The sequence below is a fragment of the Okibacterium endophyticum genome, assembly GCF_054780075.1.
The window spans coordinates 1-57,325 of the sequence record NZ_BAAGXA010000008.1 but is presented as its reverse complement, the minus strand read 5'-3'; the positions used below and the strand labels follow the sequence as shown (position 1 = coordinate 57,325).

Annotated in this window: 52 protein-coding genes and 1 tRNA gene (1 of these 53 cut by a window edge); 12 read left to right on the top strand and 41 right to left on the bottom strand. The window is 65.9% G+C overall.

The window, feature by feature from the left end:
• Positions 1-1,345, top strand: partial view of an alanine/glycine:cation symporter family protein gene (locus ACYVF5_RS12195; protein WP_460946749.1) — the 3' portion only. Its footprint begins 131 nt before the window's first position; 1,345 of the gene's 1,476 nt are visible here — the last part of the coding sequence; its start codon lies off the left edge, out of view; the stop codon is at positions 1,343-1,345.
• A 27-nt stretch (positions 1,346-1,372) separates the two neighbouring features.
• Here the strand turns inward: ACYVF5_RS12195 and ACYVF5_RS12190 are convergent, their stop codons facing one another.
• From ACYVF5_RS12190 to ACYVF5_RS12160, 7 genes are all read right to left on the bottom strand, one after another.
• Positions 1,373-3,151 (bottom strand): proline--tRNA ligase, encoded by a 1,779-nt coding sequence (locus ACYVF5_RS12190; RefSeq protein WP_460946747.1) that lies wholly within the window; start codon positions 3,149-3,151, stop codon positions 1,373-1,375.
• Positions 3,152-3,255: 104 nt separating this feature from the next.
• A complete protein-coding gene (locus ACYVF5_RS12185; protein ID WP_460946745.1) occupies positions 3,256-4,098 on the bottom strand; it encodes a hypothetical protein in 843 nt (280 codons plus the stop codon).
• Between the two features lie 34 nt (positions 4,099-4,132).
• Positions 4,133-5,203, bottom strand: a complete 1,071-nt coding sequence (locus ACYVF5_RS12180; RefSeq protein WP_460946743.1) for a VWA domain-containing protein — start codon at positions 5,201-5,203, stop codon at positions 4,133-4,135.
• Positions 5,185-6,180: a VWA domain-containing protein gene (locus tag ACYVF5_RS12175; protein ID WP_460946741.1), complete on the bottom strand. Its 996-nt coding sequence runs from the start codon at positions 6,178-6,180 to the stop codon at positions 5,185-5,187. Before ACYVF5_RS12175 ends, ACYVF5_RS12180 begins: the two co-directional genes overlap by 19 nt.
• The gene (locus ACYVF5_RS12170; RefSeq protein WP_460946739.1) at positions 6,171-6,644 is read right to left on the bottom strand and encodes a hypothetical protein; all 474 of its coding nucleotides are present in this window, start codon (positions 6,642-6,644) and stop codon (positions 6,171-6,173) included. The genes ACYVF5_RS12175 and ACYVF5_RS12170 overlap by 10 nt, the downstream gene beginning before the upstream one ends.
• Positions 6,631-7,497, bottom strand: coding sequence for a DUF58 domain-containing protein (locus ACYVF5_RS12165; RefSeq protein WP_460946737.1), 867 nt, complete (start codon positions 7,495-7,497; stop codon positions 6,631-6,633). The genes ACYVF5_RS12170 and ACYVF5_RS12165 overlap by 14 nt, the downstream gene beginning before the upstream one ends.
• A gap of 22 nt (positions 7,498-7,519) precedes the next feature.
• Complete coding sequence (locus tag ACYVF5_RS12160; protein ID WP_460946735.1) at positions 7,520-8,527, bottom strand: AAA family ATPase; 1,008 nt, start codon at positions 8,525-8,527, stop codon at positions 7,520-7,522.
• Positions 8,528-8,687: 160 nt separating this feature from the next.
• Here ACYVF5_RS12160 and ACYVF5_RS12155 point away from each other — a divergent pair, with 160 nt between their 5' ends.
• Positions 8,688-9,632: a hypothetical protein gene (locus tag ACYVF5_RS12155; RefSeq protein ID WP_460946733.1), complete on the top strand. Its 945-nt coding sequence runs from the start codon at positions 8,688-8,690 to the stop codon at positions 9,630-9,632.
• Between the two features lie 44 nt (positions 9,633-9,676).
• Here ACYVF5_RS12155 and ispG read toward each other — a convergent pair whose 3' ends face one another.
• Positions 9,677-10,834, bottom strand: coding sequence for a flavodoxin-dependent (E)-4-hydroxy-3-methylbut-2-enyl-diphosphate synthase (gene ispG / locus ACYVF5_RS12150; RefSeq protein ID WP_460946731.1), 1,158 nt, complete (start codon positions 10,832-10,834; stop codon positions 9,677-9,679).
• 261 nt (positions 10,835-11,095) lie between these two features.
• A complete protein-coding gene (locus tag ACYVF5_RS12145; RefSeq protein WP_460947021.1) occupies positions 11,096-12,553 on the bottom strand; it encodes a M50 family metallopeptidase in 1,458 nt (485 codons plus the stop codon).
• Positions 12,554-12,698: 145 nt separating this feature from the next.
• Between ACYVF5_RS12145 and ACYVF5_RS12140 the strand changes: the two genes are divergently transcribed.
• Entirely contained in the window at positions 12,699-14,243 is a 1,545-nt protein-coding gene (locus tag ACYVF5_RS12140; RefSeq protein WP_460946729.1) for a Mur ligase family protein, read from the top strand.
• Between the two features lie 10 nt (positions 14,244-14,253).
• Here ACYVF5_RS12140 and dxr read toward each other — a convergent pair whose 3' ends face one another.
• On the bottom strand, positions 14,254-15,336 hold the full coding sequence (dxr, locus tag ACYVF5_RS12135) for a 1-deoxy-D-xylulose-5-phosphate reductoisomerase (RefSeq protein WP_460946727.1): 1,083 nt from the start codon (positions 15,334-15,336) through the stop codon (positions 14,254-14,256).
• 67 nt (positions 15,337-15,403) lie between these two features.
• Positions 15,404-16,396: an FKBP-type peptidyl-prolyl cis-trans isomerase gene (locus ACYVF5_RS12130; protein WP_460946725.1), complete on the bottom strand. Its 993-nt coding sequence runs from the start codon at positions 16,394-16,396 to the stop codon at positions 15,404-15,406.
• 130 nt (positions 16,397-16,526) lie between these two features.
• Here ACYVF5_RS12130 and ACYVF5_RS12125 point away from each other — a divergent pair, with 130 nt between their 5' ends.
• Positions 16,527-17,342: a lysophospholipid acyltransferase family protein gene (locus tag ACYVF5_RS12125; RefSeq protein WP_460946723.1), complete on the top strand. Its 816-nt coding sequence runs from the start codon at positions 16,527-16,529 to the stop codon at positions 17,340-17,342.
• A 34-nt stretch (positions 17,343-17,376) separates the two neighbouring features.
• On the opposite strand, the gene ACYVF5_RS12120 is transcribed toward ACYVF5_RS12125, so the two are convergent.
• Positions 17,377-17,847: an OsmC family protein gene (locus ACYVF5_RS12120; protein WP_460946721.1), complete on the bottom strand. Its 471-nt coding sequence runs from the start codon at positions 17,845-17,847 to the stop codon at positions 17,377-17,379.
• A gap of 56 nt (positions 17,848-17,903) precedes the next feature.
• Here ACYVF5_RS12120 and ACYVF5_RS12115 point away from each other — a divergent pair, with 56 nt between their 5' ends.
• Entirely contained in the window at positions 17,904-18,938 is a 1,035-nt protein-coding gene (locus ACYVF5_RS12115) for an asparaginase (RefSeq protein ID WP_460946719.1), read from the top strand.
• Positions 18,939-19,042: 104 nt separating this feature from the next.
• The gene (locus tag ACYVF5_RS12110) at positions 19,043-20,350 is read left to right on the top strand and encodes a mechanosensitive ion channel family protein (protein WP_460946718.1); all 1,308 of its coding nucleotides are present in this window, start codon (positions 19,043-19,045) and stop codon (positions 20,348-20,350) included.
• A gap of 42 nt (positions 20,351-20,392) precedes the next feature.
• Here the strand turns inward: ACYVF5_RS12110 and ACYVF5_RS12105 are convergent, their stop codons facing one another.
• The 3 genes from ACYVF5_RS12105 to ACYVF5_RS12095 form a co-directional block, all read right to left on the bottom strand.
• Positions 20,393-23,443: an FtsK/SpoIIIE domain-containing protein gene (locus ACYVF5_RS12105; RefSeq protein ID WP_460946715.1), complete on the bottom strand. Its 3,051-nt coding sequence runs from the start codon at positions 23,441-23,443 to the stop codon at positions 20,393-20,395.
• Between the two features lie 218 nt (positions 23,444-23,661).
• The gene (locus tag ACYVF5_RS12100) at positions 23,662-24,468 is read right to left on the bottom strand and encodes a PP2C family protein-serine/threonine phosphatase (RefSeq protein WP_460946713.1); all 807 of its coding nucleotides are present in this window, start codon (positions 24,466-24,468) and stop codon (positions 23,662-23,664) included.
• Between the two features lie 90 nt (positions 24,469-24,558).
• Positions 24,559-25,737, bottom strand: a complete 1,179-nt coding sequence (locus ACYVF5_RS12095; protein ID WP_460946711.1) for a DUF4192 family protein — start codon at positions 25,735-25,737, stop codon at positions 24,559-24,561.
• A 191-nt stretch (positions 25,738-25,928) separates the two neighbouring features.
• On the opposite strand from ACYVF5_RS12095, the gene ACYVF5_RS12090 reads away from it, so the two are divergent.
• A complete protein-coding gene (locus tag ACYVF5_RS12090) occupies positions 25,929-26,450 on the top strand; it encodes a methylated-DNA--[protein]-cysteine S-methyltransferase (protein ID WP_460946709.1) in 522 nt (173 codons plus the stop codon).
• Positions 26,451-26,474: 24 nt separating this feature from the next.
• On the opposite strand, the gene ACYVF5_RS12085 is transcribed toward ACYVF5_RS12090, so the two are convergent.
• The 14 genes from ACYVF5_RS12085 to ACYVF5_RS12020 form a co-directional block, all read right to left on the bottom strand.
• Positions 26,475-27,218 carry a YaaA family protein gene (locus tag ACYVF5_RS12085; protein WP_460946707.1) on the bottom strand — a complete coding sequence of 248 codons (744 nt, stop codon included), beginning with the start codon at positions 27,216-27,218 and terminating at the stop codon, positions 26,475-26,477.
• 24 nt (positions 27,219-27,242) lie between these two features.
• Positions 27,243-27,512, bottom strand: coding sequence for a F0F1 ATP synthase subunit epsilon (locus ACYVF5_RS12080; protein ID WP_460946705.1), 270 nt, complete (start codon positions 27,510-27,512; stop codon positions 27,243-27,245).
• A gap of 2 nt (positions 27,513-27,514) precedes the next feature.
• Positions 27,515-28,978: a F0F1 ATP synthase subunit beta gene (atpD, locus tag ACYVF5_RS12075; RefSeq protein ID WP_460946703.1), complete on the bottom strand. Its 1,464-nt coding sequence runs from the start codon at positions 28,976-28,978 to the stop codon at positions 27,515-27,517.
• 31 nt (positions 28,979-29,009) lie between these two features.
• The gene (locus ACYVF5_RS12070; RefSeq protein ID WP_460946701.1) at positions 29,010-29,909 is read right to left on the bottom strand and encodes a F0F1 ATP synthase subunit gamma; all 900 of its coding nucleotides are present in this window, start codon (positions 29,907-29,909) and stop codon (positions 29,010-29,012) included.
• Between the two features lie 3 nt (positions 29,910-29,912).
• Entirely contained in the window at positions 29,913-31,550 is a 1,638-nt protein-coding gene (gene atpA / locus ACYVF5_RS12065) for a F0F1 ATP synthase subunit alpha (RefSeq protein ID WP_460947019.1), read from the bottom strand.
• A 54-nt stretch (positions 31,551-31,604) separates the two neighbouring features.
• Positions 31,605-32,396 (bottom strand): F0F1 ATP synthase subunit delta, encoded by a 792-nt coding sequence (locus tag ACYVF5_RS12060; protein WP_460946699.1) that lies wholly within the window; start codon positions 32,394-32,396, stop codon positions 31,605-31,607.
• Positions 32,396-32,950 carry a F0F1 ATP synthase subunit B gene (locus tag ACYVF5_RS12055; protein WP_460946697.1) on the bottom strand — a complete coding sequence of 185 codons (555 nt, stop codon included), beginning with the start codon at positions 32,948-32,950 and terminating at the stop codon, positions 32,396-32,398. The genes ACYVF5_RS12060 and ACYVF5_RS12055 overlap by 1 nt, the downstream gene beginning before the upstream one ends.
• A 29-nt stretch (positions 32,951-32,979) precedes the next feature.
• Positions 32,980-33,216 carry an ATP synthase F0 subunit C gene (gene atpE / locus ACYVF5_RS12050; protein ID WP_108390493.1) on the bottom strand — a complete coding sequence of 79 codons (237 nt, stop codon included), beginning with the start codon at positions 33,214-33,216 and terminating at the stop codon, positions 32,980-32,982.
• 44 nt (positions 33,217-33,260) lie between these two features.
• The gene (gene atpB, locus ACYVF5_RS12045; protein ID WP_460947017.1) at positions 33,261-34,061 is read right to left on the bottom strand and encodes a F0F1 ATP synthase subunit A; all 801 of its coding nucleotides are present in this window, start codon (positions 34,059-34,061) and stop codon (positions 33,261-33,263) included.
• A gap of 166 nt (positions 34,062-34,227) precedes the next feature.
• On the bottom strand, positions 34,228-34,674 hold the full coding sequence (locus tag ACYVF5_RS12040; RefSeq protein ID WP_460946695.1) for a hypothetical protein: 447 nt from the start codon (positions 34,672-34,674) through the stop codon (positions 34,228-34,230).
• A complete protein-coding gene (locus tag ACYVF5_RS12035) occupies positions 34,671-35,963 on the bottom strand; it encodes an MraY family glycosyltransferase (RefSeq protein WP_460946693.1) in 1,293 nt (430 codons plus the stop codon). Before ACYVF5_RS12035 ends, ACYVF5_RS12040 begins: the two co-directional genes overlap by 4 nt.
• Complete coding sequence (locus ACYVF5_RS12030; protein ID WP_460946691.1) at positions 35,960-36,631, bottom strand: L-threonylcarbamoyladenylate synthase; 672 nt, start codon at positions 36,629-36,631, stop codon at positions 35,960-35,962. The genes ACYVF5_RS12035 and ACYVF5_RS12030 overlap by 4 nt, the downstream gene beginning before the upstream one ends.
• 112 nt (positions 36,632-36,743) lie before the next feature.
• Positions 36,744-37,556, bottom strand: coding sequence for an ABC transporter permease (locus ACYVF5_RS12025; RefSeq protein ID WP_460946689.1), 813 nt, complete (start codon positions 37,554-37,556; stop codon positions 36,744-36,746).
• Positions 37,553-38,485 (bottom strand): ATP-binding cassette domain-containing protein, encoded by a 933-nt coding sequence (locus tag ACYVF5_RS12020; RefSeq protein ID WP_460946687.1) that lies wholly within the window; start codon positions 38,483-38,485, stop codon positions 37,553-37,555. Before ACYVF5_RS12020 ends, ACYVF5_RS12025 begins: the two co-directional genes overlap by 4 nt.
• A 170-nt stretch (positions 38,486-38,655) precedes the next feature.
• Between ACYVF5_RS12020 and ACYVF5_RS12015 the strand changes: the two genes are divergently transcribed.
• Entirely contained in the window at positions 38,656-39,597 is a 942-nt protein-coding gene (locus ACYVF5_RS12015) for a TetR/AcrR family transcriptional regulator (protein WP_460946685.1), read from the top strand.
• A gap of 150 nt (positions 39,598-39,747) precedes the next feature.
• On the opposite strand, the gene prmC is transcribed toward ACYVF5_RS12015, so the two are convergent.
• Entirely contained in the window at positions 39,748-40,623 is an 876-nt protein-coding gene (gene prmC, locus ACYVF5_RS12010) for a peptide chain release factor N(5)-glutamine methyltransferase (RefSeq protein WP_460946683.1), read from the bottom strand.
• A 182-nt stretch (positions 40,624-40,805) separates the two neighbouring features.
• On the opposite strand from prmC, the gene cysK reads away from it, so the two are divergent.
• Positions 40,806-41,741: a cysteine synthase A gene (cysK, locus tag ACYVF5_RS12005; protein WP_460946681.1), complete on the top strand. Its 936-nt coding sequence runs from the start codon at positions 40,806-40,808 to the stop codon at positions 41,739-41,741.
• 1 nt (position 41,742) lies between these two features.
• The gene (gene epsC / locus ACYVF5_RS12000; RefSeq protein ID WP_460946679.1) at positions 41,743-42,306 is read left to right on the top strand and encodes a serine O-acetyltransferase EpsC; all 564 of its coding nucleotides are present in this window, start codon (positions 41,743-41,745) and stop codon (positions 42,304-42,306) included.
• Positions 42,307-42,361: 55 nt separating this feature from the next.
• On the opposite strand, the gene ACYVF5_RS11995 is transcribed toward epsC, so the two are convergent.
• The 10 genes from ACYVF5_RS11995 to ACYVF5_RS11950 form a co-directional block, all read right to left on the bottom strand.
• On the bottom strand, positions 42,362-43,090 hold the full coding sequence (locus tag ACYVF5_RS11995; RefSeq protein WP_460946677.1) for a hypothetical protein: 729 nt from the start codon (positions 43,088-43,090) through the stop codon (positions 42,362-42,364).
• Between the two features lie 184 nt (positions 43,091-43,274).
• On the bottom strand, positions 43,275-44,264 hold the full coding sequence (locus tag ACYVF5_RS11990) for an endonuclease domain-containing protein (RefSeq protein ID WP_460946675.1): 990 nt from the start codon (positions 44,262-44,264) through the stop codon (positions 43,275-43,277).
• Positions 44,265-44,466: 202 nt separating this feature from the next.
• A complete protein-coding gene (prfA, locus tag ACYVF5_RS11985; protein WP_460946673.1) occupies positions 44,467-45,546 on the bottom strand; it encodes a peptide chain release factor 1 in 1,080 nt (359 codons plus the stop codon).
• Positions 45,547-45,652: 106 nt separating this feature from the next.
• Positions 45,653-47,908, bottom strand: coding sequence for a transcription termination factor Rho (gene rho, locus ACYVF5_RS11980; RefSeq protein WP_460946671.1), 2,256 nt, complete (start codon positions 47,906-47,908; stop codon positions 45,653-45,655).
• Between the two features lie 353 nt (positions 47,909-48,261).
• The gene (thrB, locus tag ACYVF5_RS11975; protein ID WP_460946669.1) at positions 48,262-49,206 is read right to left on the bottom strand and encodes a homoserine kinase; all 945 of its coding nucleotides are present in this window, start codon (positions 49,204-49,206) and stop codon (positions 48,262-48,264) included.
• On the bottom strand, positions 49,203-50,285 hold the full coding sequence (gene thrC, locus ACYVF5_RS11970; RefSeq protein ID WP_460946667.1) for a threonine synthase: 1,083 nt from the start codon (positions 50,283-50,285) through the stop codon (positions 49,203-49,205). Before thrC ends, thrB begins: the two co-directional genes overlap by 4 nt.
• Positions 50,285-51,595 (bottom strand): homoserine dehydrogenase, encoded by a 1,311-nt coding sequence (locus tag ACYVF5_RS11965; protein WP_460946665.1) that lies wholly within the window; start codon positions 51,593-51,595, stop codon positions 50,285-50,287. Before ACYVF5_RS11965 ends, thrC begins: the two co-directional genes overlap by 1 nt.
• The gene (gene lysA, locus ACYVF5_RS11960) at positions 51,592-52,995 is read right to left on the bottom strand and encodes a diaminopimelate decarboxylase (protein ID WP_460946663.1); all 1,404 of its coding nucleotides are present in this window, start codon (positions 52,993-52,995) and stop codon (positions 51,592-51,594) included. The genes ACYVF5_RS11965 and lysA overlap by 4 nt, the downstream gene beginning before the upstream one ends.
• An 87-nt stretch (positions 52,996-53,082) precedes the next feature.
• The gene (locus ACYVF5_RS11955) at positions 53,083-53,835 is read right to left on the bottom strand and encodes an LmeA family phospholipid-binding protein (RefSeq protein WP_460946661.1); all 753 of its coding nucleotides are present in this window, start codon (positions 53,833-53,835) and stop codon (positions 53,083-53,085) included.
• Positions 53,835-55,502, bottom strand: a complete 1,668-nt coding sequence (locus ACYVF5_RS11950; protein WP_460946659.1) for an arginine--tRNA ligase — start codon at positions 55,500-55,502, stop codon at positions 53,835-53,837. Before ACYVF5_RS11950 ends, ACYVF5_RS11955 begins: the two co-directional genes overlap by 1 nt.
• Positions 55,503-55,630: 128 nt before the next feature.
• On the opposite strand from ACYVF5_RS11950, the gene ACYVF5_RS11945 reads away from it, so the two are divergent.
• A complete protein-coding gene (locus ACYVF5_RS11945) occupies positions 55,631-56,254 on the top strand; it encodes an iron ABC transporter ATP-binding protein (protein ID WP_460946657.1) in 624 nt (207 codons plus the stop codon).
• Between the two features lie 10 nt (positions 56,255-56,264).
• Here the strand turns inward: ACYVF5_RS11945 and ACYVF5_RS11940 are convergent, their stop codons facing one another.
• Positions 56,265-57,056 carry a transglutaminase-like domain-containing protein gene (locus tag ACYVF5_RS11940; protein WP_460946655.1) on the bottom strand — a complete coding sequence of 264 codons (792 nt, stop codon included), beginning with the start codon at positions 57,054-57,056 and terminating at the stop codon, positions 56,265-56,267.
• A gap of 122 nt (positions 57,057-57,178) precedes the next feature.
• Here ACYVF5_RS11940 and ACYVF5_RS11935 point away from each other — a divergent pair.
• A tRNA-Arg gene (locus tag ACYVF5_RS11935) sits at positions 57,179-57,251 on the top strand.
• Positions 57,252-57,325 lie beyond the last annotated feature (74 nt).

The following is a 57,325-nucleotide window of genomic DNA, read 5'->3' as shown; positions in this document are numbered from 1 at the left end:
GATCCCGGAGATGTTCCGCACGCTGACCAACAAGACACCGTTGGATGACTCGGGCAGGGCGCAATCGGTCTCAGCGTTCCAGGCGTTCACCATCTCGGCCGCATCGCGCGTCGGCGTCGGCAACATCGCCGGCGTGGGAACGGCCATAGCGGTCGGCGGCCCGGGTGCCGTGTTCTGGATGTGGACGATGGCCTTCGTGGGCGGCGCATCGAGCTTCGTCGAATCGACTCTGGGGCAGCTCTACAAAACGAAGGACGCAGACGGCTTTCGAGGCGGCCCCGCGTATTACATGGAGCGTGGACTCAAAGCGCGGTGGATGGGCATCGTCTTCGCCGTCATCCTCATCGTCTGCTTTCCGTTCGCCTTCAGCTCCCTTCAGGCCAACACGATCAGCGCCACCGTCACAACGGCAGTGGGCGCAGACATCGCCTGGCTGCCGTGGCTCGTCGGCATCGCACTCGCCGTGCTCACGGCGCTTGTCGTCTTCGGCGGTGTGCGCAGGATCGCGTCAGTGACCCAGGCCGTCGTTCCCCTGATGGCGCTGCTCTATCTCGTGCTCGGACTGATCGTCGTGGGACTCAACATCAGCGAGGTGCCGCGTGTGTTCGGCGAGATCTTCTCCGGTGCCTTCGGGTTCCAAGAGATCGCGGGCGGAGTGCTCGGCACCATCATCATGCAGGGTGTCAAGCGGGGAATGTTCTCGAACGAAGCCGGGCTCGGCTCGGCTCCGAACGCCGGCGCGTCTGCTGCCGTGACCCACCCGGTCAAGCAGGGCCTCGTACAGACTCTCGGTGTCTACTTCGACACATTCCTCGTCTGCTCGATCACCGCTTTCATCATCCTGGTCTCGACACCGGACCTCGCGTCGGCTGAGCGCGGAATCGGCCTGACCTTCGACGCCGTCACCGGATCGCTCGGCTCGTGGGCGGGCATCCTTCTCAGCGTGATCGTGTTCCTGCTTGCCTTCAGCTCGATCCTCGGCAACTACTACTACGGAGAGGCGAACATCGAGTTCATCACACCGCGAAAGGCCTGGTTGACGACCTATCGGGCACTGGCCGTCACTGCTGTGCTCGCCGGGTCGGTTCTCGCGTCGGACCTCATCTGGAACACCGCGGACGGCATGATGGGCCTGATGGCGCTCGTGAACCTCGTCGCCATCGCGTTGCTCAGCGGAGTCGCGTTCGCACTTCTCAAGGATTACTCGAACCAGCGAAAACAGGGACGAGACCCGGTGTTCACACAAGACCGGCTCCCGGAGCTCACCGGCATCGAGTGCTGGACAGACGAGCTGAGCGTGACGGGGCCGATCAGCGTCGTCGACAAGAGATCGGTGCCTCGCTGAGACCGCGCCGGGCCCGAGCAGCGGTGCTCAGCCGGCGACTCGCGCGTTCAGCTCGGTGACGACATCGGTGATCGCGATCTGATGACGTTCGCCTGAGCGACGGTCCCACAGTTCGACCTGCCCCTCAGCCACTCCCCGGCCCGCGACGACGACCCACGGCACACCGATCAGCTCGGCGTCGCCGAACTTGACGCCCGGCGACACCTTCTGACGGTCGTCGTACAACACGTCGCGCCCGGATGCCTCAAGCTCGTCTGCGAGGGTCGCCGCGGCGGCGAAGACGGCCTCATCGCGTCCTGCCGCGACGACGTAGACGTCGAACGGCGAAACGGATTCAGGCCAGACGAGACCCTTCTCGTCGTTGTGCAGCTCGGCGATCGCCGCGAGGATCCGCGTGACGCCGATGCCGTACGACCCCATGGTGACGGTGACGAGCTTTCCGTTCTCGTCGAGCACCTTCAGCCCGAGCGCCTCTGCGTATTTGCGACCGAGCTGGAACACGTGCCCGATCTCCATGCCGCGGGCGAGCTCGACCGGTCCCGAGCCGTCGGGAGCGGGATCACCAGCGCGCACCTCAGCGCACTCGATGGTTCCGTCTGCGGTGAAGTCACGGCCGGCGACCAGGCCGAACACATGCTTGTGCTCTTCATTGGCACCGGTGATCCACACGGTTCCGTCGACGACGCGCGGGTCGACGAGGTAACGGATGCCTGTCGCGCTCTCTTCGCCGAGCACGGCGCCGAGCGGGCTCCAGGGGCCGATGTATCCCTTGACGAGGCCCGGGTTCCCGTCGAAATCCGCCTCGGTGGCCGCATCGACCTCTGCCGGCGCGAACGCGACCTCCACGCGCTTGAGGTCGATGTCGCGATCACCCGGAAGACCGATCACAACGAGTTCGCGTTCTCCGTCGACATGAGTGAGCGCGAGCACAACGTTCTTGAGGGTGTCTGCGGCGCTCCAGCGGCGGCCGTCGGGGCGCGGATGCATCTGGTTGGCCGCGTCGACGAGCGTGCCGATGGTCGGGGTGTTCGGCGTGTCGAGCACAACGGCGTCTGGCAGCGCATCGAACGTCCGCGATTCGGGAACAGCTGTGACGTATGCTTCGACGTTCGCGGCATACCCGCCCTCGGAGCGCACGAAGGTGTCTTCGCCGATGGGCGTCGGGTGCAGGAACTCTTCGCTGCGCGATCCTCCCATCGCGCCGGCGTCTGCGTGCACGATCACATAGCCGAGGCCGAGTCGTGTGAAGATCCGTTCATAGGCGTCGCGCTGCGCCTGGTAGCTGGTGTCGAGTCCCTCATCGGTGTAGTCGAACGAGTAGGCGTCTTTCATCGTGAACTCTCGCCCGCGGAGCAGACCTGCGCGCGGACGGGCCTCGTCTCGGTACTTGTCCTGGATCTGGTAGATCGACAGCGGCAGGTCCTTGTATGACGAATAGAGGTCTTTCACGAGCAGGGTGAAGACCTCTTCGTGTGTGGGCGCGAGCAGGTAGTCTGCGCCCTTGCGGTCCTGCAGGCGGAAGAGGCTCTCACCGTATTCGTCCCAGCGGCCGCTCATCTCGTACGGCTCTCGCGGGAGCAGTGCCGGAAAATGCACCTCGTGGGCGCCGGCCGCCGTCATCTCTTCACGGATGATGTTCTCGATCCTCGACTTCACGCGAAGTCCGAGTGGAAGCCAGGCGAAGATGCCAGGCGCCTGCCGGCGGATGTAACCGGCCCGCACAAGCAGCCGGTGACTCGTCACCTCGGCGTCTGAGGGGTCTTCGCGAAGAGTACGGAGAAAGAAGTTCGACAGTCGTGTAACCACCACACCATGCTAGTCCGGCGGCCGGACGCGAAGCGTTCGCCGGGAGGCGGCGGAGCGACGTGGCACGCTTGCCACGGCGATCGAGACGCGGACGGCACACCCTCTTACCAGGGCTTCTCGACGTACCCCCGGTCGCCTTCCTCACCGCGCTGTTCGGCATCCTGGTCTTGTTTGTGCTGCTCGGCCTCGTCGCCGTGCTCACGAAGCTCCTCGACGGCGTCCTGCTGCTCATCACCGCCAGGCCCTTCGTCACCCTGGTCCGAATCGCCCGGCTGCCCCGGCTGGCCGCCCTGACCGTCACGCAACCGCTCGGCGTCTTCGATCTTCTGGTCGACACGTCGCCCGGCGTCGTCGAGATTCTCACCCGGATCCGCGTGGGGGGTGATCTCGTCAGGGTTCGTGCCGCCAGGGTTCGTGGCGTCAGGGTTCGTGCCGTCAGATTCGCCCGGTTCACCGCCGCCTTGCTCAGGCTGCTCAGGCTGTTCCTGCTCCTGCTGTTCCTGCTCGTCCCGCTCCTCGTCTTCTGATTCGAAGCATCCGGCCTCTTCGCCGTCATCGATCACGGCCTTCGCCGTCTCGTACAACAGGATGGCGCCCTGGAAATATCCGGCATCCCGGTAGACATCCGCCTGCTGTTCCCAGGCACGGGCGAGGTTCACCCGAACCATGCACTGGCGGTCTTCTGGAGCGAGCTCGAGCGCTTTGCTCAGATCGTCTGTCGCCATGGTGAATGCGCCACCCGCCGCATATGCCGTGCCGCGATCGAAGTACGGCACCCACCGCTCACCGAGATTGAGGAACAGCAGGTTTCCCGCCGTGTCGGCGCTGAGCGCGTAGTATCCACCCGCATACGAGTCGATGGCGATCTGTGCCTGCAGCGGCATGCTGAACAGCTTGCCCGCCGCGAACAGGGCGACGATGGCGAACGGCAGGGACCAGAGGATCATCCGTCGTCTGGTTCTCACAATCGGGCGCAGACCCCTATGACCCATCGGTTTCACCTCTCCGCCGTCTCTGCGCCCCTGGGTGCTCCCGGGCAGACATCGCACGCAGCTCGCGGAGCGCCGTGATCACGAGTGGCAGCTCGGTGAGAGCGAGCAGCCCGAAGACGATCGCCAGCAGCCAGTAGAACTCGGGGGCCTGCACACTCGCTCCCGTGTCGCTGCTGATGTTCGAGACGGTGATCCCGTCGACGACCGGCTCCACGGAATCGCCGGCGCCGCGGTGCACGTAGTCGACGCCGAGCTCTGCGGCGATCGTCTGAAGCGCGGGTTCGTCGAGGGTTGAGATCGCCGGCTCGGAGCCGCCCTCGCCGAACGCCGTGATGTACTCCTCGCCAACGCCGTCGTCGGTGTAACCCGAGAACCGCTTCATCGGCCCGCCCTCTGCGGTGCCGTATCCAAGCACAGCACCCTGGTCGATGAACTCGGCGAGCTCGGCGAACGATCCGGGCGGCTCTGCCACGGTCTGCTCACCGTCGCCGAGGTAGAACACAACGCGCTGACGTTCCGGATGTGCGAGGGCATCCTGTTCGAGCACCCCGTGCAGAAACTCGACGGGCTGCGAGATGCTGCTCCCGGCAGAATACGCGGTGATCTCCTGGTTGAGCGCCTTCACTCCGGAGGTGATCGCCGAGGAATCGGTGGTGAGAGGCAACCGCTGCACGGTGACGGCATCGAACGTGATGAGCGTGTAGCGGGCGCCGCTGAGCTCGGCTGTCATCGCCATGAGGTCATCGCGCACTCCGGCGAGGCGCGGGGCGTCTTCTGGACCGAAGTCCTCTGCGGCCATACTCGATGTGGTGTCCACAACGAAGTAGACGTCGACGTCGCCGGATGCCGCGGGCGGGCGCAGGTTCGTCGGCAACCCGGGGCGCAGCGCCATTCCGAAGATGACGATGACCATTGCCGCGCGCACGAGCCAGTGCCACGAACCGCCGTCTCGCCTGCGGCGGACGAATTGCACGAACGCGAACGCGACGAGCGCACAGCACAGGAGCACGAGCATCCAGATGGGCAGAACAGGGGTGAAGATCATCGTCTCAGCCTCCATCCGACCAGCATGATGAGGGTGGTACCGGCCAGGGCGGCGACGACGAGCCAGGTCGGCTCGTCATTCCGCACAAGCTGTGTCGCCCCTGTCAGCCGTGCCGTCTGCCGCTGCTGGATGCTCGACACGATCGACGGGACGGCGCCCGGGTCCTCGAGCGCGTAGTACGCGCCGTCGGTCTCTGTGACGACGCGCTCCATCTCGTCGGCCAGTTCGGCGATGTAGTCCTTGCTGCCGGTGTCGCCCGGGTTGATCCCATAGACGACCACTCCCCTGCGCGTCGCGTATTCGCCGGCCTCTGGCAGCGTCATGATCTGCTCGCCGGCGACGTAGTTGTCCGTCGCCAGCACAATCGACCGCGACCGTGGGGACTCGACGTCGTCGAATCGCATCACACACGAGCCGAGGCCGTCTCCGATGAGACTCGATCCGTCACCGAGCAGCGTTCCGTTGACGAACTCGCCGTCTGTGGTCGGGCTCGACAGGTCTTTGTGCAGGCGGTCGAGCTGCTGCGTCACGAATGCGTAGTCGCTCGTCAACGGAAAGTACGTTGCGGCAGAGGCGTTGAACAGCACAAGGCCGATTCGTTCCCCGTCGAACTGCTCGACCAGTTCACCGAAGGTCTCGACGATGGCCGCGTCGTATTCGATCATCGAACCGGACACATCGAGACAGAGCACGATGTCCCTGTTGCGCATTTCGGGCTGATAGCTGGTGACGCTCACGAGCCGAGAGCTGAGCAGCACGGCACTCACGATCATCAGCCCGATCACGACCACCCCTGCGACGAGGAGCAGACGGTAGCGCCGCAGCGCCGCCCGGTAGGAAGGCAGAGACGTCAGCCGCTCCGAGTGGGCGATGGGCACAGCCGGCGAGGCGCTCCGTCTGCGTGCCTTCGACTGCCGCCAGAGCAGAAAGGCGACGAGCCCGCCGACGATCGCGAGCCAGACGAGAGGCATCCACCAGTGGATCAGCGCCATGTCGTCACCACCTGCCTGGCCATGGCAGCCGAACGCCCGACGTCTCCCTGCTCGATCTCGGCGAACTCCGCGGGGTAGTACGTCTCGACGGCGGCCGCCACCTCGTGCAGATCGGCCCGTTCGAGATCGTCGAGGGTCATCGACCTGGCCTTCACCCCCGTTGCCTCCGATACGAACGACCTGACGAGGTCGCCGAGTCGGTGGTGGGCCGCTCGCCCGCTGGTCATGCCCTCGCCCGCCGAGCGTTCGACCTCGTCGATGAGTGCGCGATAACGCGAGCGCAGTTCCTCGATCGACGGACCGGAGTCCGCTGCCGTCTGCACGGCCTTCGGCCGGTGCTTGCGCCTGGAGTACCACCACACGAAGACGTACCAGGCGATGACGAGCACCACCAGCACCAGCCCGAGCACCGCCCAGAGCGGCTGGAACTGGACAGGCGCGTAATACCCGCTATCGTCTGGCATGGTTGTGCTTCTCGATCAGGCGGAAGATCTTCGGAACAACCTCAGCCTCTGCCTCGATTCGCTGATTGGCAATCCCCAGCCGTTCGAGGGCATCGCTCGTCACTCGTGCGCGCTCGGCGTTCACCGCCGCGAACTCCTCGCGAAGCGCGGCGTCGTGGCGCACGTACTCCGGCAGCTGCCGGTTGTCGGCGACGTCGAACATGTCGCGATCCGCGTACTCCGGCCGCATGAGGTCCGCGTCTCCGATGGTGAGCCAGAGCATCTCGTGCTGCGCGTGCAGCCGACGCAGCAACCGCAGTTCCTCATCGCTCAGGGCGCGGTCGTCAGCGATCACCACAACGATCATCCGCCCCTTGACGGTGCGCGCCACGAAGCCGAGCTGCCGGCCAAGCTCGCTCGGGGCGGCAGTGAGCGCCGTTCTCCCGTGCACAACAGAGAGGATGCGCTCGAGGTGTGATTCCGTGCCCCTCAACGGCAGATAGTCGGTGTGGGCGGAGTCGCCGGACACGAGCCCGACATGGTCGCCGTGGCGCACGGCCAGGTATCCCATGACTCCAGCGGCGAGTATCGCCGTCTCCCGCTTCGGCACACCGTCCGCACCGAGCGCCGAGAAGTTGCGCCCGGTGTCGACCACAAGGAGCACGGAGTGCTTGCGCGTCGCGACGTATCGCTTGATGAGAGGCGACCCGTGCCTGGCGGTCGCCTTCCAGTCGATGTCTTTGATCTCGTCACCGGGAACATAGGGGCGAAGGTCGTCGAACTCGTGGCTCTTCCCCTGGAAGATCGAGCGGTACTCACCGTCGAGCAGACCGCGCACACGTCTGTGCGCGCGTATCGACAGTTTCGTCTTCACCCTGCGGAGCAGACCGGGCATGCTAGGGCGCTTGGACGGAGCCGAAGATGGCGTCGATGACGGTCTCGGGTTCGACCTCGTCTGCAGCGGCCTCGTAGCCGAGGATGATCCGGTGACGCAGCACCTGGTGGCGGTACGACTTGACGTCCTCTGGAATCACGTGGTCACGGCCGTTCAACAGCGCGAGCGCCCTCGCCACAGCGGCGAACGCGATGCTCGCACGCGGGCTTGCGCCGTATTCGACGTATCCGGCGAGTGTGGGCGGAAGGTACTGGTCCACGTGACGCGAGACGTAGACCGCCTGCACGATGTAGTTGAGGATGGAGGGGTCGAGGTACACCCTCCTGACGAGCTGCCGCAGGTAGAGCACGTCATCCGTTGAGACGTGCGGAAGACGAGAGGGCTCGTCGTAGACACCCGCGTTGACTCGGCGGACGATCTCGGCTTCTTCGTCGATGTGCGGGTATTCGAGCACCTCTTTGAGCAAGAAACGGTCGAGCTGTGCTTCTGGGAGGTGATAGGTGCCTTCCTGCTCGATCGGGTTCTGCGTCGCGAGAACGAGGAACGGATCGGGCAGCGGATACACCACACCGCCGATGGAGGTCTGCTTCTCTTGCATGGCCTCGAGCATCGCCGACTGGGTCTTGGCGCTCGACCTGTTGATCTCGTCGAGCAGCACGAAGTTCGCGTGCACCGGACCGAGCTGCGTGTCGAACGTCGAGGTTCTCGGATCGAAGATCTGAGTTCCGATGATGTCGCTGGGCAAGAGGTCCGGAGTGCACTGGATTCGCGAGAACGACGCCGTGACGGCATCCGCTATCGACTCGGCAGCCGTGGTCTTCGCCAGGCCGGGAACACTCTCGAGCAGCACGTGCCCGCCGGTGATGAGGGCGACCATCAGGGTCGTTCGCAGGCTCCGCTGGCCGACCACCCTGCTGTCGTAGCCCTGTGCGATGGTGCCGAGAATGCTTCGGGCGCGTTCGATCTCTGCCTGTTGCAATGGAGTGTTCGACAAGACGGTCTGATTCACCGGGCGATCCCCTGCTGGTTCGGTTCGGGTCGCGCCTGCCGTTGTGACAGGCGGGTTCATCAAGTCTAGGTGCGGCGCCTCCGCATGGCCGTGCCGCACCTCCGGATGCGACATCACGACTCAGGCGCGAAGACGCCGGCGTGCTGTACGGTCGTCAGTCATGAGATCTCGACGGGGCACGCCCGCATACGCACTCACCGGTGCCGCAGCAGCACTCATCGGACTCGTTCCCTGGCTGATCACCGGCATCCGTCTTCCCCTGCAGAATCTGTGGGCCGCTCAGACGCCAGCAGAACAGATGCCCATCGCCCTGCTGCCGTTCAGCCAGTATCAGATCACCACGATCATCGGGCTCATCGTGACCGGCTATGCAGCGGCGGGAATCACCGTGCGGCTGAGTCGCGCCTACCATCCCCGTCGGGTTGTGCTGGCAACGGCCTGCGGCGCACTCGCCGTGGATGTTCTCGCGGCCGTCCAGACAACTGTTGTTGTGCTGTCCGGGCTCCAGCAGCGCACCGCATCGCACCTGTACGTCGCCGCGCTCCTCGCCGTCGTTGTGCTCGCGATCATCGTCGGCCTCTTAGTCCTGCGACTGATCGCCACCGCACAGGCGCCCGGTGCCATCATCGGGCTGAGCCTCGCCGCCCTCGCCGTGGGTCTCTGGCTGACCGCCCTCGTCGCTCCCCTGACCGTTATGCCCACCACTCTGCCCACCGACGCGAGGGAATGGCTGCTGAGCAGCGTCCGCTGGGTCCCCGCGGTTCTCGTCGGCCTCGCGATCGCGTGGGGCGGTGTCCGCTCGCGCGGGCGGATCATCGCGACGGTGGGCAGCATCCTGATCCTCTGGGTCGGCCCCGCCGCCTTCACCGGTGTCAGCGCCGCAGCAGGAGCACGTATGCTGCTGCCCTACCCGGCAGAGATGCTCGACTACGGGATCGGTGTGTTCCGCATGGCGCTCTTCGTGCCGGAACTCGCGCTGCCGCCTCTCATCGTCGCGATCGCCGTCGCGGGCATCGGAGTCGTTGTGCGAGAGCTTGTGCTCAGGCGGCGACGAGACGACCTGCCCGCCGCTCACGAGCATCCGCGGGGCGAGAGGGTCGGCTGAGCGTTCTCGGAACCGGCCGTGATGTGAACGCCGACCCGATCAGGCTATGGGCCCACCGAGACGACGGGGGTTCCTGTCGAGGTGTCATCGGCGGGCATCTCGGCCGCGAGCCGGTTCGCCTCCGCGATGAGGGTCTGCACGATCTCGGCTTCAGGCACCGTCTTGATGACCTCGCCCTTGACGAAGATCTGCCCCTTGCCGTTGCCCGAGGCCACACCGAGGTCGGCCTCACGGGCCTCGCCCGGCCCGTTCACCACGCATCCCATCACGGCGACGCGCAGCGGAACGCTCATGCCCTCGAGGCCGGCCGTGACGTCGTCGGCGAGTTTGTAGACATCGACCTGCGCGCGCCCGCAACTCGGGCACGAGACGATCTCGAGTTTGCGCTCGCGCAGGTTGAGGGACTGCAGAATCTGCAGCCCGACCTTGATCTCTTCGGCGGGCGGGGCCGAGAGCGACACCCTGATCGTGTCTCCGATGCCCTCGGAGAGCAGGATGCCGAATGCGGTCGCGCTCTTGATCGTGCCCTGGAACGCGGGCCCGGCCTCGGTGACGCCGAGGTGGAGCGGCCAGTCGCCCTGCTCGGCGAGCTGACGGTAGGCCTTGACCATCACAACGGGGTCGTTGTGCTTCACCGAGATCTTGAAGTCGTGAAAGTCGTGCTCCTCGAAGAGGCTCGCCTCCCAGACAGCGCTCTCGACGAGTGCCTCCGGCGTCGCCTTGCCGTATTTCTGCAGTAGCCGGGGATCGAGGGAACCGGCGTTCACGCCGATGCGCAGCGAGACGCCCGCCTCTTTGGCACGCTTGGCGATCTCACCGACGCGGTCGTCGAACTTGCGGATGTTCCCGGGGTTCACGCGCACGGCCGCGCAGCCGGCATCGATGGCCGCGAAGACGTAGTTCGGCTGAAAATGGATGTCGGCGATCACCGGGATCTGGCTCTTCTTCGCGATGATCGGCAGCGCCTCTGCGTCGTCACGGCTCGGAACGGCGACCCTCACGATGTCGCAACCGGATGCCGTCAGCTCGGCGATCTGCTGCAGCGTCGCGTTGATGTTCGTCGTCGGTGTTGTTGTCATCGACTGCACGCTGACCGGTGCGTCTCCGCCCACGAGGACCTTGCCCACCTTGATCTGTCTCGACACACGCCGAGGACTCAGGGTTTCGGGGACTTTGGGGAGACCGAGGTTGATTGCTGCCACCGCATCATCCTACGTCCGCATGCTCCGCGAACTCTGGATGCCCGCAGCACGTCGAGGGCGAACCCTCTGTTGGCGGCGCCCTCGTGACTGCTCCGAGCGGAGTATCGCGATGCCCCCGCCCGCTGTAGTACGGCGCGACACCTCTGCCACGCGCTACACATTTTGTGACGCGCGCCCCGAGCTCGGGGCGCGCGTCACAAAATGTGTAGCGCGGGACGGGGGCGAGCTGCAGAGACGGGGGCGAGCTGCAGGGAACGGGGATCAGCCGAAGAGGTCAACGGGTTTGACGATGTCGGCATAGATGAGCAGCAGGCTCATCGCGCCCAGCACGATCACCACCGTGAAGGTGAGCGGCATGAGCTTGGCCGCGTCCACGGGGCCGGGGTCCTTGCGTCCACGGAGTTTCGCGAACCAGCGGCGGATGCCCTCCCACCCGGCAGCTGCGACGTGACCGCCGTCGAGGGGCATCAGCGGCACCAGGTTGAACACGAGAAGCGCGATGTTCAACGAGCCGAGCAGTCCGATCATCGTCTGGGCCTTGGCGCCGAGGGAGACGTCGTCAAGTGACGCGACTTCGCCGGCGATGCGGCCGACGCCGACCACGCTCATCGGTCCGTTGGGGTCTCGTTCGCCCGGTCCGAAGGCTGCGTTCGCGACGTCGATCAAACGCTGCGGCAGGTTGAGGATGATGTTGGCGACGTTGGCGACGTTCTCTCCGATGAACGGGAGCACGGCCGTCGCGGGTTGCCGCACAAGCTCCTCTCGAGAATAGATCCCGGCGATGCCGACCTCTTCGGTGACCGGGCTGCCGGAGGAGTCCTCGATCTGCTGACCATTCTCGTCGACGACGTACCGCTCCGTCAGCAGGGGTGTGAGTGTTGTGGTGTTCTGCTCGCCATCGCGCTCGTAGACCACCGACAGGGACTGGCCGGGCGACGTGCTGATGATCTCGCTCATCTGCTCCCAGCTGGTGATCTCGGTGCCCCCGATCGAGATCATCGTGTCGCCGGGCCTCAGACCGGCGGCTGCGGCCGGCGAGGGCGGATCGTCTGCCTCGCACGTCGTCTGCTCGCTCGTGGCCGGCAGAACGCACTCGTTCACATCGAGGATGGTCGTTGTCGACTGAGGCACCCCGAAGCCGACCAGATACACCCCGAAGAAGACGATGGCGAGCAGCAGGTTCATCGCGGGCCCGCCGAGCATCACGATGATGCGCTTCCACACGGGCAGCCGATAGAAGGCGCGCGTCTCTTCGCCCGCACCGATCGTCTCGGCGCTGGCGTCGCGCGCATCCTGCACCAGGCCGTTGAAGAAACGGCGTCTCGTACCGGTGGAGGCATCGACGGGGGCGCCGATATCGGTGGCTCCCTCTGCGATCTGCGGACGTTCGTCGACGGCGACGCCGTGTCGGGTCCGCCTGGCTGCCTGCTCGGTGTTCAGCTGCTGAAAGAAGCCCGTGCTCGACTCGTGGGCGCTTTCGCCCTTGCCGGGTGGGAACATCCCGATCATCGAGATGTACCCGCCGAGGGGGAAGGCCTTGACGCCGTACTCGGTCTCGCCACGGCGTTTGGACCAGATCGTCGGACCGAAGCCGATCATGTACTGGGTGACTTTGACGCCGAAAAGCTTCGCGGGCACCAGGTGCCCGATTTCGTGGAGACCGATGGACAGGCCGAGCCCGACCACGATGATCAGTATGCCGAGGATGTATTGCAGCACGGTTTCCACCCGTGAACGATACCGCCGAATGCCGTGGGGATGCTGGCTGAGGCCTGTGAGGCTCCCATGGCCGCATCCGTCACCGGCAGCATCGCTGGCCGGCCGCGTCGGTGACCCCTGCGGCTCACCGTGAGACGATGGACCTATGCGACCGCATACTCCGCCCTCCGTGCCCCTCGCCGACCTCGCCCGCCGATTCCGGCTCGAGGGAGACCCCGGAGCGGTCATCGTGAGCGGCATCAGCATGGCAAGCACGGACGTGCAGCCCGGCGACCTCTATCTCGGTGTGCCCGGTGCGAACGCGCACGGCGCCGATTTCGCCGCGGATGCCGTCTCGCGCGGCGCTGCGGCGATCGTCACCGATGCGAACGGGGTTCAGAAGGCCGCGAGCGCCGGAGTGCCCGTTCTCAGGAGTGGGGACTCACCACGACTGATCGCCGGTGACCTGGCCGCGGCGATCTACGGCACCGGCGATGACAACGGGGACGGGAGCACCCCTCTCACCCTCGGCATCACCGGCACGAACGGCAAGACCTCGACGGCGCACATGCTCGACGCCCTGCTCAAGCAGCTCGGCAAGACCACCGGACTCAGCTCGACAGCCGAGCGCCGCGTCGGTGACGAGGCGGTGACCAGCCATCTCACCACCCCCGAAGCCACCGAGCTTCACGCTCTGCTGGCGAGGATGCGCGAGGTGCGCGTCGACGCCGTCATCATCGAGGTCAGTGCACACGCGCTCTCGCGACACCGCGTCGACGGAGTGATGTTCGACGTCGCAGCCTTCACCAATCTCAGCCACGATCACCTCGACGATTACGCGAGCATGGATGAGTACCTCGAGGCGAAGATCGGGCTCTTCACCTCTCTCCGCGCGAAACGCGCTGTGGTGAGCCTCGACAGCCCGGCGGGTTTCGACGTCGTCGCCCGCTCGCAGGTTCCCGTTGCGACGATCGCGACCGTCGATCCACACTCACACACCGTTCCCGATGCTGACTGGCTGCTGTCTGTCGACGCCGAGCGGCCGGACTACACCGAGTTCACCCTCACGCACACCACCAACGGCAGCGTCACGACGCGGGTTCCGCTGATCGGCCGGCACATGGCATCCAATGCCGGCCTGGCCATAGCCATGCTCGTCGAAGGCGGGATCGCGCTCCACGACCTGTCGAACGTTCTGGCGAGCGACGGCAGGATCCTCGTCGACCTTCCCGGACGCCTCGTGCGCGTCTCTGGGGTCCGCGGCCCCACCCTCTACGTCGACTCGGGGCACACTCCGGATGCGTTCTCCAAGTCCCTCGCCGCCGTGCGAGCGGTGACGTCCGGACGCGTGATCATGGTGACCGGTGCAGACGGCGGACGGGATGCCACGAAGCGCCATGACATGGGACGAGAGGCGATGAGGGGAAGCGACCTGCTCATCCTCACCGACCACCATGTGCGGTTCGAAGACCCTGCGGGGATTCGCCGCGCGCTGCGCGAAGGCGCGCACGACGAGAACCCCGAAGGCGATGTGCGTGAGATCGGCGACCCGCGCGAGGCTATTCGTGCGGCAGTCGCCAGTGCCGCAGAGGGCGACACGATCCTCTGGGCCGGGCTGGCGTCACAGGACTATCGCGACGTGCGCGGCGTCGAGCAACCGTTCGACGCCGCCCTCGAGTCACGGCGCGCGCTCATCGAGGCCGGCTGGTAGCGGACGGCGGTCAGGTGCGGGCGATGTGCGCGTCTGCTGCCGCCCGCGCCCAGCGTTCGGCGTCTGCGAGGGTCTCGAGCGTCAGCTCACCGTGCGGCTCATGCGCGTCTGCCACCTTCGACACGGTGTCGACGATCTCGAGAAAACCTATGCGACCCGAGTGAAAGGCCGCGACCGCCTGCTCGTTCGCAGCGTTGAACACAGCTGGATAGCTCTGGCCCGCACGGCCAACGGATTTGGCGAGCGCAACCGCCGGGAACACCTCGTCGTCGAGCGGCTCGAACGTCCACGCCGTCTGCACTGCCCAGTCGATGGGCTTGCCGGCACCGGCGACCCGATTCGGCCAGTCGAGTCCGAGCGAGATCGGAAGGCGCATGTCGGGCGGCGAGGCCTGTGCGATCGTCGAACCGTCGATGTACTCCACCATCGAGTGCACAATCGACTGCGGATGCACAACGACGTCGATGCGCTCGTACGGCACGTCGAACAGCAGGTGCGCTTCGATCACTTCGAGTCCCTTGTTGACGAGGGTCGCGGAGTTGGTGGTGACGACAAGCCCCATGTCCCAGGTCGGGTGGGCGAGCGCCTCCGCCGGCGTGACCGACGCGAGAGCCGACCTCGTGCGACCCCGGAACGGGCCGCCCGACGCGGTCACGATCAGCCGCCGGACGTCACGCGGCGTCCCTGACCGAAGCGCCTGTGCGAGTGCAGAGTGCTCAGAGTCCACGGGCACGATCTGCCCCGGCGCTGCCAGCCGCTTCACGAGATCACCGCCGACGATCAGCGATTCCTTGTTGGCGAGCGCCAGCGTGCGCCCGGCCTCGAGCGCAGCCAGAGTGGGCCCGAGGCCGACGGACCCGGTGATGCCGTTGAGCACCACGTCTGCATCGACATCGCGCACGAGCTTCGCCGCCTCGTCCGCGCCGAGCGCGGTGTCGTCAACGTGGAAGGCGGCCGCCTGCTCGTCGAGCAGCGCCCGATTGCTGTTCGCCGCAAGTCCGACAACGTCGAACCGCGTCGGGTTCGCCCTGATGACGTCGAGCGCCTGGGTTCCGATCGACCCGGTCGAACCGAGGATGATGACGCGTCTCACACTCACACCCTAGCGAGAGCCGGGGCCGGTGGCCGTCGATTGTGCTCGTCCGGTCGTCGTCCAGACGTCATCGACTGGTGGCGAGAATGTCGACGACGAACACAAGGGTGTCTGTGCCCTCGATGCCCGCATCCGGCTCGCCGGCCTCGCCGTAGCCCTGGTCCGGCGGAATGACGGCGAGCACCTGCGACCCCACCTCGTGATCGACGAGCGCCGCCGTGAACCCGGGGATCACGGCATTGGTCGCGAACTGTGCCACGCCCGTGCCCCAGCTCTGATCGAACACCTCGCCGGTGCGCCAGTTGACACCCTGGTACTGCACCGTCACGGTGTCGCCGTCCTGCACCTTCTCGCCGTCTCCTTGTTTGAGGACGGCGAGCTGCAACTCTGCGGGGGGCTCGGCGTCCGGGATCGTCACCGTGGGGACGCCTTCGTCGTCGAGTTCGACCGTCGGATAACCGTCGGGCTGGGGCTGTTCTGCTCCGGTCGCGACAGAGGGCACGATCCTCAGGATGTCGGCGATGACCACAAGCGAGTCGCCGTCGAGCACAGCACCGTCGGACGAGCCCTGCTCGCCGAACCCGTCTGCGCTCGACACAACAGAGACGACCCTCGATCCCTCGGGAACGCACTCGAGCGTGCGCACGAGGCCGGTGATGAACTCGTTCTCGTCCACATCAAGAGGTCCCATTCCCGAGCCGGAGTACGGCGTTTGCGAGACGACCTCCCCGGTTCTGCCGTTGTAGATCGTCAGGTCGGCCATCACCATGTCCCCGGGTTTGACCTCGGCGCCGGCGCCCTCGATCACGCTCTTCCTGACCGTCTCGTCTGTGCTGAGCCCGCTCTCGAACTCCACCGTCGGCATCGCGCCGAACTCGCCCGACACGCTCACGTCGTCGACGGCGCCTCCGCTGGGTGTGTCGTGGCAGCTCAGGTCGGCAGAGGAGGAGCCTCCTGTCGCGGTCGACTGGGGCTCACCGCCGCAGGCAGAGAGAAGCAGGGCGGATGCCGCGACAGCGGCGAGAACGGGGACCCTGGTGCGCACGAGGCTCGCTTTCATAGACGTAGAGGCTCACGATGAGATGGGGCTCATTCTCCCCTACCCGACTATGCCTCACCTGAAAAGCACCCGCAGACACACCCGCACTTCATGCCCGGATCGGCATATGCGCGGGCATAGGGTCGAACGGATGTCAGGGCCGGATTCAGAGACGAACGCACGTGATGCAGCCGAAAGCGCCACGGCATCCCCCGCCCATACACACAACGACGCGCACGCGGGTTCGCCCGGTTTCGTCTATTTTCTGGGGCGCGCGGTTCTCGCTCCGGTCGTGCGGCTGATCTACCGGCCGCGTGTCTCCGGGCGCCGGAACGTTCCGAAGACGGGGCCGGTGATCATCGCGAGCAACCATCTGTCGTTCATCGACAGCATCGCGATTCCCGTCGCCGCTCCCCGGCGAGTGCGGTTCCTGGCGAAGTCGAGCTATTTCGAGGGCAAAGGGGTCTCAGGCTGGGTCACCCGCACCTTCTTCAGCGCTATCGGCGCCATCGGGGTGAGGCGCGGCGCAGGTCAGGCGGCGCAGGAGGCCCTCGACCAGGGCCGACGGGTCCTCGAGAGCGGTGGCGCGTTCGCGATCTACCCAGAGGGCACCAGATCGCTCGACGGCCGCCTCTATCGGGGCCGCACGGGGGTCGCATGGCTCGCCCTCGCAACGGGGGCGAGAGTCGTTCCCGTCGGGCTCATCGGAACAGACGAGGTGATGCCCGTCGGAACGAGAATGCCGAAACGCTCGCCCCGCGCCACCATCGTCTTCGGCACGCCCCTCGATGTGAGCCGTCACGGCCCGGCGACGAGCGGACGTGCTCGCAGGCATGCGACAGACGAGATCATGTCGGCCATCCACGACCTCACCGGGCAGGAACTCGCGAACGCATACAACGAGTCACCGCCGGCAGACACCATCGAGAGGCTGAAGCGCGCCGTCTGGCGACCCGAGCGGATGTAGTCGCCACCAACCGCCGACGACTCGCCCGCCGGTTTCAGCCCACAACGATCTCGGGCTCGTGTCGCACGGGAAAGCTCACCGATCTCGCGATGAAGCACAGCTCGTTCGCCCTGTGATGCGCCTCTCGCGCCGCGTCGACCATGGAGGAGTCTGCAACGGTCACCACGGGGCGAAGCATCACCTCGGTGAACGCGCCGCCGCTCGCGCCGTCTTCACGCATGGTGCCCGCCGCGCGGTCTTCGTATGCAGTGACGACAACACCGACGGTGACAGCCACGTGCAGGTACGACAGCATGTGGCACTGTGCGAGGGCGGCCACGAGAAGCTCTTCGGGGTTCCACCTCGACGCGTCGCCGTGGAAGGCCTTGTCTGCCGACCCCTCGAGCGGGTGCTTCCCCGCCGCCTCGACCACCAGGTCGCGGCTGTAGGCGCGGTAACCGCTCGTGCCGGTGCCGGTGTTCCCCAGCCATCTCACGTCGACGCTGTACAGATGTTCGCCCAACATGGCTCAAGTGTCGCATGCGCGGGCGCTGGATGTGAGCTGACGTTACGCTTGACCGGGTGAGCAGCCAGACGCAGTCGAACCATGCAGGTCCCCCTCTCGAGACGTTCACCGCAGCGAGCGCGCATGAACTCGCCATCGTCGTCAGAAGCGGCTTCGTCGAGTCGCGGCACAGCGGATCCGCCATCGTGATCGACCAGCACGCGGACGTCATCCGCCAGGTCGGCGATGTCAGCACACCGGTTTTTCCTCGATCGACGCTCAAGCCGTTCCAGGCGATAGCCGTGATGAACGCCGGTGTCGGCCTTCGGGGAGCGGCTGCCGTGCTCGCCACGGCCAGCCACGCCGGAACGCCGCGCCACGTCTCGGTCGTCAGGAGCATTCTCGCCCAGGCCGGACTCACCGAAGACGCCCTGCAGTGCCCCGCAGAGTGGCCTCTCGACCAGGCGTCCCGCTCCGAGCTCGTCCGCGTCAACGGCAGCGCGTCGCCAGTGCACATGAACTGCTCGGGCAAACACGCGGCCATGCTGCTCGCCTGCGTGCAGAACGGATGGCCCGTCGAGACCTACCTCGATCCGGCTCACCCCCTTCAGCTGCAGGTGAAGGATGTCATCGAGCGGTTCACCGGGGAACGGCCCGCCGCGACCGGCGTCGACGGGTGCGGAGCGCCGGTCTTCGCGATCTCGCTGACGGCGCTCGCCCGCGGGATCGCGCGCGTCCGCACCTCGTCGCCGTCGTCACCGTTCGCGATCTATCGCAATGCGGGCATCCTCTGCGAGGCGGTGCTGCAGAATGCGTGGGCCATCGACGGCGACGGCCGAGCGAACACCACGGTGATCGAACGGCTCGGCGTGTTCGCGAAGGGCGGTGCGGAGGGCGTTATGGTGATGGCGGCGCCCGACGGCACAACTGTCGCACTGAAGATGCTCGATGGAGGATCACGAGCGACGACGATCGTCGGCCTGCACCTGCTGGCGCGCGCCGGTGCGATCTCTGCGGCCGACGTCGACACCGTCGCGCCAGACCTCGGGCTCGCCGTCTTAGGGGGCGGGAAGCCGGTGGGCGGCATCAGGGTCTCGCCTCTTCTCGGCTGATCACGAGGCACGTGCAGAAGCGACCTGGTGCGTACCTTGTGCGCTTCCTGCACATCCGCTGAACCGATTGTGAACCCTCGGGCGCGGCCTGCGACGATGGTGTGATGGCCCAGTCATGGATCGACCTTCTTATTTCTCTGGTTTCTGCGCTCGGCATCGCCGCGCTTCTCTATCTGGCCGCCGCCCTTGTCGTGCGACTGGTGGCCAGACGACGGGCGTGGGCGAACACGCTGATCAGGCGTGTCCGGCGTTCCCTGCGCACACTCGTTCTCGTGATCGCCGTGCGCACCGGTCTGGCCATCGGGCTTCCCGCCGAGGCGCGCGACTCCGACTGGTGGGCGCTGGTCGACCATCTCTTGCTCATCGCGACGATCGCGATCACCGCGTGGTTCGTCTGTTCTCTCGCGCTCTTCTTCGTCGACCTCGGGTTGAACCGTTACCGCATCGACGGACCGAACAACCGTGTGGCCCGCCGCATCCGCACACAGGTGCTCATCCTGCGCCGGCTGGTCATCGCGTTGATCGTGATCATCGCGATCGGCTCGATCCTCTTCACCTTCCCCGGTGCGAGCGCGTTCGGCGCCAGTGTGCTCGCCAGTGCGGGCCTCGTGAGCATCGTGGCCGGCCTCGCAGCGCAGTCGACACTCGCGAACGTGTTCGCCGGCATGCAACTCGCGTTCAGCGACGCGATCCGCATCGACGACGTTGTGATCGCCGATGGTCAATGGGGTCAGATCGAAGAGATCACGCTGACCTATGTTGTTGTGCACATCTGGGACGACCGCCGCATGGTCCTGCCGTCGACCTACTTCACCACAACGCCGTTCGAGAACTGGACCAGACGAGACTCCGAGCTCCTCGGTGCTGTCGAGTTCGACCTGGACTGGCGCGTCACGCCGGAGCAGATGCGCGCAGAGCTCAAGCGTGTGGTGACGGGCAGCGATCTCTGGGACGGCAGGACATGTGTGCTGCAGGTGACGGATGCCGTGGGCGGCTTCGTGCGCGTGCGCGTTCTCGTGAGCGCTGCGGACTCCGGCAAGCTCTGGGATCTGCGGTGCATGGTGCGTGAAGAGCTCATCGAGTGGCTCCACCGATCGAGCCCGTCGTCGCTCCCGAGGACGCGTGTGCAGATGATCGAAGCCGAGCGTATGCCGAGCCGGCGCAAATCGCATGACACAGAGGGCAATCAGGGTCTGTTCAGCGGTGACCCGGCCGCTGACGAGCGCGGGAGCCAGTTCACGGGGCCGATCGGCACGGTCGATGCGGCCGAACTGGACGAACTCGACGCGGCGAAACTCGACCCGGCCGAGACCGACACACGCCGCATCAACACGAGGCACACCGACGCGAAGCGCACAGATACTCGGCTCATCGATCTCTCTGAGCTCGAGGATCCCGGCCGACGCCCGTGACCCGGGCCGACGCAGGAATACGTCGTCTGACAAGAGCTCGCGTTACGGCGCCAGACTCACCCGCGTCACCTTCCCGCCCGGATCGAGGCACCAGGCCCGGCCTCTGATCGGGGCGAGCAGCGGCGGCAGGTCCCTGATCCTCGTGATCGCCCTGAACTCCGCCGGTGTGCACCCCTCGAACACGAGGTGCGCCGACGGGCGCAGCGCGGTGAGCAGCGCCCACTGGGCCTGCCATTGCTCGGTGTCGCCGACCATCACCACCGGCCCGCGCTGCAGGTCGAGGCTGTCGACCGTGAGGCGTCCCGGCTGCTGTGCGCCCGCCTCTGCAAGGCCGGCGACTCGAACCGCGCGGTCTGGGTGCCGACGGTGCAGAGAGGCCACTCGCTCCCGTGCATATCGCGAGACGATCACGGTGACCGCCGCCGCCCGTTCGTCGAACACCTCTGGCTCGAACCCCTCTGGGTCGGCCTCTCGCGGCGGGTGAAGCGTTGACGCCGCAACCCGCGCCACCTGGGTCTCCCGTCCCTGCCAGATCGCACTCCCCCGCCGTCTGTTCTCGTTCCAGAACCGCGGATCTCCTCCCGCCCCGCTGTGCTCCTGCCTGTTCGCCTGTTTGAGCATAAGAACGCTTCCGGCGAAGCTGCTGAGCTGTGTGAGCGGCCCAGAGAGGCGGTTGGCCGTGACGATCACCCACAGCCGTCGTCCCGGGCCTTCCCTCAGCAGACGGACGACGCCGTCGCGCAGCTCTGTGGCGTAGTCGTCGTCGATCCTGGCGCAGACGGCGTCGAGGTCGTCGATGAGCAGAACGGTCCCTGACGCGGGCAGCGTATCGCGTCTGATGCCGATGGCGAGCCGCGAGACCTCGTCCCAGGTGCGCTCATCGTGATCGCCGATCCGCACAACCGTGAGGGTGTCTGCCATGCTCCGTTCGAGAGTGTCGAGCACGGTGGTCTTGCCCGTCCGTGCCGTGCCGAGCACCAGAACGCTTCCGTCCGAGTGCGGTTGGTATCTGGCCGTCGCCTGGCGTTGTTGATCGGGCAGGTCCGACAACCCGAACGCGTACCCCGTCGTGTGATCCCCCGCGTTGTGAAGGCTGCCGAGATCGACCGTCTCCGGGAGCGGATCGAGCCAGGGGCGTCGCACCCTCCGACGGGGATCGCTCCATCGCGTCGCGATCCGCGTGAGCTCGACGCTCGTCACTGTGGCAACCTGCGCGATGGTCGTTCCGTCGTCTTCTGCGATGACCACCCGACCGGGAATCGTCGCGGACAGCCTGGCCGCAGCGTCCGTTCCGACGACGCTCACCGAGTCGGCACGGTTGTTCACCCGGAGCGAGAGTCGCAGTCCGCAGTTGGCCATCAGGGACTCCCTGACCACACCGGCCGGCCGTTGGGTACAGAGGATGAGGTGCATTCCGAGGGACCGGCCGCGAGCGGCGATGTCGGTGAACACGGTGTGCAACTCGGCGAAGCCGTCGAGCATGGCGGCGAACTCGTCGACGATGATGACCAGCCGCGGCAACCGGTCACCCGCTTCACTGATGTCGCGGACGCCGGCCTCACGCAGAACGTGCTCACGATGCCTGACCTCCGCTTTGAGACTCTCGAGGGCACGTGTCGCCTCGGCCTGGTCGAGGTCGGTGATCACCCCGACCACGTGCGGCAGGCCCGTCAGAGGGGCGAAGGCGGCGCCGCCCTTGAAGTCCACGAGCAGCAGCGTCGCCTTCTCTGGTGGATATCTGTCTGCGATGCTCGCCGCCCAGGTGATCAGCAGTTCGCTCTTGCCGCTTCCCGTTGTGCCTCCCACGATGGCATGGGGTCCGTCCGCGACGATGTCGAGCGCCACGGCACCACGCTCACCGATTCCGACGACGGCCTGCAGTCCGCGTTCTCCTCCGGGTGAAGGCGTCGCAAGCGCCGCGGCGGCCGCGTCGTTGTACGCCACGGATCTCGCGAGGTGGGCACGAGACCCGATCAGGCCGAGCGAGCGAGCATGGCTGGTGAGCTCGGCGGCACGGGCGGATGCCTGCGCCTCAGTCACGAGGTCGACTGCTATCGGCAGCGCAGACGCCTCGTGCAGAACCGCGCTGTCCGCGCCGGTGACGTCGATCACCGCCGCACAGCGGGGAGGAATACGCTCGACGTTCTCGTCGATGGCAATGACGACCTCGGTGCCCCCGGTCTCACCGCCGGCAATGCCGGCCGGTGCCGTCTCGGTGGCGGGCGTGGCCACTGCATCCGTTCCGGCAGGCGGATGGCCGCCGGGCGATGCGGCGGTCACGTCACGTCTCTCCGCGTCGACCACACGCACAACGACCTCGGGGCTGCCGGCCGCCATCGCGTGCGGCAGTTCTGCCGCCCAGCTCCAGGCGGACCCTGCCGGCACAACAACGTGGGCGACACCGGGGTGCATCCGTTCGCAGAGTTGCAGGAGCAGTCCGCGAGCGACCGCCCTGCCGAGAACCGTAGGCCCGGCCACACCGATGCCGCGCGCGGAGTCGAGCTCAACGGGCACCCCCGAGACGACCGCGGCCTGCAGGGTGAGGCGCCTGGTCTGCTCAGTCACCGCTCCGTCGACCCGGATTCGGCTGGGCTGTTGTCCCTCCCCGACGACGATGACCGTGCGGGTGCCGACGGGTGCGCGCCACCTGGCTGTGCGTGCGCCCCGGTCGTCTCGATCGAGCAGAACCGAGATCCGAGGTGTCAGACTGCCGCGTTGCCGGCGCTCCACCGTATGCCGACACGCGATCTGATCGGCCACACGCTCGCACTGACGCTCGAACTCACGTGTGTCGCGACGCAGTCGCCGCTTCGATCCCCAGCGTCCGTCGATCACTCCGCCGATGGCCACGATCGGGCCGAGAGCTGCGAACACGAGCACGTAGGGCGAGTGCGTCATCAACCACATCACTCCCGAGGCGAGGACCGGCGCGAACGACGCGACAACGGGAAACGGCGCCGGCGGTTGCGCCGTCGGTTCGGTCGGCAGGGCGATCGGCTCGTCGACCGGCGGAACGGAGGACGGCGATTCCGGCGTCCGAGCCGACCCTGCGGGCTGGACCGACGGTGAGTCGTGGTGCGGAGCTCTGACCATGTCTCGAGTCGAGCAGAGTCCGATCGGGTGGTGGCCACATCACAGATGTCCGTGGAGAACGTCATCGACGGCTCGGGACGTGCAGGACGCCGGCGGGAGCTGTGTTCCCATGGCCGACGGCCGCCTGCGACGGGACGACCTGCGGCAGCTGACGCCCCGCGGCGCACGAAGCGACACAACCGCGCAACTCGTTGTGCGAGGGGCAGGATGCCCAGGTGTCAGCGTTCTGTGTCGCCGTCTGCGGTGAGAACGAGTTCGTCGAGCACGATCACACTGATGTTGTCACGACCCCCGTTCTCGAGTGCGGCGCTCACGAGGGCGCGCACGGCCTGCTCCGGGGTCTCCGAGTTCATCAGAAAATGCCTGAGACCGAAATCCGTGAGCTCTTTTGTGAGGCCGTCGGAGCAGATCAGCCATCGCGCTCGGTCGGCCATGGCCACGTCCGTGTAGTCGGGAAGAGGCTCCTCGGAGAACCCGACCGCGCGGGTGATCACATTCCCGTGCGGATGCGTCTCTGCTTCGTCAGGGGTGATCGCGCCGATCGAGATGAGTTCCTGCACAACCGAGTGATCGAGCGTCACCTGCACGAGTTCATCGCCGAGCAGCCTGTATACGCGGGAGTCGCCGATGTTGAAAACGGTCCAGGCGGGGGCGGACTCGTCGCCGAACCCGAACAGCAGCCCGGTGACGGTGGTGCCCGTGCCGAGGTCCGATTCGCCGACGGCCTCGAACATGTCGGCGACGGCGCCACGGAGCGCTTCTTCGACGGATCCGCGGCTCAGGCGCTCCCCGCGTGCAACCGCTTCGCTGAATCGCGAGATCACTGCCGCACTGGCCACTTCTCCGGCTTCGTGCCCGCCCATGCCGTCGGCGACGGCGAACAGCGGATAGCTGACGATCAGGGCGTCCTGGTTGACCTCGCGCTTGCGGCCGGTATCTGTGACGGAAGCCCAGCGCAACTCGACGGGCAGGCCACCGGGCACATCGACGCTATGCGCGCCTGTGCTCACGTCGGGCTCTGTCACTGCTGGTCCTCTCGGCCTCGTTCAGCCGTCTCTCAAAATAGTAACGGTTCGCGGGGTGCCGATGAGCCACGGCACAAGGATGGTCTCACCTCATTCAGCGGATTCCGTGCGCGTCTCGTATGCCCAGTCGGGCAGGTGACCGGTGGCGAGCAACGTCGCGAGCAAGTGTGCGAGCGGATATGCGGGGTCTGCGATACACGCCTTGTCCACCCACCTTCCGGCTATCGAGCCGCGGCCGAGGCTCCAGTGCAGCCAGCCGATCATGCACAGCAGCGGTGCGTGCGTCACACGCGGGAGCCTGACGACGGCGTATTTCATAAGCTCGATGGCGGCCTGGATCCGCTCGGGATCGGGGCGGGGCATTCCGAGACCACAAAGAAACCCGGCACGCAGGTCGTGCTCGATCGGCTCTCCCGCCGCGTATCTGGTGTTCAGCCGGCACACGGCGTCGCCGGTCTCGACGCCCCAGGCCCATGTCGCCAGCAACGCATCACGAGTCACAGGTGATCGAGCGAGAACGCCGACGAGGGCGACGTTGTCGATCCGTGACGAAGACCCGTTGTCGGCGGGAGCCTCTTCAGCGAGAACGCTCTCGGCGAAGTCCACAACGTCTGCAAGGACGTCGCCGACGCGAACCCCGTCGGCAGGAACGCCGTCAACGGCCGCGAGGTCCCGGTCTTCCGACAGAGAAGACGAGTGCACACCCGCCGCCGTGGTCCTGTTGAAACGCATACAGGTGCGCTCCCTGCTCTCGAAGTCGGCCGCCGGCAGTGAACTCTCGCGTTCGATATCGAGAAGTTCGCGCTCCTCGCCCGACTCACGGATCGCCCTGTGCAGCGGCGAATCCTCGACCTCGGCGATCGGATGCGGCCCATCGTCACCGTCGCCATATCGAGACCAGCTGTCTTCACCCACCCAGAGGGCGTCCCTCACGAGAAAACCGGAGGCGACGGACCGCGCCACCAGCATGTCGACATAATCGGAGTGCGGTGGCCCCGTGACGGGGCTGTATCCCCCGTCGCTGTACACAACGGGCACAACGGCATCCGCTCTCGGAATCTTGCAGATGAGCCCGATGAGCGTTGTGGCCGAGGTCTCGCGTTCTTCTGCCGACACCGCATCGGTCGGCAGGTCGACGCGCAGTGCCCCGCAGGTCCGGTTTCCCCTGAACGCGACGAGCACAATGCTCTCAGTCGGCTGCATACCGGCGAGCTGGGGGACGAGGGCGAGAAAATCGGCGGCGGACGGGGCTTTCAGAATCGTCGTCATACGGAGAGTCTCACCCGCCGGTCAGAGCGGGCGGGACCGCCAGACGAAGCCGTGGAGTTCAGCGTCGGACGATGCTCCTGTGCAGAACCACCGTCCCGCGGCTCCTGCACAGGCCAGGATGCCGCGGGCCGGCTTCCACAGATCAGGCCGCCTCGCCCGCCGGCCGGGGCGGAATGCGTAGCGTGGCCCGCATGATCGCACACAGCACCCTCTTCGACACACCCGTCAGGCTCGCGAGGATGACGAGCCCGCTCGGCAGGATCCAGATCGAGAGCGACGGCGACGGCATCACACGGCTCTCCGTGGAATGTGATGGGGAACTGCCGCACGCCGACATCCCCGAGAGACCGTCACCACTCCTCGACTCTGCCATGGCCCAACTCGCAGAGTACTTCGCCGGACGGCGGCGGTCCTTCGCGCTGAACCTGGTGCTCGAGGGCACGCCGTTCCAGCACGCCGTGTGGAAGGCGCTCATGGCCGTTCCGTACGGGCAGGCGACGACATACGGACGGCTCGGCCACACAGCGGGAGCAGGCACCGCAGGGCGTGCCGTGGGCGGAGCGATAGCGGCAAACCCGCTGCCGATCCTTGTGCCGTGTCATCGGGTGCTCGCGGCACACGGGCACATCACCGGCTATTCGGTGGGCGACGGTGTGCGCGTGAAGGAGTGGCTGCTCGACCACGAGCACATCGAGTTCCGGCGGTCGCCCTGACCGTCGAGAAGGCCGTGCGGCCGGTCAGACGACCAGGGCGAGTTCCCTGTCTGCGGACGGCTCGAGACGCCAGCCACTCTGGAGGCCCCACGCGACGAGTTCGTCGACCGATGCGAAGTCGTGCCCGCTCTGCACGATGGAGCGCGTGAACTCGCCCTTGCTCTTCTTGTTGAAGTGGTTGAGGGCCCGCCTGACCCCGGACTCCCCCTCGGTCAGCACACGCAGGTACACGGACTCGGGCCGCGAGGGCGCCGGGCCGAGGGCGACGTATGCTTCTGACCGCATGTCGAGCACCAGGCCGTCTGAGCCCAGGAGGGATGCCTCGACGGCGTCTCGCCAGTGCCGTGCGAGCACAACCGAGGGCACACGCGAATTGTGTGAGAGCCGATACGCCGGAATGGGATCGAGAGCGCCGACGGGGCCGAAGAGCGCGGCATGTATCACAACGTGCTGTGCGGCGAACGCGCGGGCACGGGCGTCGAGACTGCCCGCACCGAGCGCATCGAACAGGACACCCGTATAGCGGTCGAGGGCGGGAAGGGTCGGTGATGACCACAGACGGCGGTTGAGTTCGACGTCGCCATGCTGGGTGGCACCGAGCTTCAGCGCGGCGATCGAGGCCTCCGTGTCGCCGGCAAGCGCCTCGACCGCGTCGATCAGCGCCCGACGGTGATCAGACAGCTCGGGGTAGCGCAGACGAGACAGAGACAACGAAGGCCCCGTGCCCCCTGTGCGCTTCGTCTCAGACGGAGGCAGCAGGATGAGCACGGGGTTCGCGGGTGATTCCGGGTGTTACGCGACGAGCGCGGCGTTGCCCGCCACAACAGTCACCATGTTGTTCTCTACCGAGAGGAAACCGTCGTCAGCGCTCGCTGTCACCTTCTCGCCATTGCCGAGTGTGACGCGCACCTCGCCCTGGGCGAGTATGGCGAGCATCGGCTCGTGACCGGGCAGGATGCCGATCTCGCCCTCAACGGTTCTCGCGACGACCATCGACGCCTCGCCAGACCACACTTCGTGGTCAGCTGCGACAACGCTGACGTTCAGACCAGAAGTGGCCATGATCAGCCGTTCTCCTTCTGAATCTTGGCCCACTTCTCTTCGACGTCTGAGATCGCCCCGACATTGAAGAACGCCTGCTCGGCGACATGGTCGAACTCACCCTTGGCGATCGCGTCGAAGGACTCGATGGTCTGCTTCAGCGGAACCGTCGAACCCTCGACGCCCGTGAACTTCTTCGCCATGTAGGTGTTCTGCGAGAGGAACTGCTGGATGCGGCGTGCCCGCGAGACGGTGATCTTGTCTTCTTCGCTCAGCTCGTCGACACCGAGGATCGCGATGATCTCCTGAAGTTCTTTGTTCTTCTGCAGGATCTGCTTCACTGTCGTCGCGACACGGTAGTGGTCCTCGCCCAGGTAGCGGGGGTCCATGATGCGGCTGGTAGACGTCAGCGGGTCGATCGCGGGGTACAGCCCCTTCGACGCGATCTCACGCGACAGCTCGGTTGTGGCATCGAGGTGCGCGAACGTCGTCGCGGGTGCCGGGTCGGTGTAGTCGTCGGCCGGCACGTAGATCGCCTGCAGAGACGTGATCGAGTGACCGCGCGTCGAAGTGATGCGCTCCTGAAGCACACCCATCTCGTCGGCGAGGTTCGGCTGGTAACCCACTGCAGACGGCATACGGCCGAGAAGTGTCGATACCTCTGAACCGGCCTGCGTGAAGCGGAAGATGTTGTCGATGAAGAGCAGAACATCCTGCTTCTGCACGTCACGGAAGTACTCGGCCATGGTCAAGGCCGACAGGGCGACGCGAAGACGCGTTCCGGGCGGCTCGTCCATCTGTCCGAAGACGAGGGCCGTCTTGTCGAAGACGCCCGCCTCCTCCATCTCGTGGATGAGGTCGTTGCCCTCACGGGTGCGCTCACCGACACCGGCGAACACCGAGACACCACCGTGGTTCTGCGCCACACGCTGGATCATCTCCTGGATCAGAACGGTCTTGCCGACACCCGCACCGCCGAACAGCCCGATCTTTCCGCCAAGCACGTAGGGGGTCAGCAGGTCGATCGACTTGATGCCGGTCTCGAAGAGCTGCGTCTTCGACTCGAGCTGGTCGAACGGCGGCGGCTTGCGGTGGATCGGCCAGCGTTCGGTGACCTCGAGGGTCTCGCCCGGCTCGAGGTTCAGAACCTCTCCGATGACGTTGAACACCTTGCCCTTGGTGACGTCGCCGACGGGCACAGAGATCTGCGCACCCGTGTCGGTGACCTCCTGGCCGCGGACGATGCCGTCCGTCGGCTTGAGGGCGATGGCACGAACGAGGTCGTCTCCCAGGTGCTGGGCGACCTCGAGGGTGATCTCCGTCGACTGCTCGCCGAGGACGATTGTGGTCTTCAGCGCGTTGTAGATCTCGGGGATCGCGTCGTGCGGAAACTCGATGTCAACAACGGGGCCGGTCACGCGGGCAACGCGGCCGACGCCTGGGGCCTTCTGCTCCGCCTCTTGCTCGGCGGGGGCAACTGTTGTCATTGCTCTTCTTCTCTCTTCGTTGTCGAAAGCTCTATTTGGCGGAGGACAGTGCGTCGGCTCCGCCGACGATCTCAGAAATCTGCTGCGTGATCTCGGCCTGACGCGCGTTGTTGCGCAGGCGTGTGAAGTCGGTGATCAACTTGTCGGCGTTGTCGCTCGCCGACTTCATGGCCTTCTGAGTGGCCGCGTGCTTCGCAGCGGCAGATTGCAGCATGGCGTTGAAGATGCGGCTCTCGAAATAGACCGGCAGCAGGGAATCCAGCACGCTCTCTGCATCGGGTTCGAACTCGTACAGCGGGAGCACAGCGTTGCCTTCCGGCTCCTCGACGCCCTCGACGACCTCGAGCGGCAGCAGGCGCACGACCTCGGGGGTCTGGGTCATCATGCTCACAAAACGGTTGTAGACGATGTGGATCTCGTCGACGCCGCCCTCTGACGCATCGGTGAGGAACGCATCGAGAACGGTCCGGCTGATCTGCTGTGCCGTCTCGAAGTCGGGGTTCTCCGCTCCCCCCGTCCACTCCGCCGCAATCGGGTGCTTGCGAAAGTTGAAGTACCCGACGGCCTTACGCCCGTACACGTAGTGCACAACCTCTTTGCCCTGACTGCGGAGCAGTTCGGTCAGCTCGGCGGCCTCACGGAGAACCTGCGAATTGAACGCACCGGCCAGACCGCGGTCAGACGTGAAGATGACCACGGCGGCGCGCTCGATCTTCTCGGGCTCGGTCGTGAGCACGTGCTCGACGTTGGAATACGTGGCAACAGCGGAGACCGCCCTCGTGATCGCACGCGAGTACGGCCCGGAGGCGGCCACACGCGCCTGCGCCTTCTGGATGCGTGAAGCCGCGATGAGCTCCATCGCCTTGGTGATCTTCTTGGTCGTCTGCGCAGACTTGATCCTCTGCGTGTAGACCCGAAGTTGTGCGCCCATCTGTTATCGACGTCCCTTGACGATCTTCTCCTGGTTGACGTCCTCTTCTGGCAGCTCCTCGAACTGCTCGGAGCCCGGACCGTTCAACGGCTTGCCTTCTCCGGTCTGGAACTCGAGCTTGAACTTGTCGACCTCCGCGTCCAGGATGGCGACGGTGTCGTCATCGAGCACGTTCGTGTCGCGGAGGGTGTCGAGCACACTGGTGTTGCGGGCCAGGTAGTCGAGCAGCTCGCGTTCGAACCGAAGGATGTCTTCGACGGGCACCTCGTCGAGCTTGCCCTTTGTGCCCGCCCAGATCGAGACGACCTGCTCTTCGACCGGATACGGCGAGTACTGCGGCTGCTTGAGCAGCTCGGTCAGGCGCGCACCGCGAGCGAGCTGACGGCGGCTGGCTGCATCGAGGTCGGACGCGAACATCGCGAACGCCTCGAGCGAACGGTACTGAGCGAGCTCGAGCTTCAGAGTGCCCGAGACCTTCTTGATGCTCTTGACCTGTGCGTCTCCACCCACACGCGAGACCGAGATGCCGACGTCGACAGCGGGACGCTGGTTGGCGTTGAACAGGTCGGACTGCAAGAAGATCTGACCGTCGGTGATCGAGATCACGTTGGTCGGAATGTATGCAGAGACGTCGTTCGCCTTGGTCTCGATGATCGGAAGGCCGGTCATCGAACCCGCGCCGAGCTCGTCTGAGAGCTTCGCACAACGCTCCAGCAGGCGGGAGTGCAGGTAGAACACGTCGCCGGGGTATGCCTCGCGGCCCGGCGGGCGGCGGAGCAGCAGCGAAACCGCACGGTAGGCCTCGGCCTGCTTCGACAGGTCGTCGAAGATGATGAGAACGTGTTTGCCGCTGTACATCCAGTGCTGGCCGATGGCCGATCCGGTGTACGGAGCGAGGTACTTGAACCCGGCGGCGTCTGACGCGGGAGCGGCGACGATGGTTGTGTACTCCATCGCGCCGGCCTCTTCGAGCGCACCCTTCACACCGGCGATCGTCGAGCCCTTCTGTCCGATCGCGACATAGATGCACCTGACCTGCTTGTCGACGTCACCGGATTCCCAGTTCGCCTTCTGGTTGATGATCGTGTCGATCGCGATGGCCGTCTTGCCGGTCTGGCGGTCGCCGATGATCAGCTGACGCTGTCCGCGGCCGACGGGGATCATCGCGTCGATGGCCTTGATGCCGGTCTGAAGGGGTTCGTGCACGCTCTTGCGCTGCATAACGCCTGGGGCCTGAAGCTCGAGCTCGCGCCGACCCTCGGCGGCGATCTCACCCAGGCCGTCGATCGGTGTGCCGAGCGGGTCGACGACGCGACCGAGGTATCCGTCACCGACGGGCACAGACAGCACCTCACCCGTGCGGGTGACTTCCATGCCCTCTTCGATGCCGGTGAACTCGCCGAGCACAACAACACCGATCTCGTTCTCATCGAGGTTCTGCGCGAGGCCGAGTGTTCCGTCTGCGAACCGGATCAGCTCATTCGCCATCACCCCCGGGAGACCCTCGACGTGCGCGATGCCGTCACCGGCGTCGGTGACATACCCGACCTCTGTCTTCGACGCCGCGCCAGGCTCGTAGGCCTTCACAAAATCCTTGAGAGCATCACGGATCTCGTCGGGGCTGATCGTAAGTTCTGCCATCATCTTCCCTATCTATGTGAAGACCGAGGTCTTCTGAGTTCATCGTTTCCGGCGTCAGCCGGCAAGCTGGAGTTTGAGTTCGGCCAGTCGGGACTGGATGCTGCCGTCGAACACGTCGTCAGCGACCTGCACGCGCAATCCCCCGACAAGCTGCGGGTCCGTGACCTGGCTGATTCTCAGCGCACGACCGTAGGTGGCCGCGAGCGTCTGTTCGAGCCGTTTGAGCTGTGCGTCGCTGATCGGCGACGCGCTTGTCACCGTTGCGACCGTGTAACCGAGTTCGTCCGCGACGATTCGCGCCGCGTTCCGCAGCAGTTCGCCGATGCGCCTGTCCCTTGGCTGCTGCACGAGATGCTTCACGATCTCGAGGGTCTGGCCGGTCGCCTTGCCGCTGAGCAGCTTCTCGACGAGTGACACCTTCGACGACGTCTGGCCGAGCTTCGATCCGATGGCCAGTTCGAGGTCTGCATCGCTCGCGACCGCGCGGGCGAACGACAGGAGCTCGGCATCGATCGCTGCGGGCTTGGCCGAACGTGCAGCCGCGCGCAGACCGAGCTCCTCGATTCCGGCGAGCAGCTCGTCGTGATTCGACCAGCGCTCGCGCGCGACAGCCGTCAGAACGGTGAGGGCGGACGGATCGAGCTGAGCGCCGAACACCCGCTCGACGACAGCGGTTTTGCCGTCCGGGTCGGCGGCCGGGTCGGCTATGAGCGCGCGCAGTTGCGCAGAGTCGCCAACGACACGACCAGCCTCGAACAGCCCGACGGCGGTTTCAAGGCCGACCGCGCCGAGTGCCTCGAGGGCCTTGGTCGACGAGGCGAGTGCTTCTCTGGTAGCGCTACCCATTACGTGTTTGCTTTCTCCGATGCCTCGAGGTCCGCGAGAAAGCGGTCAACGATGGCGGATGCCTTCTGGTCGTCGGTGAGGGATTCGCCGATGACGTTCCCCGCGAGGTCGAGTGCGAGAGAACCGACCTCGCTGCGAAGCGACACCACGGCCGCCTGGCGCTCCGCCTCGATCTGCGCCTGCGCGCTCGCTGTGACTCGGCCGGCCTCGATGGTGGCCTGCTCCTTCGCCTCCGCGATGATTCGCTTGCCGTCTTCGCGAGCGGCCTCACGAATGGCGCCGGCCTCCTGACGGGCCTCGGCGAGCTGTGCCGTGTACTGCTCGAGCGCGGCGTCCGCCTTGCGCTGAGCCTCATCCGCCTTCGCGATGTTGCCCTCGATGGCCGCTGAACGCTCGTCGAGCATGGCCTGCATCTTCGGCAGGAAGACCTTCCAGAACGCGATCAGGATGATCACGAAGCAGACCGCGGACCAGACGATGTCGTAGGTCGCCGGAATGACCGGGTTCATCTCGGTCTCGTCCTCCGCTGCAGCGGTAAGTACTGCGTGAAGCATGGAGCCTCCTTACTTACTACTGGCGGGGACTAGTTGGTGAAGATGAAGTAGGTCGCGATGCCGATGAAGGCGAGCGCCTCGGTGAAGGCGATACCGATCCACATCAGAACCTGCAGACGACCCGCGAGCTCAGGCTGGCGGGCGACGCCTTCGATGGTCTTGCCCACGACGATGCCGACGCCGATGGCGGGGCCGATTGCTGCGAGACCGTAACCGACCGTCGCGATGTTTCCGTTGATCTCGGCGAGAACGGTTGTTGCGTCCACGTGTGTTTCCTTCCGTGATGGAGACCTGGCGGTTGCCAGGTCTGTTAGTGCTCTTCAGCGACCGCGAGCTGAATGTAGACCGCGGTGAGCAGGGTGAAGACGTAGGCCTGGAGGACAGCCACCAGGATCTCGAACAGGGTGAAGACGAACCCGAAGGCGAGGCTTCCGACGCCGAGCAGCGTCCAGAGCCCTCCGGCGGTGAAGAAGAAGAACTGCGTCGCCGCGAAGAACAGCACGAGCAGCAGGTGCCCGACGATCATGTTCATCATGAGTCGCAGCGTGAGGGTGACGGGGCGGATGAGGAAGGTCGAGATGAACTCGATCGGCGTCACGATGATGTAGACGGGCCACGGCACGCCGGCGGGAAAGAGCGAGTTCTTCCAGAACTTGCCTGGGCTCTTCTTCATGCCGGCGTAGATGAACGTCACATACGCCACGACGGCGAGCACCAGCGGCACGCCGATCACACTCGTTCCGGCGATGTTGAGGAACGGGATGATTCCCGTGATGTTCATAAAGAGCACCATAAAGAAGATCGTCGACAGGATCGGCAGGAACCTCTTGCCGTCTTTTTTGCCGAGCAGGTCTTCAGCCACGTTCACGCGAACGAGATCGAGGCCCATCTCGATGAGGCTCTGGAACCGTCCGGGGACAACACGCATCCGTCGCGTGCCGAGCCAGAACAACAGAAGCAGCGCGATGACGGCGACGAATCGCACAAGCATGATCCGGTCGATCTCGAACGGAGTTCCCTCGAACAGCAGCGGTCCAGGAAAAAATTCCGCGATCGACGGCGGGTGAAAACCACTATCGTCTTCGGCAGCGGTCGGGACCAGCAGGTTCACAGCGTTTGCTATCAGCGCTTTCTCCTGATTCGGGGCGTGGAGCTCGGCTCTCGCGGCGACGATTGATGGAAAGAAACCTGACCGAAACGCCTCGAAGGCGATGAAGGTGAGGGGAATCTCTACAAACTGTAGCAAACGAAAACCACTCGCTGCTAATCGGGAACGACTAGCGCGCGTCGCCGTCTTCGCCGGGGAGCTTCACGTCGCTCGCGTATGGCATTCGCGACTTCGAGAGCACGATCACGTCCACCACGAGCGAGGCGATGACACCGGCGATCACGCTGAGGAACAGGATGAGGTTGTTCACCCATTCCTGTTCGGTGAGCACCCAGGCGAGCACCAGGAACAACACGAATTTCACAAGCCATCCGCCCATGACCACACCGAAGAACACCCCGACGTAGAGCTCGCTCTTCGCGAACCGGTTGGCGAGAAGGATGCTCGCAGAGGTGATGGCGAGGAACGCCACAGACATCGCGGTGCCCAGGAGGGCGCTCACCAGGCCCCGCTCGTTGTCGGCGAACCAGCCGACAGCTCCAGAGACCACGGCGAGCAGGAGTGCGATGACCCCGCTCCACCGCAGACTGCTGGTGAATATCTTGTCCGAGATCATGGTGTGTCCTCCGTCGTGGCCATCGTGTCTGTGCCGTCGGCCGCGGCATCTTCTGTCGCCGTGCTGTGCACAGATGCGTCTGCCGCTTCGTCGAGCGGATCCGCCTTGGCGAGGGATTCTGCTGCCGCGGTCCCCTCCGGGGCGCTCTGCGCCCCGATTTCCGCCGATTTGCGCCGGCCGAGCGGCATCAGCGTGATGACCGCACAGACCACCACCCCGACGACGAGGAACCCGAGCGCGAACCAGTACGGCTGAAAGACGAAGAAGAGCAGGCACGCGATCGACAGCACGGACGTCCACGCATAGAAGATCAGGACAGCGTGCAAGTGGGAGTGCCCCATGTCGAGCAGCCGGTGATGCAGGTGCTTGCGGTCGGCGCTGAACGGTGATTTTCCCGCGCGGAGGCGCCTGAAGACGGCGAGACCGAAGTCGAGGAGCGGGACGACGAGAATGGCGAACGGCAGGATGATCGGGATGAACGCACCGATCAGCTGGCTGCGGCCGATGGTCGCGGTTCCGTCGACGCCCTGGCCGAGTGCGCCCGGCGTGATCTGGCCGGTGATCGCGATGGCGCTCGTCGCCATGAGCAGACCGACGAGGAGCGCGCCGGCGTCGCCCATGAACATCCGCGCGGGGTGCCAGTTGAGCGGGAGGAACCCGGCGCACACCCCGACAAGCACCGCAGAGATGAGGAGCGAGAGGTTGAAGAAGCTGCTCTGCCCCATCTCGCGGACGAGCAGGTAGCCGTAGACGAGGAACACGCCGTTGGCGATGAGGCCCACACCGGCGACGAGGCCGTCGAGGCCGTCGATGAAATTGATGGCGTTCATCACGAGGACGATCGCGAACACGGTCATCACGAATGACATCCAGCTCGAGCCGACCGTGAGGCCCCCGATCGGAAGCGAATAGATCTGCACCCCGGCAGCCGCGATGAGGCCGGCTGCGATGAACTGGGCGGCGAGCTTGACCATCCAGTCGAGGTCCCAGATGTCATCGGCGATTCCGACGATGACGATGAACAGCGACGAACCGAGCACAGCGAGGATCGCAACGCCCGAGTTCTGGAATGTCGATTGGAGGAACGGGTTCAGCGAGGCGATGCCGAGCGCACCGACGACCCCGATGAACATGGCTGCCCCGCCGAGTCTCGGCGTCGGCCTGGTGTGCACGTCGCGCTCGCGGATCACCGGGTACCACTTGTATCGAAGGGCGAGCTTGTAGACCACCACGGCGAGCGCAAAAGTGATGACAGCCGTCACGGCGGCGATCAGCGCGTACTGGATCATGGTGTGCCGGCACCGCCGTCGAGCAGATCGCCGACGACGTCGCGGAGCTCGGCACGACTCACCGCTCCGTCGCGAAGCACGGTGATCAGTCCATCTGGCACGCTCAGTCCTGTCGCATCGACGATGGTCGACGCGATGCCGCCGGACCGGCCACCGTCGAGGTACACCGACACCGAATCACCGAGCATCTCGAGGGCCCCGGCTGCGGTCGCCGCCGCGGGGCGGCCCGTGAGGTTTGCGCTCGACACGGCCAGCGGGCCCGTGTCTTCGAGCAGTTCGCGCGCGAGGTCGTGCGCGGGCATCCGCACTGCTACGGTCCCCTGCGTCTCGCCGAGGTCCCACGCGAGCGACGGCTGTGCCTGCAAGACGATCGTCAGACCGCCCGGCCAGAACGCCTCGACGAGCTTCTCGACGGCATCCGGAATCTCAGCGGCAAGCGCGTGCAGGGTCGCCACCTGCGGCACGAGCACGGGAGGAGGGGACTGACGTGTGCGGCCCTTCGCATCGAGGAGCCGTTGCACCGCGGAAGGGGAGAACGCGTCTGCCGCAACCCCATAGACCGTATCCGTCGGTATAACGACGAGCTCGCCGCGCGCGACGGCGCCGCGCGCCAGGCGCATGCCAGAGAGGAGTTGCTCGTTGACGGAGCAGTCGAAGATGCGGGACATTGCCGACGATTCTACTGTGCCCGTCTGGTGGCCACCCGCGAGTCAGCGGTGAGCCGCGAACGAGAGTGCGGGCGACGGACAACCCGCCGCCCGCGGTCGCCTCTCGTCGCCGTTACCGCCTTCCGGCCTTTCGCCTGAACATCAGCGCGCCCCAGACGATCGCGACCGCCAGAATGATCGCACACCAGATGAGGGCGACGACGCCGCTGTCTTCCATCGGCGTTCCCATCAGCAGTGAGCGAAGGGTCTCGATGATCGGGGTGATGGGCTGGTTCTCGGCCACCGGCTGCAGCCAGTCCGGCATCGTGCCGACCGGGACGAACGCGCTCGAGAGGTAGGGCAGGAAGAGCAGGATGAAGCCGTAGCCGTTCGCTGCCTCGGGCGAGCCCGTCGCGAGGCCGATCGCCGCGAAGAGCCAGGTGATCACGAGGATGTACAGGGCGATCAGGCCGATGGTCGCGACCCACTCGATGGGTGTCGCCGTCGGGCGGAACCCGACGAGCAATCCGACGCAGATCACGATTCCCGTCGCGACCAGGTTGCGCAGCACGCTCGCCACGACGTGCCCCGTGAGCACAGCGTTCCCGCGGATCGGCATCGTGCGGAATCTGTCCATGATGCCCGTCGTCATGTCGCGGGCCACGTAGCTGGCCGTCGACGACGCCCCGAAGCCGGCGCAGAGCAGGATGATCCCTGGCACGACGTAGTCGACGTAACCGCCTCCACCACCGACGTCCATCGCCCCGCCGAAGACGAAGGTGAACAGGAGCATCAGCATCACGGGGAGCAGAACAGCCATCAGCAGGCCCTCCCCGTCGCGCAGTGAGTGGATGATGCTGCGGCGGATGAACACGAGGTCGGTGACACCAGCAGCGGGTGTGCGCGAGCGGCCGGGGGCGAAGCCCGAAGATGTGAGCGTTGTCATGATGCGAACTCCTTCTGGTCGTCGCGCGAGCGTTCACGCGGGTCGGATGACGGAATGCCTGTGGGTGCCGCAGGATCGGTGAGCGTGAGGAACACGTCGTCGAGGCTGGGACGGCGCAGCGACACCGTGCCGGTTGCGGCGGCTCGGTCGAGCGTGTCGAGGGCGGTGCGCAGGCCGTGGACAGTCCCGTCCGTGCCGATCTCCTGGACGATCGTCTCGGTCTCGTCGCGCAGTTCGACGACGTCTCCTCCCACCTGGGCCTTGAGTGCCGCCGGTGTTCCCTGTGCGACGACGCGGCCGCCGTTGATGAGAGCGATGTCGTCTGCCAGCTGGTCCGCCTCCTCGAGATACTGGGTGGTGAGCAGGATCGTGGTCCCCGAGCGCCGCAGTCCGCCGATGACATCCCACAGCTCCTGCCTGCTGCGGGTGTCGAGCCCGGTCGTCGGCTCGTCGAGGAACACGATCGGCGGTGTGGTGATGAGCGTGATCGCGAGGTCGAGGCGGCGGCGCATGCCGCCGGAGTAGGTCTTCGCCTGCTTGCGCGCGGCCCCCGTCAGATCGAACTGCTGGAGCAGGTCCGCCGTCCGCCGCTTCGCCTCTGCACGGGTGAGCCCGGAGAGGCGCGACATCATCCGCAGGTTCTCCTCGCCGGTGAGCGACTCGTCGACCGCGGCCGACTGGCCGGTGAGGCTGATCGCCTGTTTGACCTTCCCCGGCTCACGGACGACGTCGAGTCCGGCCACGGTCACCGACCCGCTGTCGGGCTTCACGAGGGTGGACAGGATGTTGACGATGGTCGTCTTGCCCGCGCCGTTCGGCCCGAGCAGGGCGAAGATGGTCCCGCTCTCGATGCGCAGGGTGATGCCCTCGAGAACTTGGTTCTTGCCGAACCGCTTGCGCACCTCGCGCAGTTCGATCGCTGTTGTCACGATGTCTCTCCCACTCCCATGCCGTTGTGTATGCGGCATACTGTTTATGTTGTAAGCATTATGTTTATAGCACACACTGTTTATGGAGTAAACCGGGTATGTGCGTCGTATACAGTGAGGTACACCAGGAGGGCGCACGAGCCGCCCCTGGAGAAGACGATGGGCCCGACATGACTGACACCACTCCAGAGCTTCCGCGCAGTGTCGCACTCGCGTGGGGCGTCGCCGCGGCGCCCCAGCGTGGACCGAAACGCGAGCTGAGCATCGAACGCATCGTCGAGACGGCCGTCGAGATCGCTGACGAGGGCGGGCTGGCCGCCGTGTCGATGAGCGCCATCGCCTCGCGGTTGGGATTCACAACGATGTCGCTCTACCGCTACGTCGCCGCGAAAGACGATCTGACCATGCTGATGGGCGAGTACGCCATGGGAACGCCGCCCGCCGACGAAGACGAAACGGGCGAGTGGCGCGCCCGTTTTCTGCGGATGGCGAACCAGCTTCTGTCGATGTACCGACAGCACTCGTGGCTCATCGACATCCCGATCACAGGCATTCCGCTCACGCCGAACAACCTCGCCTGGATGGACGCCGGCATCGGAACCCTGGCCGCCACACCGCTCACACACGGGGAACGCGTGGCCGTTATGCTCGCGTTGACCGGGTTGATCCGCTGGCAGGCGCTGGTCTACAGGGGCTACGACAGCGAGAGCGCGAAACAGGGTGTGGCACCGGAGGAGCTCGATGTTCGAGCAGACCAGCTCGTCGCCGTGCTGGTGACCGAGGACCGGTTCCCCGCTCTCTTCGAAGCCGTCAGGGCCGGGGTGTTCTCACCCGAGAGCGCAGATCCGTTTGTGTTCGGCCTCGAACGTTTTCTCGACGGTGTGCAGCACTACATCGACGAGGTCTCTGCCGGGCGGCGGCCGGCTGCCCCGCCCCCTCTGCTCGACGATGACGATCACGTTCCTCGCGACAAGTCCGTGCGTGAGGCCGCGAGGCTGCGGCGTGAGGCAGAGGCCAAGCTGCGCGAGGCGAAGCGCAGAGAGCGCGAGGCCATTCAGAAGGCGAGGGAACGCGCGGCGAAGGCCGCAGAGAAAGCTGCGGCCAAGGCCTGAGCCGGCTCACTCCGCTGCACTCGGGGGCTGAGCAGGCCCGACCGAGCGAGCGACCGTGTACAGGTGGTTGAGCAGGCCGCGAGGAACGAGCGACGGTGTCGAAACCTCGTCGTCGTGAGGGGGTCTCGACACGCTCGACCACCGATGAGATCAGGCGCGGAGCGCCGTCGTCGTGCGATCCCTCAGCGTCAGGTCGCGGAACGTGGCCGCTGCCCGCCATCCGTCCGCGGTAAGGATGTCACGGATCGCCTCGCCCTGCAGCTCACCGTGCTCGATGACGAGCGTGCCCCCCGCGCGAAGCAGCCGAGCCGCCGTCACAGAGAGCGTTCGAACGACGTCCAGCCCGTCGACGCCTCCGTACAGCGCCGCAGACGGGTCGAAGAGCCGCACCTCCGCGTCGCGGGGCACCGCGGCATCCGGAACGTACGGAGGATTGGAGACCACAACCGCCGCCTGTCCGTTGAGCTCGGGGAAGGCCCTTCCGAGGTCGTCGAAGACGACAGTCGCATTGGGCGCGCCGATCTCGCGGATATTCTGCTTCGCCCAGATGAAGGCCTCCACCGAGTTCTCGGCCGCGAAGACCCTGGCGTGCGGGACTTCTGTCGCCATCGCGAGCGCGATGGCCCCTGAACCGGTGCCCAGGTCGATCGCTATCGGTTCGGGATCTGCGACGGCGTTCAGTGCGTCGATCGCCACCTGCACCACCTGCTCCGTCTCTGGACGCGGCACGAACACCCCGGGACCGACGGCGAGGTCGAGGCGCCTGAACGCCGCGCGGCCGGTGATGTGCTGGAGCGGCTCACGCGCTGCCCGGCGCTCGACGACGCGCTCGAGCCGCGCTGCATCGTGGGCGGTGAGCTGCCTGCCGGTGACGACCGCAGCCTGCACCTCTCCCCTGCTGAGGCCGAGGACATAACCGATCAGGAGCTCGGCATCGACATCTGCGGTGTCGATGCCCGCGTCTGTGAGCGCGCCGATCGCCCTCGTGCGTGCGTCTCGGATGCTGTGCGCTGTGCCGTTCGGCATGGACTCTCGATTTCTGGCGGGTTCGGTGCATGAGCATATCGCGCATCGTTCGACGGGCCGTAACAGGAATGACATACGTGGGCAGAAGGTCGCGGGTGGTCGTAGGCTTGCAGCGGCGCATGATCGCCGCAGACCGCGACCGCCGTCCGTTCGGGTCGGTATGACGATACTAAGGAGCACCCGTGGCCAAGATCTACTCCGACATCACAGAGGCATTCGGAAACACACCTCTGGTCAGGCTCAACCGCATAGCTGAGAACGTGGGAGCAACGGTGCTCGCCAAACTCGAGTTCTACAACCCGGCCGCGAGTGTGAAAGACCGTATAGGCGTCGCCATCGTCGACGCCGCCGAGAAGTCGGGCCAGCTGAAGCCGGGCGGCACGATCGTGGAAGGCACGAGCGGGAACACAGGCATCGCCCTCGCCTTCGTCGGGGCGGCACGGGGATACAAGGTCATCCTCTCGATGCCGTCGTCGATGAGCGTCGAGCGCCGCGCGCTGCTCAGGGCGTACGGCGCCGAACTCGTGCTCACCGATCCGGCGCTCGGAATGAACGGCGCTGTGGACAAGGCGAAAGAGATCGTCGAGTCGACGCCGGGCGCGATTCTCGCCAGGCAGTTCGAGAACGAAGCCAATGTCGAGGTGCACAGGCGCACAACCGCAGAAGAGATCTGGAACGACACCAACGGCAACATCGACATCCTCGTCGCCGGCATCGGAACAGGCGGCACCATCACGGGCGCCGGCCGGGCGCTCAAAGAGAAGAAGCCGGGACTCGAGGTCGTTGCGGTCGAGCCGAAGGACTCTCCTCTGCTCACCGAGGGCAAAGCGGGGCCGCACAAGATCCAGGGCCTGGGCGCGAACTTCATTCCCGCCCTTCTCGACACAGACGTCTATAACGAGGTGCTCGACGTCACTCTCGAGAACGCGATCGACACAGCACGCCGCCTCGCCTCCGGCGAGGGCATTCTCGGCGGCATCTCGTCCGGTGCAGCCGTCTGGGCGGCGCTCGAGGTCGCCGCCAGGCCGCAGAACGCCGGCAAAACGATAGTCGTCGTCGTCCCGGACTTCGGTGAGCGCTACATCTCGACACCGCTGTTCGAAGGGTTGCGCGACTAAAGTGCTGCGCAGCATCCGAGAAGACATCACTGCCGCACGTGTGCACGATCCGGCCGCGCGAGGCAGTGTCGAGATCTTTCTCACCTACTCCGGATTGCATGCCATCTGGGCACATCGTGTGAACCACTGGCTGTGGATGCGCGGCGTCCGGTTCCCCGCGCGTGTCTGTTCGCAGCTGACCAGGTTTCTGACGGGGATCGAGATCCACCCCGGAGCGAAGATCGGCCGCAGGTTCTTCATCGACCACGGCATGGGCGTTGTGGTGGGCGAGACCGCAGAGGTCGGTGATGACGTCTTTCTCTACCACGGTGTCACTCTGGGCGGAAAGAGCAGCGGCAAAGGAAAACGTCACCCCACGATCGGCGACGGAGTCACGATCGGCGCAGGCGCCAAAGTGCTCGGTCCCGTTGTGATCGGCTCGGGCAGCGTCATCGGGGCGAATGCGGTTGTGACGAAGGATGCCCCGCCGCGTTCCCTTCTCGTCGGTGTGCCAGCTGTTGTGCGCGAGCGCGGGCCTCTGCAGTCGCACGGGCTCACCGGCACAGAACCCGAGTACTTTCTCTGACGACGGCTCTGTCCCGTTGCCGTTGAGCCGGCCTCCGCTGCGCACGGCGGCCTGCTCAGACGACCTCGTCGACCTTCGCCACCGCCAGTCGGGCCATGGCTTCGAGCTCACGAAACTCGAGCACGGCATAGGGGGCGGTCACGAGCAGCGAGAGGTAGACTCCGTTCGCCGCGACGAGGATCACGTCGAAGTCGAAGCTGCGCGCATCCGGCCACCTCGCCGTCATCCGAGCGGCGAGCGAGGCGTCACCGAGCGCGGCGATGTCGAGCAGGTCGAACGTCATCGACACCTGTTCCCCCTCTATGCTCGTCGGCGTCTCGCCGCACTCGGCGAGAATCGCCCGCAGGCGTGCGAGCACGTCGACGGGGTCGTTCTGCAGCACAACAAGAGACTGCGTCACGACGATCGCTCCCCCATCGCGCTCGAGGACACGCCCCGCCGTGGCGACCTGCTCCCCTCCGACCAGCTCGAAGTCGCCCTCGCAGGCCGTCTGCACGGGGTCTGCGCCTGCGTCATCCGGAGTCGCCGGGCCCTTCTCGACCACCCGTCCGGCGATCCATGTCGCTGCTCCCGGTTCGCCGACCGCCGCGAGCTCGACCTCGGTCAGCAGGGCATCCGGCAGCGCGTCGACCAGCGCCGGAACGGGCTTCGGCCCGCCGGCCCCTGCGCCCGGCCCACCTGAGGGACCGGGGGCGCCGTCGATGCCGGGCGGCAGGCATCCGCTCACCCCGATCGTGAGAACAATTCCTGCCGCTGCGCAGCAGAGCAGCCGGGTGAATCGCATCTGGAGTCCCTTCTGACGTCGGCTCAGACGGCGAAGGTAGCACCTATGCGACGGGCCTCGCGGGCGCTCTCCACAGCCTCAGCCCGCTGTCCACAGGCGCTGTGGTGCGCATCGCTCGCGTTCATCCGTCGACAACGCACCGAATCTGCGCTCATTCCGTGCGTTGTCGACGGGCGAATCGCGCTCACCCTCGCCAACCCCGCTCGTGAAGTGCCGTTCGGACCCGCCGCACGAGCTCCCGGCCGCTATAGCCGAACACGTGCGTCGACGTCAGCCTGACCACGCGCCAGCCCGCCGCGGTGAGCTGCTCGAGTTTGTCGATGTCGCGGGTGAACTGCTCGCGACTGGTCCGGTGCTGATCGCCGTCGTACTCGATGGCGATCTTGAGCGACTCGTAGGCGAGGTCGACGCAGCCGATGAACATCGAGTTCTCGTCATGCACATCGACGTCGAGATCCGGTTCAGGAAGGCCGGCGTCTGTGAGGATCAACCGCGTCCACGATTCGAGCCTGGACGATGAGCCCGTGCGAACACGAGGGAGGGCTTTTCGCACGGCCGCGAGGCCCGGCCTGCGACCCGCGCACATCGCGGCGTCGAGCTGGGCGAGCGTCGCGAGCGACTTCTGCGTCGTCGGCCTGAATCCGCCCGGATGCCTCTGGATGCGCACGAGATAGTCGCCGACGGCCACGAGGTCGTACGGATGCAGAAGCAGTCCGAGCGATGCCCAGGTCGACGCCGGGCTGGCGATCCTGATGCCGTTCACCTCCATGGGGTTCACCAGCGCGGACTGCACCTCGTGCCCGATCACACCCCGCGCCCGGGGACCCCGTCCCGGGCTCAGCACGCTGACGTGAATGCGGGCATCCGGCAGGAACGGCAGCGGGGCGCCCCAGAGCGTGGCGGCGGTCGTGTGACTGAAGAACTCATGCGGCAGCATACGCACTCTGTATTGACCGGCTCGGACAGCGATCTCCCTGGCCTGATCGGACATGCGCAGCGGGTCCCCCGCGACCAACGGCATCCTTGTTTGGGCAGAAGCAGCGACACGGACGCCCTTGAACGGCGCAGCGAGGTCACGCCCCCTCAAGCGCCCGCGTTCGACTCCATTGGCGAAGGCATCCCGAACGTGGAACGGGCCGTCGAAGTCGTCTGGCAGTGGCCGAGGTGTGCGCATGCCGACACGGTGCCACGTCAGGCGCGCGTGCTGCGTGAGTTATCCACAGACGAATCCGGGAACACGGCCGATCAGTGCGACGCGAGCCCGTTCATCCGTCAGCAACGCACCGAATATGCGCTCATTCGGTGCGTTGGTGACGGCTGAAGGCGGCCCACCGCCGCAAACCGGCGACGCAAACCGCCGACGCGGCGCCCCTGCCTCAGCCCTTGTCGCCGAGGTCCGCGAGCCGAGCCTCTTCGTCAGCGTGTATGGCCGACTCGATGAGCGGGTCGAGAGCCCCGTTCATCACGGCGTCGAGGTTGTACGCCTTGTAGCCCGTGCGATGGTCCGCAATGCGGTTCTCTGGAAAGTTGTAGGTGCGGATGCGTTCGGAGCGGTCCATCGTGCGGATCTGGCTTTTGCGCGCCACACTGTCGAGAGCCGCCTGCTCCTCTTGCTGCCTGGCGAGGATGCGCGCGCGAAGCACCCGCATGCCCGCCTCGCGGTTCTGCAGCTGGCTCTTCTCGTTCTGCATGGCGACGGTGATGCCCGTCGGAAGGTGGGTGATGCGCACGGCGGAGTCCGTGGTGTTCACCGACTGGCCTCCTGGGCCGCTCGACCTGTACACGTCGATCTTGAGGTCGTTCTGGCTGATCTCGACCTCTTCGGGCTCATCGACCTCGGGGAAGACGAGCACACCGGTGGTCGAGGTGTGGATGCGCCCCTGCGACTCGGTGGCCGGAACCCGCTGAACACGGTGCACACCACCCTCGTACTTGAGGTGCGCCCACACCCCCTGCGACGGGTCCGTCGCATTCGACTTGATCGCGACCTGCACGTCTTTGTAACCGCCGAGGTCGCTCTCGGTGCGCTCGAGGAGCTCGGTCTTCCACCCCTTCGACTCGGCGTAGTGCAGATACATCCGCAAGAGGTCAGCGGCGAACAGCGCACTCTCGGCGCCACCCTCACCCCCCTTGATCTCCATGATCACGTCACGGCCGTCATCCGGGTCGCGCGGGATCAGCAGACGGCGCAGACGCTCCTGCACCTCGGCGAGGTGCGCTTCGAGCGACGGCACCTCTTCGGCGAACGCGTCGTCTTCTTTCGCCAGCTCGCGGGCGGCCTCGAGGTCGGATTGAGCCTGCAACCAGACGTGATAGGCCGCGACGATGCGCGAGAGCTCCGCGTATCGCCGGTTGATCTTCTTCGACCGCACGGGATCAGCGTGAACCGCAGGATCGGAGAGCTGCTCCTGCAGGTCTTTGTGCTCTTCGAGCAGTACCTGTACGGACTCGAACATGTGTTGCGCTCCTTCATCTCCACCATCATCCACCGAAACGACGAAACCCGCCTGCGCCGATGCATCCGCAGGGGACGCATCGGCGCAAACGGGTCAGGCGCGGCAGCTAACGGTGGTCGCGCTCGTGTCCGTGACTGTGTCCTGTTCCCGACACCGGCTGGGGCATCGACTTCTGCATCTGCACCAGGAACTCGACGTTCGACTGTGTCTCTTTCAGCTTGCCGAGCACGACCTCGAGGGCCTGCTGCTGATCGAGACCGGCGAGGGCGCGACGCAGCTTCCAGGTGACCTTGACCTCGTCAGGGGCGAGCAGCATCTCTTCGCGCCTGGTCGACGACGCGTTCACGTCGACGGCCGGGAAGATCCGCTTGTCCGCAAGCTGGCGCGAGAGGCGCAGCTCGGAGTTGCCTGTGCCCTTGAACTCCTCGAAGATCACGTCGTCCATCTTCGACCCGGTCTCGACAAGGGCCGTGGCGAGGATCGTGAGCGATCCGCCGTTCTCGATGTTGCGAGCGGCGCCGAAGAAGCGCTTCGGCGGGTAGAGGGCGGATGCATCGACGCCCCCAGAGAGGATGCGACCCGATGCCGGGGCAGCCAGGTTGTATGCACGGCCCAGGCGTGTGATCGAGTCGAGCAGAACAACGACGTCGTGCCCGAGCTCGACGAGGCGTTTGGCGCGTTCGATCGCGAGCTCTGCGACAGTGGTGTGATCTTCTGCGGGGCGGTCGAATGTGGACGCGATGACCTCACCCTTGACCGTGCGCTGCATGTCTGTGACTTCTTCTGGGCGCTCATCGACGAGAACGACCATGAGGTGGACCTCGGGGTTGTTCGCGGCGATGGCGCTCGCGATCTGCTGCAGCACAATCGTCTTGCCCGCCTTGGGAGGCGCGACGATGAGACCGCGCTGGCCTTTGCCGATGGGTGCGACGAGATCGATGATGCGCTGTGTGAGCTTGGTCTGCTCCGTCTCGAGACGCAGTCGATCCTGCGGGTAGAGAGGTGTCAGGTCGCCGAACTCGACACGTGTGGCTGCGTCGTCGACGCTGAGGCCGTTGATCGAGTCGACCTTGACGATCGCGTTGTACTTCTGGCGGGCGTTGCTCTCGCCCTCACGCGGCTGACGGATGGCGCCGACAACGGCGTCTCCCTTGCGCAGGTTGTATTTCTTGACCTGGCCGAGCGACACGTAGACGTCGTTGGCGCCGGGAAGATAACCTGTCGTCCTCACAAAGGCATAGTTGTCGAGAACATCGAGGATGCCTGCGACGGGCAGGAGCACGTCGTCTTCTGAGATCTCGGGCTCGACATCGTCAGTGGCGGCGCCGCCACGACGCTTGCGGTCGCGGTAACGGCTGCGCCGGCCGCCCTCGTCTGCCTGCTGGTTGCGGTTGTTGTCGCCCTGGTCGCCACCGTTCTGCTGGCCTCGGTCGTTCTGCTGAGCGCGGTCGTTCTTGTCACCGCGGTCGTTCTTGTCACCGCCGCGGTCGTTCTGCTGACCTCGGTCGCCCTTGTCACCACCGCGGTCGTTCTGCTGGCCGCCCTCTGAGCGGTTGCGACGGTTGCGGTTTCTGCCCTGGCGTTCGCCAGAGGCTTCTTCACCCTGCTCGTCGGCCGAGGCGGAATCGGTCTGCGTGGCCTCGGCCTGCTGACCCTGAGTCTGCTGACCCTGAGTGCCGTTTCCGCCGTTCTCGGCGGCATCCTGCCCGCCCTTGCCACGGCCACGGCGGTTGCCGCGCTTCGAGCTCTTGCCACCCTGCTCACCGCTCTGGCCTGCATCGGCCTGGCCGTCGCCCGCCTGGCCCATGTCGGTCTGGGCGCCGTCGGTCTGGGCACTCTCGGTCTGGGCGCTCTCGGTCTGGGCGCCACCGGTGCGGTCGCCGCCCGTCTGAGTCGCATCGACCTCTGCCACGACGTTGTGTGCGGCGGTGTCTTGCTCTGGAGCCGTGGCACGGCTGTTCTGCTGCACAGGTGCGGCCTGACCGCTCGGAGCCTCTGCAGCGGCGGGCAGCTCCGGCGCCGTCACGGCGGGCGCCCCGGCGGAGCTCGTCGCACGACGGGGAGCACGCTTGCGCACGGCCGGAGCCGGTTCGGCGGCAGGCACGTCGAGAGTCGGAGCTGCAGCCGCTGCGGTGTCGTCCTGTGACGGGGACTGCACCGGAGCATCCGGTGTGCTGTCAGCTGTTGCCGCACCTGAGGCGGCCCGAATCTCGGCGATAGCCTCCACGAGTGCTCCCTTGCGAAGTTTGGACGCCCCCTGAACACCGAGCTCGCCGGCGATGCGCTGCAGGTCTGCGACCTTGAGCGTGTTCAGGTTGGCGCCTGCTTCCGCGGTTTCTCCGCGGGTATTGACGTCAGTCACGAAAAGTTGATTCCTTCCCTCCGGCACACAGAGTGCATGCCGGGAGTGCCAGCCGCTCTGGCCCGGTGTCATCCGTCACGCGAGAAAACGGCGAGACGGCCCCGCTCAATGTCGGGAACACCACACGGGAGCGCTGGGTAAGTGTATTAAGACCACCAGCGAGGCCAGATTTGCCTTATCGGCGTTGCCCGCTGGGTTGCCACCACTCTAGCACCTCTCTCATGCGAGGCTGCACGAGCATGTCGCACGTCTTTCTCCCGACCCAGCCTTCCCCCCGACCCAGCCCTTCCCCGATCTATGTGGCAGTTCCGGACCCACGTGCGCGTCGCGAGGGCCACAGAGGTCCGGAACAGTCACATAGAGAGGTCGGCACTCACGATGGTCGCACCCTTGAAATCCACGGCGAGCATCAGCGGCTGCCACGGAGAGGTCGTGTGCTCGGCGACGAGGTCGGCCGCGGCGAGCCGCTGCCCCGGGCCGTCGGCGAGAACGAGAACCGAGGGGCCTGCACCAGAGACGACGGCGGCGAATCCGTGTTCGCGCAGCAGCGTGACGAGCGCGTGTGTCTGAGGCATCGCCGACGCACGGTAACTCTGGTGAAGCTTGTCCTCCGTCGCCGCATGCAGCAGCTCGGGACTCTGCGTGAGGGCGGCGATCAGAAGGGCAGAGCGAGAGACGTTGAAAACGGCATCCTCGTGCGGAACGTTCTCGGGATGCAGGCTGCGCGCGAGTTTGGTGGACAGCGTGTTCTCGGGCACGAACACGAGCGGCGAGACCCCGCGGTGCACGTTGAGCTTCTTGTGCGCCGGGCCCTGCGGAGTCGTCCAGGCGATGGTGAGCCCGCCGAACAAGGAGGGAGCGACGTTGTCTGGATGCCCCTCGAGAGCTGTGGCGAGTTTCAGCATCGTCGGACCATCGATGCCGACCACCCCGTCGAGCAGGCCCTTGGCGGCGACGATGCCCGCGACCACAGCTGCCCCGCTCGATCCGAGACCCCTGCCGTGCGGGATGGCATTGCGCGCGACGAGGTCGAACCCCGGCACCGGCTGGCCCATCGATCTGAACGCGTAGGCGATCGACGAGACCACGAGGTTCGTCTCGTCTGTCGCGACATCGCCTTCGCCGACTCCATGCACCTCGACCCGAGCACCGGGCTCGGGACGTGCGGTGACCGTGACCTCGTCATACACGCTGAGCGCAAGCCCGAGTGTGTCGAAACCCGGCCCGAGGTTCGCACTCGTCGCCGGTACTTTGACCGTGACGGTGCGGCCCACGACGCTCAGCGCCTGCTGGCTCACGCCCCGTCCTTGTTCAGACCGAGCACCTGCGCGACCTCGGCAACGTCGACGGGCACGATCGTGGGTGTGACGTCGGAGCCGTCGGCCTCGCGCAGCGCCCACTGCGGGTCTTTCAAGCCGTGCCCGGTGACGGTGAGCACGATCTTCGCGCCGGCGGGAACGTGCCCTGCCTCGGCCCGCTCGAGAAGCCCGGCGACGCTGATGGCCGACGCAGGCTCCACGAAGATGCCCACCTCCGCTGACAGGATGCGCTGTGCCTCGAGGATCTTGGTGTCTTCGATGGCGCCGAAGTACCCGTCCGTCGCATCGCGTGCGGTGAGCGCCAGCTCCCACGACGCGGGATTGCCGATGCGGATCGCGCTCGCGATGGTGTCGGGGTTCCTGACGACCTCACCGTGCACGATCGGCGCGCTTCCCGCGGCCTGGAACCCGAACATCCGCGGAAGTGTGGTTGTGGCGCCGCGCTCGAGCTCTTCGGTGTAGCCGCGGGTGTACGCCGTGTAGTTGCCGGCGTTGCCGACCGGGATGTAATGGAAATCCGGTGCGTCTTCGAGAACCTCGACGACCTCGTATGCAGCGGTCTTCTGCCCCTCGATGCGGTCGTTGTTCACCGAGTTGACGAGGTGCACCGGGTAGCTCGCCGAGAGCTCCCGCGCGATGTCGAGGCAGTCGTCGAAGTTGCCCTGCACCTGGATGAGCTTTCCGTTGTGAGCGATCGCCTGACTGAGTTTTCCCATCGCGATCTTGCCCTCTGGCACGAGCACGGCCGCCGTGATGCCCGCGTGGGTGGCATAGGCAGCCGCCGATGCCGAGGTGTTGCCCGTCGATGCGCAGATCACTGCTTTCGCGCCGGCCTCAAGAGCCTTCGAGATGGCCATCGTCATGCCGCGGTCCTTGAACGAACCCGTCGGGTTCATGCCCTCGAACTTGACCCAGACGCGGGCTCCGGTGCGTGCAGACAGTGCGTCTGCGGCGATCAGCGGTGTTCCGCCCTCACCGAGGGTGATGATCGGCGTCTTCTCGGTGACATCGAGACGATCCCGGTACTCGTGCAGTACGCCGCGCCACTGGTGTGCCATTATTCGACTCCTTCAACTCGTAGAACACTGACGATCCTCGCCACCACATCACTCTCTCCGAGAGCTGAGACGGTTGCCCGCAGCCCTTTCTCCCTGGCGAGGTGTGTTCCGATGATGAGTGTGGCATGGGGGTCATCGTCGCCGGCGACCGACTGCTCGACCGTCTCGACAGAGACGCCGCCCGAGGCGAAGATCCCGGCGATCTCGGCCAAGACCCCTGGCCGGTCGATGACGCGCAGGTTCACCTGGTACTTCGTGATGACATCGTCGATGGGCAGCAGCGGCAGGTCAGCGTGGGTCGACTCACCGACTCCGGGGCCGCCGGCGACATGCCGGCGGGCGGCAGAGACGAGATCACCGAGAATGGCGGATGCCGTCTGCACTCCCCCGGCGCCTGCGCCATAGAACATCAGGGGGCCTGCTGCTGCAGCCTCGACGAAGACCGCGTTGTTGGCGCCGTGCACAGACGCGAGCGGGTGCTCGCGCGACACCAGAGCCGGGTACACACGAGCGGAGACGCCCGCGCGGCCGTCTGCCGACGTGATCCGCTCCGCGATCGCCAGCAGCTTGATGACATATCCGGCGCTCCTGGCCGCCTCGATCTGCTGTGCGGTGATCTCGGTGATCCCCTCGCGGTGCACACCCTCGGCCGGAATCGAACTGTGGAAGGCGATGCTGGCGAGAATCGTGGCCTTCTGCGCCGCATCGAAGCCGCCGACGTCGAGAGTGGGGTCGGCTTCGAGATAACCGAGTTCGAAAGCGGCTTTCGACGCCTCTTCCATCGTGTCGCCGAAGCGGTCCATCCGATCGAGGATGAAGTTCGTCGAGCCGTTCACGATCGCGAGGATCCTGTTGATGTTGTCGCCCGCGAGACTGTCACGCAGAGGGCGGATGATCGGAATCGCCGCCGCGACGGCAGCTTCGTAGTAGATCTCGGCGCCGACCTGCTCTGTGGCCTCGAACAGCTCGCTCCCATGAGACGCGAGCAGTGCCTTGTTGCCCGTGATGACGTCTGCTCCGGAATTGATCGCCTGCAGGATGTAGCTCTTGGCCGGTTCAATGCCCCCCATGAGCTCGATCACGATGTCTGCGCCGACGATCAGCGATTCCGCATCGGTTGTGAGAAGCTCACGCGGCAGTTCGACGTCACGCGGCGCGTCGATGTCGCGCACGGCGATTCCGACGAGCTCAAGGTGCGCTCCCACTCGCGCCTCGAGCTCCTCGCGGTGCTCGATCAGGAGCCTCGCGACCTGAGAGCCGACGGTTCCGGCGCCGAGCAGGGCAACCCTGAGCGTGCGGTGATCGATCATCGTGCATCCAATCCGGCGTCTCGCGCCAAGAGGTCGGCTTCGGTTTCTCCGCGCACGATCACGCGGGCAGCCCCGTTCGCGACGGCGACCACCGGCGGGCGGCCGACGTAGTTGTAGTTGTTCGAGAGCGACCAGCAGTATGCACCGGTCGCGGGCACGGCGACGAGGTCGCCCGGCGCGACATCGGCCGGCAGATAGTCGGCGTTCACAACGACGTCGCCGGACTCGCAGTGCTTGCCGGCCAGGCGCACGAGCTCCGGCGGCGCCGTCGAGCTCCTGCTCGCGAGGCTCACAGAGTAGTCGGCGCCATAGAGGGCCGCGCGGATGTTGTCGCTCATTCCGCCGTCGACGCTCACATAGCGCCTGACCGCGGACCCGCCGTCTGCCGCCTGCACCTCGACGTCTTTTGTGGTGCCGACCTCATAGAGGGTGAAGGTGCTCGGGCCGATCACCACGCGCCCGGGTTCGAAGGCGATCAGGGGAAGAGGGACGTCTTGCAGCCGGCATTCCTCCGCCACGATCCGCGCGATGGCTTCGGCCAGGTCTTCGATGGGTGGCGGGTCGTCAGCGCTTGTGTATGCGATCCCGAAGCCTCCGCCGAGGTTGAGCTCGGGAACCGCGCCGCCCGCGAGAAGCTCCCGGTGAACGGCGATAAGCCGCGCGGCTGACTCGGCGAAACCCTCCGCCCCGAAGATCTGCGACCCGATGTGGCAGTGCAGTCCGATGAACTCGAGCGAGTCATGCGAGCGGATGCGTGCGACCACGTCGGGCGCCTGCTCCAGGGTGATCCCGAACTTCTGGTCTTCGTGAGCGGTCGCCAGGAACTCGTGGGTGTGCGCGTGCACACCGCTGTTGACCCGCAGCCGAACGCGCTGGCGGCGGCCGTGCCTGACTGCTGCTTCTGCGACCCGCTCGACTTCTTGCACACTGTCGATGACGATGCCGCCGACGCCGACCTCGACGCATCTGTTGATCTCGCGCAGGGACTTGTTGTTCCCGTGCATGCCGAGGCGGGCCGGTTCGACGCCTGCTGCGAGCGCAACGGCGAGCTCTCCGCCCGTGCACACGTCGATAAAGAGGCCGGCCTCGGTCATCCAGCGGGCGATCTCGGTCGACAGGAACGCCTTACCGGCGTAATACACCTTCACGCTCGCGCCGATCGCGCCGAAGCTGGTTTCGAACGCCGAACGGATGCGGTCGGCCCGGCCACGGGCATCCGCTTCGTCAACCACATACAGCGGCGTGCCGTATGCAGCCGCGAGCTCGCTGACACCGACGCCGTCCACGGTGATCTCGCCGGCGTCTGACCGCACAGTGTTCAGAGGCCACACGGCGCCGTCGAGCGCGTTGACGTCGCTCGGCGCCGCCAGCCACGACGGAGCGAGCGGGTGTGAAGTCACGGCACGTACCTTTTCAGACGGTGGAAGGCGAGCGAATGGCGCCCGGGTAATTCTAGTGTGCGCATATGCTCTTGCCGGAATCGGGACCTACTCGCAGGTTCCCCTCGTGGCAAGCGCGCCGCCGGAGAGCTCGACGTCGTGGCCGACCAGCACCAGAGTCGCTTCTGCCGGCTCGACATCGATGGATTCGATGGTGATCCCGACGGGCAGATGACTCGCCATGCAGACGCGCACCGGCTCGCCGCCAAGGATCTGATCGGCGATCCCGGTGAGGTCGAGGGCGCCGACACTCGAGGTGACCTCGACCCCCTGCCGAGTGAGCAGCACGTCTGTGCCGTCCGGCTGAGGCGTCGTCGTCAGCTGATAGCCGATGTCGACACCGAAGACGTTTGTGCTGTCCGCATAGACGAGGGTGCCCTCACCGAGTGACACGACCGGGTCGTTCCCCGGCAGGGTGAACATCGAGTTGAGGGTGTCCGGTCCGACGGTGGCCGTTGCCTCCACGGTGCCGACGGACGTGGCGAGGTCTGTGGGCACCTCTGATGCCGTGATCGAGAGCGCGACGGGCACACCGTCGACGAGCGCTTCATCAGAGATCGTCACCTCGTCCATCGTGCCGCTGAGGTACTGGAAGATCACCCAGTCCCCGCCGACCTCGACGTCGACGTTCGCCTCGACGTTGTCGGGGAGATTGCTCTGCACACCGATCTTCACGGCGTCTTCTGCGAGATCCCTCGCGAGCCACTCGACGAGCATCACAAGCGCTCCGAGAATCACCACGACGATCACGATCACGACCCCCGCGGTGAGCCACCGCCGGCCCGCGGTGGCCGCCGCCATCACATCCGCTCCGGCGCGGAGACCCCGAGAAGGTCGAGCCCGTTCCTGAGCACCTGGCCCGTCGCGTCGTTCAGCCAGAGCCTCGTCCTGTGCACGTCGCCGACGGGCTCGGCGCCGAGCGGGATGATCCGGCAGTTGTCGTACCAGCGGTGATAGAGCCCGGCCACCTCTTCGAGATAGCGCGCGATGCGATGCGGCTCGCGCAGCTCGGCCGCCTGGGCGACGATCCGGGGAAACTCCTGCAGCGCGCCGAGGAGCGCCGACTCCGTCTCGTGCACAAGGGACTCAGGTGCGAACGATGACCTGTCCACACCCGCCTCGATCGAGTTGCGTGCGACGGAGAAGGTGCGCGCATGGGCGTACTGCACGTAGAACACCGGGTTGTCGTTGCTGCGTTTGCGCAGCTGCTCGGGGTCGAGGGTCAGGGGCGAGTCGGCCGGATAGCGTCCGAGCGAATAACGCAGAGCATCCGTGCCGAGCCACGCCTGAAGGTCGTTCAGCTCGACGATGTTTCCGGCGCGCTTCGACAGCTTCGCCCCGTTCACGCTCACCAGTTGCCCGATGAGCACCTCGATGTCGCGCTCCGGGTCGTCACCGGCGGCGCCGGCGAGCGCCTTCAGGCGATGGACGTACCCGTGGTGGTCTGCTCCGAGCAGGTAGATCTTGTGACGGTAACCACGGTCGCTTTTGTTCAGGTAGTAGGCGGCGTCGGCGGCGAAGTAGGTGTACACGCCGTTGCCGCGACGGATGACGCGGTCCTTGTCGTCTCCGAAGTCTGTCGTCCGCACCCAGACGGCGTCATCCTCATCGAAGACGTGGCCCTGCTCGCGCAGTCGGATGACGGCCTCGTCGATCGCGCTCAGTCCTGACTCGGGGTCGACCGCATGCAGCTGGCGTTCGCTGAACCAGGTGTCGAAATGAACGTTGAACTTCTCGAGCGAGCTCTTGATCTCGTCGAGTTGCAGTTCATAGGCGATCTCGCGGGCGATCATGAGCGCCTCGTCGTGCGGCAGGTCGAGCAGGTCGGGCCTCTGCTCGAGGGCTCTGCGCCCGAGCTCGCCGATGTACGCACCGGGATAGCCCCCCTCAGGGGTCGGCTCGCCGGTGATCGCGGCGAGAACCGACGCCGCGAAGATGTCCATCTGCTTACCGGCGTCGTTGATGTAGAACTCGCTGACCAGAGTGGCGCCAGAGGCTTTGAGCACACGGGCGATCGAGTCACCGAGTGCCGCCCACCTGGTGTGCCCGATGTGCAGTGGTCCCGTCGGGTTCGCCGAGACGAACTCGAGGTTGATGCTCTGCCCGGCCTGCGATTCGTTGTGTCCGTATGCTGCTCCGGCATCGACGATCACCTTGGCGAGCGCACCGGCCGCGGCCGCATCGAGGCGGATGTTGATGAAACCGGGGCCGGCGACCTCCGCGGATGCCACTCCCGGCGTCTGGGCGACCGCATCGGCGAGCTCGGTGGCGAGTTCACGCGGGTTCGCGCCGATCCGCTTCGCGAGCCTCATGGCGACATTCGAGGCCCAATCGCCGTGATCGCGGTTCTTCGGCCGTTCCAGTACCACGTCGGCGGGGCTGATCTCAGCCGACGACCCCGCGCGTCGACCCTCTGCCAGCGAAAGCACGAGGTCGAACAGGGCACGCGAGAGGTCATCTGGGGTCACACGCACAATCCTACGGCAGCGACACGCCGCTCCCTCGCCGCGAATTGGCCTCGAACAGGGGCGCGCATAACATCGTGAGCACGTATCGCTTGATATGTTCGAGGCGTCCCCCATCGAAGGAATCTGCCGTGTCGCTCCTGCTCTCCCGCACCTCGCGCCCGATCGCCCTCGTCACCGTCGCCGCGGCGGGAGTGCTGTTGCTGTCCGGCTGTGGCTCACCCGATCCGCAGAGCGATCCGACCCCGAGCGCGTCGTCGACGCAAACTGCCGAGCCGACGACCGATCCTGAGGCGACGACCGAGCCCACCGAAGACGTTGTGCTCAGCGAACCGGTCGGGATCGACTGCGATCAGCTGGTGACCCCAGAGCAGATGTACGACTTCAACCCCAACTTCTCCCTGCTCGCAGACCCGCAGCCGGCCGCGGACTCCAAAGCCGGTGTGATCGCGGGCATGGAGGGTCTGGTCTGCCAGTGGAAGAACAACACGTCGGGCGAGACCATCGACGTCGCTGTGGCGAAGTTCGGCGAGGATCAGCTCGTCGGACTCAAGAACCTCGCGGTCACCGAGAGCACTCCCGTCCCGACCTACGGCACTCCGCCGGCCGTCGAGGGCTATTTCCAGGTGATCGGCGACCAGGGCGAGGCGCAGATCTTCACAGGACCGTACTGGCTCACGCTGCGATCTGTCGCGTTCTTCGAACCCGGCGACGTGCTGCCGCTCTCGGAGGGCGCCATGGCCAACCTGCCGTAGGCATCCTGTCTCAGCCGATGATCACCGGCACCAGGTGGTCGTCGGCGGGAAGCAGGTCTGCCACTGCGCCCACGTCGATGCGGTCGAGCGAGAGCGAACCGCCGTGGTTGGTGAGGAAGGCGATGTCAGAGGCATCCCGGCCCGTTGCGATCCGCACGAGAGCCTGCCGTGGTGCCAGACCCGTGGCATCCACGACCTGCCAGATGCCGTCGACGAACGCTTCTGCGACAGCGTGGAAGTCCATCGGCTTGAGCCCGGGCGCATAGGCGGACACCATACGCGCCGGAACACCGCAGGCTCGCAGCATCGCGATCACCACGTGAGCGAAGTCGCGGCACACTCCCGAACCCGATTCGATGGTCGACACCGCTGTGTCTGTGCCCGAGCTCGACCCGGGCACATACCTGATGTTCTCGTGCGTCCACCCTGTGACAGCCCGCAGCAGCTCAGAGCCATGCAGTGTGCCGAACAGGGCGCGTGCACGGCTGTGCAGGACGTCGGATTCGCAGTATCTGCTGGGACGCAGGTAACGGATGCCGTCGAGCGGATCATGGGGCAGCGCCGGCCTCGTTCCTGCGACGACAGCGTGGTAGTGCACGTCGTATCGACCGGCGTCGGCGACGAAGCGGTGCAGTCGAACTCCGTGGCGATCGTGCAGCTCGGTCGCGACGTAGTCTCGCGGCCCCCGGAACGAGTACGTCTCCGAGAGAATCGGGGTTCCGGCGGCCACGGCCATCGAGAAGATGAGCTCGCTCGTCCCGATGACGTCGAACACCAGATGAGACGAGACGGTGCGATGCATCGTTCAATCCTCACACGCGGCGGGGAGAGAAACCTGCCGAACCGCCGCGTGGCTGCACCGAGATCGGCAGCGATGACGCGGCGCGATCCGTGCCTGCGATCGATGCTAATCTCTATGGGTGCGCCTCCGTAGCTCAGGGGATAGAGCGCCGGTTTCCGGTACCGAAGGTCGGGGGTTCGAATCCCTCCGGGGGCACCCTGTGATGAGTCGGGACATAGATGACATCTGAGTCGCGACATAGTTGATAGTTATGAGAGAGAGTCCGGCCA

What these genes read in the sequence shown, in the direction of transcription:
- ACYVF5_RS12035 (WP_460946693.1), bottom strand. Translation starts at nt 35,963, where the DNA reads ATGATCCAGTACGCGCTGATCGCCGCCGTGACGGCTGTCATCACTTTT.
- ACYVF5_RS12090 (WP_460946709.1), top strand. Translation starts at nt 25,929, where the DNA reads ATGATCGCACACAGCACCCTCTTCGACACACCCGTCAGGCTCGCGAGG.
- ACYVF5_RS12140 (WP_460946729.1), top strand. Translation starts at nt 12,699, where the DNA reads ATGCGACCGCATACTCCGCCCTCCGTGCCCCTCGCCGACCTCGCCCGC.
- ACYVF5_RS11965 (WP_460946665.1), bottom strand. Translation starts at nt 51,595, where the DNA reads ATGATCGATCACCGCACGCTCAGGGTTGCCCTGCTCGGCGCCGGAACC.
- ACYVF5_RS12025 (WP_460946689.1), bottom strand. Translation starts at nt 37,556, where the DNA reads ATGACAACGCTCACATCTTCGGGCTTCGCCCCCGGCCGCTCGCGCACA.
- prfA (WP_460946673.1), bottom strand. Translation starts at nt 45,546, where the DNA reads ATGTTCGAGTCCGTACAGGTACTGCTCGAAGAGCACAAAGACCTGCAG.
- ACYVF5_RS12040 (WP_460946695.1), bottom strand. Translation starts at nt 34,674, where the DNA reads ATGATCTCGGACAAGATATTCACCAGCAGTCTGCGGTGGAGCGGGGTC.
- ACYVF5_RS12180 (WP_460946743.1), bottom strand. Translation starts at nt 5,203, where the DNA reads ATGGAGGCTGAGACGATGATCTTCACCCCTGTTCTGCCCATCTGGATG.
- ACYVF5_RS12080 (WP_460946705.1), bottom strand. Translation starts at nt 27,512, where the DNA reads ATGGCCACTTCTGGTCTGAACGTCAGCGTTGTCGCAGCTGACCACGAA.
- ACYVF5_RS11940 (WP_460946655.1), bottom strand. Translation starts at nt 57,056, where the DNA reads ATGCATCGCACCGTCTCGTCTCATCTGGTGTTCGACGTCATCGGGACG.
- thrC (WP_460946667.1), bottom strand. Translation starts at nt 50,285, where the DNA reads ATGGCACACCAGTGGCGCGGCGTACTGCACGAGTACCGGGATCGTCTC.
- ACYVF5_RS12170 (WP_460946739.1), bottom strand. Translation starts at nt 6,644, where the DNA reads ATGCCAGACGATAGCGGGTATTACGCGCCTGTCCAGTTCCAGCCGCTC.
- prmC (WP_460946683.1), bottom strand. Translation starts at nt 40,623, where the DNA reads ATGCCGAACGGCACAGCGCACAGCATCCGAGACGCACGCACGAGGGCG.
- ACYVF5_RS12070 (WP_460946701.1), bottom strand. Translation starts at nt 29,909, where the DNA reads ATGGGCGCACAACTTCGGGTCTACACGCAGAGGATCAAGTCTGCGCAG.
- atpD (WP_460946703.1), bottom strand. Translation starts at nt 28,978, where the DNA reads ATGACAACAGTTGCCCCCGCCGAGCAAGAGGCGGAGCAGAAGGCCCCA.
- ACYVF5_RS12030 (WP_460946691.1), bottom strand. Translation starts at nt 36,631, where the DNA reads ATGTCCCGCATCTTCGACTGCTCCGTCAACGAGCAACTCCTCTCTGGC.
- ACYVF5_RS12185 (WP_460946745.1), bottom strand. Translation starts at nt 4,098, where the DNA reads ATGATCCTCTGGTCCCTGCCGTTCGCCATCGTCGCCCTGTTCGCGGCG.
- ACYVF5_RS11990 (WP_460946675.1), bottom strand. Translation starts at nt 44,264, where the DNA reads ATGCGCACACCTCGGCCACTGCCAGACGACTTCGACGGCCCGTTCCAC.
- ACYVF5_RS12095 (WP_460946711.1), bottom strand. Translation starts at nt 25,737, where the DNA reads ATGACGACGATTCTGAAAGCCCCGTCCGCCGCCGATTTTCTCGCCCTC.
- atpA (WP_460947019.1), bottom strand. Translation starts at nt 31,550, where the DNA reads ATGGCAGAACTTACGATCAGCCCCGACGAGATCCGTGATGCTCTCAAG.
- ACYVF5_RS12055 (WP_460946697.1), bottom strand. Translation starts at nt 32,950, where the DNA reads ATGCTTCACGCAGTACTTACCGCTGCAGCGGAGGACGAGACCGAGATG.
- ACYVF5_RS12120 (WP_460946721.1), bottom strand. Translation starts at nt 17,847, where the DNA reads ATGTTGGGCGAACATCTGTACAGCGTCGACGTGAGATGGCTGGGGAAC.
- ACYVF5_RS12125 (WP_460946723.1), top strand. Translation starts at nt 16,527, where the DNA reads ATGTCAGGGCCGGATTCAGAGACGAACGCACGTGATGCAGCCGAAAGC.
- ACYVF5_RS12130 (WP_460946725.1), bottom strand. Translation starts at nt 16,396, where the DNA reads ATGAAAGCGAGCCTCGTGCGCACCAGGGTCCCCGTTCTCGCCGCTGTC.
- ACYVF5_RS12175 (WP_460946741.1), bottom strand. Translation starts at nt 6,180, where the DNA reads ATGGCGCTGATCCACTGGTGGATGCCTCTCGTCTGGCTCGCGATCGTC.
- ACYVF5_RS12105 (WP_460946715.1), bottom strand. Translation starts at nt 23,443, where the DNA reads ATGGTCAGAGCTCCGCACCACGACTCACCGTCGGTCCAGCCCGCAGGG.
- ACYVF5_RS11995 (WP_460946677.1), bottom strand. Translation starts at nt 43,090, where the DNA reads ATGCGATTCACCCGGCTGCTCTGCTGCGCAGCGGCAGGAATTGTTCTC.
- ACYVF5_RS12015 (WP_460946685.1), top strand. Translation starts at nt 38,656, where the DNA reads ATGACTGACACCACTCCAGAGCTTCCGCGCAGTGTCGCACTCGCGTGG.
- ACYVF5_RS12155 (WP_460946733.1), top strand. Translation starts at nt 8,688, where the DNA reads ATGAGATCTCGACGGGGCACGCCCGCATACGCACTCACCGGTGCCGCA.
- ACYVF5_RS12060 (WP_460946699.1), bottom strand. Translation starts at nt 32,396, where the DNA reads ATGGGTAGCGCTACCAGAGAAGCACTCGCCTCGTCGACCAAGGCCCTC.
- ACYVF5_RS12110 (WP_460946718.1), top strand. Translation starts at nt 19,043, where the DNA reads ATGGCCCAGTCATGGATCGACCTTCTTATTTCTCTGGTTTCTGCGCTC.
- ACYVF5_RS11955 (WP_460946661.1), bottom strand. Translation starts at nt 53,835, where the DNA reads ATGGCGGCGGCCACCGCGGGCCGGCGGTGGCTCACCGCGGGGGTCGTG.